General features: G+C 68.4%; 68 protein-coding genes and 1 pseudogene (1 of these 69 cut by a window edge). 7 read left to right on the top strand and 62 right to left on the bottom strand.

Annotated elements, in window-relative coordinates:
* The 5 genes in view from ACQW02_RS20085 to ACQW02_RS20065 are tightly spaced (at most 42 nt apart) and all read right to left on the bottom strand, a layout consistent with a single transcriptional unit that may run on beyond the window.
* Positions 1-351 carry the 5' end (the start) of an ABC transporter ATP-binding protein gene (locus tag ACQW02_RS20085; protein WP_431281688.1) on the bottom strand. It extends 405 nt beyond the left edge of the window, so only the first 351 of its 756 coding nucleotides appear in the window; it begins with the start codon at positions 349-351; its stop codon lies beyond the left edge, outside the window.
* Positions 344-1,282, bottom strand: coding sequence for a branched-chain amino acid ABC transporter permease (locus ACQW02_RS20080; protein ID WP_431281687.1), 939 nt, complete (start codon positions 1,280-1,282; stop codon positions 344-346). Before ACQW02_RS20080 ends, ACQW02_RS20085 begins: the two co-directional genes overlap by 8 nt.
* Complete coding sequence (locus ACQW02_RS20075; RefSeq protein WP_431281686.1) at positions 1,282-2,202, bottom strand: branched-chain amino acid ABC transporter permease; 921 nt, start codon at positions 2,200-2,202, stop codon at positions 1,282-1,284. The genes ACQW02_RS20080 and ACQW02_RS20075 overlap by 1 nt, the downstream gene beginning before the upstream one ends.
* Positions 2,203-2,209: 7 nt before the next feature.
* Positions 2,210-3,406, bottom strand: a complete 1,197-nt coding sequence (locus ACQW02_RS20070) for an ABC transporter substrate-binding protein (RefSeq protein WP_431281685.1) — start codon at positions 3,404-3,406, stop codon at positions 2,210-2,212.
* A gap of 42 nt (positions 3,407-3,448) precedes the next feature.
* Entirely contained in the window at positions 3,449-4,228 is a 780-nt protein-coding gene (locus tag ACQW02_RS20065) for an alpha/beta hydrolase (RefSeq protein WP_431281684.1), read from the bottom strand.
* An 82-nt stretch (positions 4,229-4,310) separates the two neighbouring features.
* Between ACQW02_RS20065 and ACQW02_RS20060 the strand changes: the two genes are divergently transcribed.
* Positions 4,311-4,883, top strand: coding sequence for a nucleoside 2-deoxyribosyltransferase (locus tag ACQW02_RS20060; protein WP_431281683.1), 573 nt, complete (start codon positions 4,311-4,313; stop codon positions 4,881-4,883).
* 62 nt (positions 4,884-4,945) lie between these two features.
* On the top strand, positions 4,946-5,911 hold the full coding sequence (locus tag ACQW02_RS20055; RefSeq protein ID WP_431281682.1) for a Bug family tripartite tricarboxylate transporter substrate binding protein: 966 nt from the start codon (positions 4,946-4,948) through the stop codon (positions 5,909-5,911).
* Between the two features lie 42 nt (positions 5,912-5,953).
* On the opposite strand, the gene ACQW02_RS20050 is transcribed toward ACQW02_RS20055, so the two are convergent.
* The 3 genes from ACQW02_RS20050 to ACQW02_RS20040 all read right to left on the bottom strand — a co-directional run bounded on the left by ACQW02_RS20050 (position 5,954) and on the right by ACQW02_RS20040 (position 8,131).
* Positions 5,954-6,997, bottom strand: a complete 1,044-nt coding sequence (locus tag ACQW02_RS20050; protein WP_431281681.1) for an alpha/beta hydrolase — start codon at positions 6,995-6,997, stop codon at positions 5,954-5,956.
* Between the two features lie 77 nt (positions 6,998-7,074).
* Entirely contained in the window at positions 7,075-7,326 is a 252-nt protein-coding gene (locus ACQW02_RS20045; protein WP_431281680.1) for a hypothetical protein, read from the bottom strand.
* A gap of 79 nt (positions 7,327-7,405) precedes the next feature.
* The gene (locus ACQW02_RS20040; RefSeq protein ID WP_431281679.1) at positions 7,406-8,131 is read right to left on the bottom strand and encodes a DNA adenine methylase; all 726 of its coding nucleotides are present in this window, start codon (positions 8,129-8,131) and stop codon (positions 7,406-7,408) included.
* 87 nt (positions 8,132-8,218) lie between these two features.
* Here ACQW02_RS20040 and ACQW02_RS20035 point away from each other — a divergent pair, with 87 nt between their 5' ends.
* The 3 genes from ACQW02_RS20035 to ACQW02_RS20025 all read left to right on the top strand — a co-directional run bounded on the left by ACQW02_RS20035 (position 8,219) and on the right by ACQW02_RS20025 (position 10,430).
* On the top strand, positions 8,219-8,431 hold the full coding sequence (locus ACQW02_RS20035; RefSeq protein WP_431281678.1) for a hypothetical protein: 213 nt from the start codon (positions 8,219-8,221) through the stop codon (positions 8,429-8,431).
* Positions 8,432-8,751: 320 nt separating this feature from the next.
* Complete coding sequence (locus tag ACQW02_RS20030) at positions 8,752-9,804, top strand: hypothetical protein (RefSeq protein WP_431281677.1); 1,053 nt, start codon at positions 8,752-8,754, stop codon at positions 9,802-9,804.
* 20 nt (positions 9,805-9,824) lie between these two features.
* On the top strand, positions 9,825-10,430 hold the full coding sequence (locus tag ACQW02_RS20025) for a hypothetical protein (protein WP_431281676.1): 606 nt from the start codon (positions 9,825-9,827) through the stop codon (positions 10,428-10,430).
* Here ACQW02_RS20025 and ACQW02_RS20020 read toward each other — a convergent pair.
* The 36 genes and pseudogenes from ACQW02_RS20020 to ACQW02_RS19845 all read right to left on the bottom strand — a co-directional run bounded on the left by ACQW02_RS20020 (position 10,416) and on the right by ACQW02_RS19845 (position 41,076).
* Positions 10,416-11,240, bottom strand: a complete 825-nt coding sequence (locus ACQW02_RS20020; RefSeq protein WP_431281675.1) for a DNA adenine methylase — start codon at positions 11,238-11,240, stop codon at positions 10,416-10,418. The two genes, ACQW02_RS20025 and ACQW02_RS20020, sit on opposite strands and share 15 nt — an antisense overlap.
* 153 nt (positions 11,241-11,393) lie before the next feature.
* Entirely contained in the window at positions 11,394-12,140 is a 747-nt protein-coding gene (locus ACQW02_RS20015; protein ID WP_431281674.1) for a hypothetical protein, read from the bottom strand.
* A 12-nt stretch (positions 12,141-12,152) separates the two neighbouring features.
* Entirely contained in the window at positions 12,153-15,008 is a 2,856-nt protein-coding gene (locus tag ACQW02_RS20010) for a hypothetical protein (RefSeq protein WP_431281673.1), read from the bottom strand.
* Positions 15,009-15,461 carry a hypothetical protein gene (locus ACQW02_RS20005; protein WP_431281672.1) on the bottom strand — a complete coding sequence of 151 codons (453 nt, stop codon included), beginning with the start codon at positions 15,459-15,461 and terminating at the stop codon, positions 15,009-15,011.
* A gap of 2 nt (positions 15,462-15,463) precedes the next feature.
* The gene (locus ACQW02_RS20000; protein ID WP_431281671.1) at positions 15,464-16,555 is read right to left on the bottom strand and encodes a hypothetical protein; all 1,092 of its coding nucleotides are present in this window, start codon (positions 16,553-16,555) and stop codon (positions 15,464-15,466) included.
* 9 nt (positions 16,556-16,564) lie between these two features.
* Entirely contained in the window at positions 16,565-17,158 is a 594-nt protein-coding gene (locus tag ACQW02_RS19995) for a YmfQ family protein (RefSeq protein ID WP_431281670.1), read from the bottom strand.
* A complete protein-coding gene (locus ACQW02_RS19990; protein ID WP_431281669.1) occupies positions 17,158-18,207 on the bottom strand; it encodes a baseplate J/gp47 family protein in 1,050 nt (349 codons plus the stop codon). Before ACQW02_RS19990 ends, ACQW02_RS19995 begins: the two co-directional genes overlap by 1 nt.
* On the bottom strand, positions 18,204-18,656 hold the full coding sequence (locus ACQW02_RS19985; RefSeq protein ID WP_431281668.1) for a phage GP46 family protein: 453 nt from the start codon (positions 18,654-18,656) through the stop codon (positions 18,204-18,206). The genes ACQW02_RS19990 and ACQW02_RS19985 overlap by 4 nt, the downstream gene beginning before the upstream one ends.
* Positions 18,657-18,710: 54 nt before the next feature.
* On the bottom strand, positions 18,711-19,265 hold the full coding sequence (locus ACQW02_RS19980) for a phage baseplate assembly protein domain-containing protein (protein ID WP_431281667.1): 555 nt from the start codon (positions 19,263-19,265) through the stop codon (positions 18,711-18,713).
* Positions 19,258-20,520 carry a phage baseplate assembly protein gene (locus ACQW02_RS19975; RefSeq protein ID WP_431281666.1) on the bottom strand — a complete coding sequence of 421 codons (1,263 nt, stop codon included), beginning with the start codon at positions 20,518-20,520 and terminating at the stop codon, positions 19,258-19,260. Before ACQW02_RS19975 ends, ACQW02_RS19980 begins: the two co-directional genes overlap by 8 nt.
* Positions 20,441-22,009: pseudogene (gene tnpC / locus ACQW02_RS19970) on the bottom strand (IS66 family transposase); the annotation flags it as partial. The gene ACQW02_RS19975 and the pseudogene tnpC, both read right to left, overlap by 80 nt.
* A gap of 60 nt (positions 22,010-22,069) precedes the next feature.
* Positions 22,070-22,417 carry an IS66 family insertion sequence element accessory protein TnpB gene (gene tnpB / locus ACQW02_RS19965; protein WP_431281665.1) on the bottom strand — a complete coding sequence of 116 codons (348 nt, stop codon included), beginning with the start codon at positions 22,415-22,417 and terminating at the stop codon, positions 22,070-22,072.
* Positions 22,414-22,788, bottom strand: coding sequence for an IS66-like element accessory protein TnpA (gene tnpA / locus ACQW02_RS19960; protein ID WP_431281664.1), 375 nt, complete (start codon positions 22,786-22,788; stop codon positions 22,414-22,416). Before tnpA ends, tnpB begins: the two co-directional genes overlap by 4 nt.
* 184 nt (positions 22,789-22,972) lie before the next feature.
* Positions 22,973-24,262 (bottom strand): DNA circularization N-terminal domain-containing protein, encoded by a 1,290-nt coding sequence (locus ACQW02_RS19955; protein ID WP_431281663.1) that lies wholly within the window; start codon positions 24,260-24,262, stop codon positions 22,973-22,975.
* Positions 24,262-26,490 carry a phage tail tape measure protein gene (locus ACQW02_RS19950; RefSeq protein ID WP_431281662.1) on the bottom strand — a complete coding sequence of 743 codons (2,229 nt, stop codon included), beginning with the start codon at positions 26,488-26,490 and terminating at the stop codon, positions 24,262-24,264. The genes ACQW02_RS19955 and ACQW02_RS19950 overlap by 1 nt, the downstream gene beginning before the upstream one ends.
* A 118-nt stretch (positions 26,491-26,608) precedes the next feature.
* Positions 26,609-27,055, bottom strand: a complete 447-nt coding sequence (locus ACQW02_RS19945) for a hypothetical protein (protein ID WP_431281661.1) — start codon at positions 27,053-27,055, stop codon at positions 26,609-26,611.
* Positions 27,048-27,413, bottom strand: coding sequence for a phage tail tube protein (locus ACQW02_RS19940; RefSeq protein WP_431281660.1), 366 nt, complete (start codon positions 27,411-27,413; stop codon positions 27,048-27,050). The genes ACQW02_RS19945 and ACQW02_RS19940 overlap by 8 nt, the downstream gene beginning before the upstream one ends.
* Positions 27,414-27,428: 15 nt before the next feature.
* Positions 27,429-28,904, bottom strand: coding sequence for a phage tail sheath subtilisin-like domain-containing protein (locus ACQW02_RS19935; RefSeq protein ID WP_431281659.1), 1,476 nt, complete (start codon positions 28,902-28,904; stop codon positions 27,429-27,431).
* Between the two features lie 12 nt (positions 28,905-28,916).
* Complete coding sequence (locus ACQW02_RS19930) at positions 28,917-29,141, bottom strand: DUF2635 domain-containing protein (RefSeq protein ID WP_431281658.1); 225 nt, start codon at positions 29,139-29,141, stop codon at positions 28,917-28,919.
* Positions 29,138-29,758: a hypothetical protein gene (locus ACQW02_RS19925; protein ID WP_431281657.1), complete on the bottom strand. Its 621-nt coding sequence runs from the start codon at positions 29,756-29,758 to the stop codon at positions 29,138-29,140. The genes ACQW02_RS19930 and ACQW02_RS19925 overlap by 4 nt, the downstream gene beginning before the upstream one ends.
* Positions 29,755-30,162 carry a phage protein Gp36 family protein gene (locus tag ACQW02_RS19920; RefSeq protein ID WP_431281656.1) on the bottom strand — a complete coding sequence of 136 codons (408 nt, stop codon included), beginning with the start codon at positions 30,160-30,162 and terminating at the stop codon, positions 29,755-29,757. The genes ACQW02_RS19925 and ACQW02_RS19920 overlap by 4 nt, the downstream gene beginning before the upstream one ends.
* Before the next feature lie 20 nt (positions 30,163-30,182).
* A complete protein-coding gene (locus ACQW02_RS19915) occupies positions 30,183-30,524 on the bottom strand; it encodes a hypothetical protein (RefSeq protein WP_431281655.1) in 342 nt (113 codons plus the stop codon).
* 13 nt (positions 30,525-30,537) lie between these two features.
* Positions 30,538-31,431: a Mu-like prophage major head subunit gpT family protein gene (locus tag ACQW02_RS19910; protein WP_431281654.1), complete on the bottom strand. Its 894-nt coding sequence runs from the start codon at positions 31,429-31,431 to the stop codon at positions 30,538-30,540.
* A 13-nt stretch (positions 31,432-31,444) separates the two neighbouring features.
* Positions 31,445-31,843 (bottom strand): hypothetical protein, encoded by a 399-nt coding sequence (locus ACQW02_RS19905; protein WP_431281653.1) that lies wholly within the window; start codon positions 31,841-31,843, stop codon positions 31,445-31,447.
* Position 31,844: 1 nt separating this feature from the next.
* A complete protein-coding gene (locus tag ACQW02_RS19900) occupies positions 31,845-32,876 on the bottom strand; it encodes a phage protease (protein WP_431281652.1) in 1,032 nt (343 codons plus the stop codon).
* Between the two features lie 212 nt (positions 32,877-33,088).
* The gene (locus ACQW02_RS19895) at positions 33,089-33,598 is read right to left on the bottom strand and encodes a phage virion morphogenesis protein (RefSeq protein ID WP_431281651.1); all 510 of its coding nucleotides are present in this window, start codon (positions 33,596-33,598) and stop codon (positions 33,089-33,091) included.
* 124 nt (positions 33,599-33,722) lie between these two features.
* Positions 33,723-35,228, bottom strand: coding sequence for a phage minor head protein (locus ACQW02_RS19890; protein ID WP_431281650.1), 1,506 nt, complete (start codon positions 35,226-35,228; stop codon positions 33,723-33,725).
* Positions 35,225-36,811 carry a DUF935 domain-containing protein gene (locus ACQW02_RS19885; protein ID WP_431281649.1) on the bottom strand — a complete coding sequence of 529 codons (1,587 nt, stop codon included), beginning with the start codon at positions 36,809-36,811 and terminating at the stop codon, positions 35,225-35,227. The genes ACQW02_RS19890 and ACQW02_RS19885 overlap by 4 nt, the downstream gene beginning before the upstream one ends.
* The gene (locus ACQW02_RS19880) at positions 36,811-38,349 is read right to left on the bottom strand and encodes a hypothetical protein (protein ID WP_431281648.1); all 1,539 of its coding nucleotides are present in this window, start codon (positions 38,347-38,349) and stop codon (positions 36,811-36,813) included. The genes ACQW02_RS19885 and ACQW02_RS19880 overlap by 1 nt, the downstream gene beginning before the upstream one ends.
* On the bottom strand, positions 38,349-38,885 hold the full coding sequence (locus ACQW02_RS19875; RefSeq protein WP_431281647.1) for a phage protein Gp27 family protein: 537 nt from the start codon (positions 38,883-38,885) through the stop codon (positions 38,349-38,351). Before ACQW02_RS19875 ends, ACQW02_RS19880 begins: the two co-directional genes overlap by 1 nt.
* A complete protein-coding gene (locus tag ACQW02_RS19870; RefSeq protein WP_431281646.1) occupies positions 38,886-39,194 on the bottom strand; it encodes a VpaChn25_0724 family phage protein in 309 nt (102 codons plus the stop codon).
* Positions 39,194-39,532, bottom strand: a complete 339-nt coding sequence (locus tag ACQW02_RS19865; RefSeq protein ID WP_431281645.1) for a DUF2730 family protein — start codon at positions 39,530-39,532, stop codon at positions 39,194-39,196. Before ACQW02_RS19865 ends, ACQW02_RS19870 begins: the two co-directional genes overlap by 1 nt.
* Positions 39,529-39,708 carry a TraR/DksA C4-type zinc finger protein gene (locus ACQW02_RS19860; protein WP_431281644.1) on the bottom strand — a complete coding sequence of 60 codons (180 nt, stop codon included), beginning with the start codon at positions 39,706-39,708 and terminating at the stop codon, positions 39,529-39,531. Before ACQW02_RS19860 ends, ACQW02_RS19865 begins: the two co-directional genes overlap by 4 nt.
* A 25-nt stretch (positions 39,709-39,733) precedes the next feature.
* The gene (locus ACQW02_RS19855) at positions 39,734-40,057 is read right to left on the bottom strand and encodes a hypothetical protein (protein ID WP_431281643.1); all 324 of its coding nucleotides are present in this window, start codon (positions 40,055-40,057) and stop codon (positions 39,734-39,736) included.
* Complete coding sequence (locus ACQW02_RS19850; RefSeq protein WP_431281642.1) at positions 40,054-40,626, bottom strand: glycoside hydrolase family 108 protein; 573 nt, start codon at positions 40,624-40,626, stop codon at positions 40,054-40,056. Before ACQW02_RS19850 ends, ACQW02_RS19855 begins: the two co-directional genes overlap by 4 nt.
* A gap of 54 nt (positions 40,627-40,680) precedes the next feature.
* Positions 40,681-41,076 (bottom strand): hypothetical protein, encoded by a 396-nt coding sequence (locus ACQW02_RS19845; protein WP_431281641.1) that lies wholly within the window; start codon positions 41,074-41,076, stop codon positions 40,681-40,683.
* Between the two features lie 83 nt (positions 41,077-41,159).
* Here ACQW02_RS19845 and ACQW02_RS19840 point away from each other — a divergent pair, with 83 nt between their 5' ends.
* Positions 41,160-41,708 (top strand): hypothetical protein, encoded by a 549-nt coding sequence (locus ACQW02_RS19840; RefSeq protein WP_431281640.1) that lies wholly within the window; start codon positions 41,160-41,162, stop codon positions 41,706-41,708.
* 136 nt (positions 41,709-41,844) lie between these two features.
* Here ACQW02_RS19840 and ACQW02_RS19835 read toward each other — a convergent pair whose 3' ends face one another.
* The 18 genes from ACQW02_RS19835 to ACQW02_RS19750 are packed head-to-tail and all read right to left on the bottom strand — an operon-like array spanning position 41,845 to position 51,482.
* Positions 41,845-42,060 carry a hypothetical protein gene (locus ACQW02_RS19835; protein WP_431281639.1) on the bottom strand — a complete coding sequence of 72 codons (216 nt, stop codon included), beginning with the start codon at positions 42,058-42,060 and terminating at the stop codon, positions 41,845-41,847.
* Positions 42,057-42,503 carry a regulatory protein GemA gene (locus ACQW02_RS19830; protein ID WP_431281638.1) on the bottom strand — a complete coding sequence of 149 codons (447 nt, stop codon included), beginning with the start codon at positions 42,501-42,503 and terminating at the stop codon, positions 42,057-42,059. The genes ACQW02_RS19835 and ACQW02_RS19830 overlap by 4 nt, the downstream gene beginning before the upstream one ends.
* Positions 42,500-43,048 carry a DnaA N-terminal domain-containing protein gene (locus ACQW02_RS19825; protein WP_431281637.1) on the bottom strand — a complete coding sequence of 183 codons (549 nt, stop codon included), beginning with the start codon at positions 43,046-43,048 and terminating at the stop codon, positions 42,500-42,502. The genes ACQW02_RS19830 and ACQW02_RS19825 overlap by 4 nt, the downstream gene beginning before the upstream one ends.
* Positions 43,045-43,704, bottom strand: a complete 660-nt coding sequence (locus ACQW02_RS19820) for a hypothetical protein (RefSeq protein WP_431281636.1) — start codon at positions 43,702-43,704, stop codon at positions 43,045-43,047. Before ACQW02_RS19820 ends, ACQW02_RS19825 begins: the two co-directional genes overlap by 4 nt.
* Positions 43,701-43,940: a hypothetical protein gene (locus tag ACQW02_RS19815; protein WP_431281635.1), complete on the bottom strand. Its 240-nt coding sequence runs from the start codon at positions 43,938-43,940 to the stop codon at positions 43,701-43,703. The genes ACQW02_RS19820 and ACQW02_RS19815 overlap by 4 nt, the downstream gene beginning before the upstream one ends.
* On the bottom strand, positions 43,937-44,377 hold the full coding sequence (locus ACQW02_RS19810) for a hypothetical protein (protein WP_431281634.1): 441 nt from the start codon (positions 44,375-44,377) through the stop codon (positions 43,937-43,939). Before ACQW02_RS19810 ends, ACQW02_RS19815 begins: the two co-directional genes overlap by 4 nt.
* On the bottom strand, positions 44,374-45,075 hold the full coding sequence (locus tag ACQW02_RS19805) for a DUF7168 domain-containing protein (RefSeq protein ID WP_431281633.1): 702 nt from the start codon (positions 45,073-45,075) through the stop codon (positions 44,374-44,376). Before ACQW02_RS19805 ends, ACQW02_RS19810 begins: the two co-directional genes overlap by 4 nt.
* Positions 45,072-45,284: a hypothetical protein gene (locus tag ACQW02_RS19800; RefSeq protein ID WP_431281632.1), complete on the bottom strand. Its 213-nt coding sequence runs from the start codon at positions 45,282-45,284 to the stop codon at positions 45,072-45,074. The genes ACQW02_RS19805 and ACQW02_RS19800 overlap by 4 nt, the downstream gene beginning before the upstream one ends.
* Positions 45,285-45,286: 2 nt before the next feature.
* The gene (locus ACQW02_RS19795) at positions 45,287-45,559 is read right to left on the bottom strand and encodes a DUF2312 domain-containing protein (protein ID WP_431281631.1); all 273 of its coding nucleotides are present in this window, start codon (positions 45,557-45,559) and stop codon (positions 45,287-45,289) included.
* A gap of 2 nt (positions 45,560-45,561) precedes the next feature.
* The gene (locus ACQW02_RS19790) at positions 45,562-46,191 is read right to left on the bottom strand and encodes a DUF3164 family protein (RefSeq protein WP_431281630.1); all 630 of its coding nucleotides are present in this window, start codon (positions 46,189-46,191) and stop codon (positions 45,562-45,564) included.
* The gene (locus ACQW02_RS19785; RefSeq protein WP_431281629.1) at positions 46,191-46,508 is read right to left on the bottom strand and encodes a helix-turn-helix domain-containing protein; all 318 of its coding nucleotides are present in this window, start codon (positions 46,506-46,508) and stop codon (positions 46,191-46,193) included. Before ACQW02_RS19785 ends, ACQW02_RS19790 begins: the two co-directional genes overlap by 1 nt.
* The gene (locus ACQW02_RS19780; RefSeq protein WP_431281628.1) at positions 46,505-46,732 is read right to left on the bottom strand and encodes a hypothetical protein; all 228 of its coding nucleotides are present in this window, start codon (positions 46,730-46,732) and stop codon (positions 46,505-46,507) included. Before ACQW02_RS19780 ends, ACQW02_RS19785 begins: the two co-directional genes overlap by 4 nt.
* Positions 46,729-47,712 (bottom strand): AAA family ATPase, encoded by a 984-nt coding sequence (locus tag ACQW02_RS19775; RefSeq protein WP_431281627.1) that lies wholly within the window; start codon positions 47,710-47,712, stop codon positions 46,729-46,731. Before ACQW02_RS19775 ends, ACQW02_RS19780 begins: the two co-directional genes overlap by 4 nt.
* Before the next feature lie 52 nt (positions 47,713-47,764).
* Positions 47,765-49,732: a transposase domain-containing protein gene (locus ACQW02_RS19770; protein ID WP_431285935.1), complete on the bottom strand. Its 1,968-nt coding sequence runs from the start codon at positions 49,730-49,732 to the stop codon at positions 47,765-47,767.
* Positions 49,732-50,190, bottom strand: coding sequence for a DNA transposition protein (locus ACQW02_RS19765; protein WP_431281626.1), 459 nt, complete (start codon positions 50,188-50,190; stop codon positions 49,732-49,734). Before ACQW02_RS19765 ends, ACQW02_RS19770 begins: the two co-directional genes overlap by 1 nt.
* 4 nt (positions 50,191-50,194) lie before the next feature.
* Positions 50,195-50,350 carry a hypothetical protein gene (locus ACQW02_RS19760; protein ID WP_431281625.1) on the bottom strand — a complete coding sequence of 52 codons (156 nt, stop codon included), beginning with the start codon at positions 50,348-50,350 and terminating at the stop codon, positions 50,195-50,197.
* Complete coding sequence (locus ACQW02_RS19755) at positions 50,350-51,174, bottom strand: ParB/RepB/Spo0J family partition protein (protein WP_431281624.1); 825 nt, start codon at positions 51,172-51,174, stop codon at positions 50,350-50,352. The genes ACQW02_RS19760 and ACQW02_RS19755 overlap by 1 nt, the downstream gene beginning before the upstream one ends.
* A 5-nt stretch (positions 51,175-51,179) precedes the next feature.
* On the bottom strand, positions 51,180-51,482 hold the full coding sequence (locus tag ACQW02_RS19750; protein ID WP_431281623.1) for a helix-turn-helix domain-containing protein: 303 nt from the start codon (positions 51,480-51,482) through the stop codon (positions 51,180-51,182).
* Between the two features lie 161 nt (positions 51,483-51,643).
* On the opposite strand from ACQW02_RS19750, the gene ACQW02_RS19745 reads away from it, so the two are divergent.
* Entirely contained in the window at positions 51,644-52,159 is a 516-nt protein-coding gene (locus ACQW02_RS19745) for a helix-turn-helix domain-containing protein (protein WP_431281622.1), read from the top strand.
* Positions 52,160-52,233: the final 74 nt, after the last annotated feature.

Here is a 52,233-nt window from a genome sequence, read left to right as displayed (position 1 = left end):
GCGGAAGAAACGGAACGACGATCCGCTGCGCGCCTGCACCGCCAGCGCGGTATTCTCCAGCGCGGAGAACCCCGGGATGATGCTGGTGATCTGGAAGGACCGCGCGAGCCCGCGCCGCGCGCGCGCCGCCATCGACAGATGCGTCACATCCTGGCCGCAGAAGATGACGTGGCCCGAATCCAGCGACAGCCGGCCGGTGATTTCGTTGATCAGCGTGGTCTTGCCGGCGCCATTGGGGCCGATGACGGCGTGGATTTCGCCGGGCAAAACGTCCAGGTTCACCCCATCGGTGACCTGCAACCCGCCAAAGGCCTTGCGCAGGTCACGCAACTCCAGAAGGGCGTCAGCCACGGCGCAGCCCCCGCAAGGTCCCCGGCAGCCCCGCCAACCCGCCGCGCAGGAACAGCACTGACAGGATCAGCATGGGCCCAAACACCAGGCGCCAGTGTTCGCCGAGCGCGTGGGCCAGGTATTCTTCCAGCACGACAAACACCAGCGCGCCCAGCATCGCGCCATGCAAGCCGCCAAGACCGCCTAGGATCACCATGAACAGCAACTCACCCGACCGCTGCCAGGAGAGGTAGGCCGGCGCCACGAACTCCGCCGAATTGGCCAGGAGGAATCCCGCCAAACCGCCGAGCGCGCCCGCGATGACATAGCCGGTCAGGCGATAGCCATAGGGTGCGAGGCCCACGGCCTGAACCCGTAAATCGTTCTCTCGCGACGCCCGCAGCACCCGCCCAAACCGCGATGCCAGCACCAGGCGGCACACCAGCCAGGTCAGCGCCAGCGCGCCCAGGCAGATGAAGTGGAAGGCCAGCCGGTTTTCCATCAACCGCCGCCCAAGCACCTCGGTGCGGCCATACAGCGTATAGCCATCATCGCCGCCATAGGCCGACAGTGACGCCGCGGTGAAGAAGGCCATCTGGCCAAAGGCCAGGGTGATCATGATGAAATGTACGCCGGTGGTCCGGATGGCGATGACACCCGTGACCAGCGCAAACCCCGCGGCCGCCGCGATCGCCACCGGCAAGACGATGGCCGCATCGGTGATGCCCGCCTTGTCCAGGATCACCACCGCATAGGCCCCAAACCCCAGCATCGCCGCATGACCCAACGACACCAGCCCAGCACCGCCGACGATCAGCGCCAGCGACACCGCCGCCACGCCAAAGATCATCCCGCGCGCGAGCAACGTCAGCACATGCCCCTCGCCAAAGCCGATGAAGGGCGCAGCCGCCAACAGCGCCAAAATCGCCAGCGCCGGCAGGTCGCGCCGCATCAGGACCGCACCGGGAACAGCCCCGCCGGGCGCACCGCCAGGATCGCCGCCATGGCGATGTAGATCAGCATCGACGCCAGCGCCGCCCCGGTCTGCCGCGCCGATGACGCGTCCATGAACAACCGCATCAGATCCGGCATCAGCGATTTGCCCAGCGTCTCGATCAACCCGACCATCAGCGCCGCGATGAAGGCGCCGCGCACGCTGCCGATGCCGCCGATGACGATGACGACGAATGCCAGGATCAGCAGGTTGTCGCCCATCCCCGGTTCGACCGACAGGATGGGGGCCGCCATCACCCCGGCAAACCCCGCCAGCATCGCGCCGAAGCCGAAGACGCCCATGAACAGCCGGCGGATATCGACGCCCAGCGCCGCGACCATCGGTGCATTGGTGGCCCCCGCGCGCACCAGCATGCCGATCTTTGTCCGCTCCACCACCAGCCACAACAGCCCGGCGGTGGCGAGGCCCGTGGCCAGGATGGCAATGCGATAGACCGGGTAGCGCAGCCCGGACATGATCTCCACACCGCCCGACAGCAATTCCGGCATCGGCACCTGCAGGGGCGCCGCACCCCAGACCAGTTTCACGCCCTGGTTCAGCACCAGGATCACGCCAAAGGTCGCCAGCACCTGCGACAGATGGTCGCGGTCATACAGGTGCCGGAACACCAGCCATTCCAGCAGCAGGCCAAAGGCCAGCGCCGCCGGCAGCGCGCACAACAACGCCAGCCAGAACGACCCCGTCACTGCGGCAAAAGCCGCGGCCAGATAGGCGCCCAGCATGTACTGCACGCCATGCGCCAGGTTGATGAAATCCATGACGCCGAACACCAGGGTCAGCCCGGCGGCGACAAGAAACAGCAGGATGCCGAGCTGCAGCCCGTTCAGACCCTGGACGAGCAGCAGCGTCGTGGACATGGATCGATCAGCGCATCCGGCATTCGGCGGCGTAGGGATCCACGTTGTTCTCCAGCACCTTGCGCACCGTCGCGGTCTGGAACTTGCCGTCCGGCCGGCGCTCCACCTTGCACAGCCAGAAATCCTGCACCGGGTAGTGGTTCACGCCGAACTTGAAGGCGCCGCGCGTGCTTTGGAAATCCGCGGCCCGGATAGCAGTGCGCAGCGCGTCCTTGTCCGCCAACCGCCCGCCGACTTTCTGGACCGCCGAGTCCAACAGCATCGCCGCATCATAGGATTGTGCCGCGTAGGAGGCGGGGATGTAGGAAAACTGCGCTTCGAAATCGCGGACGAAGCGGCGGTTCTGGTCGTTGTCCATGTTCGGCGCCCAGGTGGAGCCGGCGAAGAAGCCCTCGGCCGCCGCGCCCTGCGCGGGCAGCGTGCTCTCATCCACCGTGAAGGTGGAGAGGAAGGGGATATGGGCCAGCCCCGCCTGGCGATACTGCCGCACCAGGTTCACGCCCAGCCCGCCTGGCATGAAGGTGAAGATCGCATCCGGCCGCAGCGACGCGATCTTGGCCAGCTCGGCCGAGAAATCGAGCTGCGTCAACGGCACATAGACCTCTTCCACGATCTCGCCATTGAAGCGGGACTTGAAGCCCGCGACGGCATCGCGCCCGGCCTGGTAGTTCGGCGTCATGACGAAGACCCGGCGATAGCCGGAATCCGTCGCCGACTGGCCCATCACGCTATGGACCTGGTCGTTGTTGTAGGAGGTCGTGAAGAAGAAGGGGTTGCAACCACGCCCGGCGAAGGTCGAAGGCCCGGCATTGGTGCTGATGAGAAAAGTGTTGGTCTCGGTCACCGGGCGCATGATCGCGGCGAGGACATTGCTGAACACGACACCGACGACGACATCCACCTTGTCGCGCTCGATCGCGGCACGGACCTTGGTCACCGCGACATCGGGGCGCAGTTCATCGTCGATCACGAGTGTTTCGGTCGCGACGCCACCCAGCTTGCCGTCCAGGTGCCGCATGCCGAGCATCCAGCCATCGCGCAGATGCGTGCCCAGCGCCGCCTGCGGCCCGGTCAGCACGGCGACGACGCCGATCTTGATGCCGGCGGCGGGCTGCGCATGCACGGCGGGCATCGACAGCCCGGTGGTCGCCAATGCGGTGGTGCCGGCGATCAACGCGCGGCGACCCAGAATCCCCTGATGCATAACCCAGTCTCCCGTTGTTGCAGATATTTTAAGCCTAAAGCATCACGCCCGCGCAAGCCTTTCCGCGAGGGCCACGAGCGGCGCCTCGGGGTCGGCGAAGGGGGCGATGACGGTGAAGTGGTCCGCGCCCGGGACCGCTTCCCAGGTGCCATCCCAGGCCTCGGCGAAGTCCCGGGTCTGGCGCAGGTATTCGTCGCTTTCGTCGGCCCCCACCACGGCATGGGTGACGACCCCCGGCGCGGGCAGGAAGCGCGGCGAGAGTTTCCGCGCGGTCGGGGCGTCCAGCCGCAGGGGTGTGGCGATGGTGGTTGTCAGCAGCGGTTCCAACTCGAACACGCCCGACACCGGCAGGATCGCGCCGACCATCTCCCGCGGCAGGGCATGGGCCATCATCGCCGCCAATTGCCCGCCGGCCGAATGCCCCGCGACCAGCATCGACCGCCCGTGCCGCGCAAACAGCAACGTGCAGGCGGCCAGCATTTCCGCGACGATGCCGGAGACTGTGGTCTCCGGGCACAGCGTATAGGACGGCACCGCGACGGCGATGCCACGCCCATTCAGCCCCCGGGCGCAATGGCTGGCGAAACTGCGGTCCAGCCCCTGCCAGTAGCCGCCGTGGATCCAGACGGCCAAGGGCACGTCATCGCGGTCGCCGGGCCAGAACACATCCATCGCCTGTCGCGGCGCGGTGCCATAGGGCAGGCCCAGCTCCACCCGCGGGCAGGCGGCCCGCCAGGCCGCGGAGTCGCTGGCCCAGGCGGCGATGATGGCGGGGTGGCCGGGCACGCGGGCGCGGTTGTTGTATTCTGCTTCGAGGTCCATGGCGGCATTCGGCCCTCTCGCCTGCGGCTTTGCAACCGACGGGAGATGGAAACAATCGCGCACCTCGGGCATCCTGCACTGAATGCGCATTTACCTGGCCGGCCCCGATGTGTTCTTGCCCGACCCGGGCGCCGCCGCGGCCGCGAAGAAGGCGCTGTGCGTGGCCTATGGCGCCGAGGGCATTTTCCCCACCGACCCCTGGCCGCCGTCGGACCTCGACGCCGCCGAGGGCGCGCAAAGCCGCGCCATGTCCATCTACGCCCGCAACGAGGCGCATCTGCGCGACTGCGACGCGCTGATCGCCAACCTGACCCCGTTCCGTGGCCCCAGCGCCGATGCCGGCACGGTGTATGAGCTGGGGTTCTTCCGCGCACTCAGCCGGCCGGTGGCGGGGTATTCGAATGTCACGCAGCGCTTCACCTCGCGCACCCTGGCGATGCTGGGCGGGCATGCGCGGCGCCGGGCGGATGGAGTTTGGGAGGACCAGGACGGCATGTCGCTGGAGGATTTCGACCTGCACGACAATCTGATGATCGACGGCGGTATCGCGCTCGGCGGCGGGGTGATGGTCGTGCGCGATGTGCCACCCGCCGCCCGCTTCACCGACCTTGTGGGGTTCGAGGCCTGCCTGGCGCATCTGATGCGAAAGGGCTGAGCGGGGCTTTCCCCAATCCGCTGCCCGCGCCATTCTCCCCGCCAATAAAGGGAGGATCTATAATGTTTCAACGCCGCAGCCTGCTGGCCGCGCCCATCGTCCTGGCTGCGACCCGCGCCAGGGCCCAGGCGTATCCCACGCGCCCGATCTCCTTCCTGGTCGGCTTCGCGCCGGGGGGCGGCACCGACATCATCGCCCGCTTCCTGCAACCCGCCCTGCAGGAGAGTTTCGGCCAGCCGATCGCGATCGAGAATCGCGCCGGCGCCTCGGGCACCTTGGCGGCCGCGGCGAATGCGCGGGCGCGGCCGGATGGGTACACCATGCTGATGACGACGGTCAGCGCCTCGGCCGTCGTGCCGCCGCTGATGAAGCCGCCGCCGTTCGACATTTTTGCCGAGCAGACGGCCGTGGTCCTGGCCGGCACGGTGCCGCTGGTGGCGGTCGTGCCGATGGCCAGCCCGGCGCAGGATTTCCAGGGATTCCTGGCGCATGCGCGGGCCAATCCGGGGAAGCTCAACTACTCCTCCTCCGGCGTGGCGACGCAGCAGCACCTGGCGGCGGAATTGCTGAGTTTCGAGGCCGGGTTGCAGATGACGCACGTGCCGTTCCGCGGCACCGGCCAGGCGGTGAACGAGATCATGGCCGGGCGCATCGACATCGCCATCGACACGCTGCCGACATACCTGCCGCATATTCGCGCGGGGCGGGTGCGGGCGATCGCGACGACCATGCCGCAGCGGGTGGAGTGGCTGCCGGATGTGCCCTCGGTCGCCGAGTCGGGCTTTCCGGGGTTCGATGCCAATGTCTGGTACATGGTGATGGGGCCGCCCGGCCTGCCGGAACCCATCGCGGCGCGCTGGGTGGAGGGGGTCAATGCGGCCCTGGCGAACCCGACCCTGCGTGCCCGGATCCGCGATGCGGGGTTTCTGCCGGGTGGCGGCACCCAGGCGGATGCCGTGGCGCTTCTGCGGCGGGATGCGGACCGGTATGCGGCGCTGATCCGGAACGCGAATATCCGCATCGAGTAGCGGCGTGATCCGGCCCGGCGTCGCGCCGGGCCGGGGGCGCCGTCAGGCGGCAATATTTTCTTCCAGGAAGACCTGCACGGCCTGGAACAGGGCGCCACGGTTGCGTTCCATGACGATGCTGTGCGTGCCCTCGGCCAGCATCACCAGGCGCTTGCCGGGGCTGGCGGTCAGGGCGGGGAAGAGGGCGACGGCCAGGGCGGGTGGCGTGTCGCGGTCCCATTCGGCGACGGTCACCAGCACCGGCATGGTCAGCTTGCCGGGATCATACCAAGGCACGCCGGCGGCCCAGGATTCGCGGGCATCGAGCAGCACGCCGTTGGGGGCGCGCAGGACGGAGGGGACGCGGCGGCTGCCCTCCGGGTCGGTCGCAAAGGTCGAATCGGCCCAGTGTTCGAACCAGCCGGCGGGGATCAGGGCGGCGCGCTTGTTGTCGGGCACGCCGTTCATCCAGCGTTCCCGCGCCTGCGCCCGGGTCACGGTGCGATAGGCTTGGATGGTGGGCTGGCTGGGCGACACGGGCGTCGGCGTGGGGCTGACCCATTGCGGCGCGTAGAGCACCAGACGTTCGACCAGGCCCGGGTTTTCCGCGGCGAAGCGGCCCTGCAGGCTGGTGCCCCAGGACCAGCCCATGTGGATCAGCTTGGGCACGCCGCGCGTGCTGCGGATATGGGCGGCGGCGGCGGCGATATCGGCCACGGCTTCGGTCCCGCGCACCAGGGGCGGGTTGGCGTCCGGCGGCTGGGCCATCGCGGCGGGGCGGGTGCTGCGGCCATAGCCGCGGATATCCACGCACCAGACATCGAAGCCGCGGCCGGCCATGTAGTCCATCCAGGACAGCCCGCCGAGCGGCAGGTCGAAGACGGTGCTCGCGGGGTAGGTGTCGCCGTGGCAGATCAGGATGGTGCGGTCGGCGCGGGCGGCGGTCGCGGCTTCGGGGCGCTTGTTGCGCAGGTAGATCTCGACGCCGGGGGCGCCGCCGGGGATCAGGAACTCCTCCATCACCACGCCGGCGGGCTGCGCCTGGGCCGGCAGCGCCAGCAAGGCGGGGGCGGCGAGGGGGGCGGCGATCAGGGTCCGGCGGTTCATGGCGATCCTCGTTGGTTCTGCGCGTGTGGTGGCCAGCCTAGACCGGAGTAACGACAGGATGCCACCGCGGGCCGGTATCACAGCGGTTCCAGGCAGCGGGGGAGGCGTTTTCGCCCAGCCGCAAAAGCCAGGAGCTTGCCGCAGGCGGTCAAAAGCCCCTTGGGGATGCGGCGCCAGTCGGCCAGGAGGTTCGCCAGGACCTGGTTCGTCACGCGGCGGTAGGTTTCGGACAAATCCTCATTCGGCAGGAGGAAGGGCGGGCCCTTGAGCGCGGAGAGGAAGCCGAGGCGGCGGGCGGTGGTGATGAGGGACAGGCCGGCGCGGCGCACGGCGCGTGTAGCGCGCCGGGCGATTTTGGACAGATTGTCGCGAGGTTCTGGACACGCCGACCCGCAATAAACGCCCGTTTCACCGCCCCTTTGGCCCGCGTGGCTTCGGCGCCGGCCGGCTGATGATGACCTCGCCAACCTTTCCGCCCTGCCGCTTCCCGCCGGCGATGGAATAGGACGTCTCCACCCGCTCGAACTCAAAGCCGGCGAAGCACTCTCGGACGCCCGGCGTATCGTTTAGGCTTAGCAACCAGCTGCCCTTCAGCCCGGCCAGAACCTCCGCCATCCGGGCGAAATCGGCCTTGCCGAACAGCCCGTCGCCATAGTCGCTTTCAGACCCCCAATACGGCGGGTCCATATAGATAAGGGCATCCGGCCGGTCGTAGCGGTGCAGCAGCTCCTCCCATCCCAGGCATTCGATGGTGACGCCGGCGAGGCGATCGTGGACGGCCTCCAGGATCGGGGCGAGCTTGGTCACGTCGAATCGGGCCGGAGCGCTGGGATTGACGCCGAAATTCTGCCCCCGGACCTTGCCGCCCCAGGCGTTGCGCTGAAGGTAGAGGAATCGGACGGCGCGCTCCATGTCGGTCAGGGTGCCGGGCACGGCCAGGCGCAGCCGCTCGAATTCGGTCCGGCTGGTCACCTGCCAGCGCAGCATGTCCATCATCGGGACGAAGTGCCGCTGGAGCACCCTGAACAGGTTCGCCACCTCGCCGCTCGCGTCGTTGATGACCTCGGCCGGTGAAGCGTGACACGAGGTTTCGCAGTGTTTGCCACGGCTTTCCGCACCAACTTCGAAATCCACTGCCGCCTCAGAACACTCTCCTGCGAGCAGCCCACCTAGCAACACTTCGTCGCTGGCTGACCTCGCCCCTCCTGATACGATAGTGGCATGACGCCCCCCCTCAGTCCCCCCGCCCCTCCCGCCTCCGCCAACGACGATGGCCGCGATCAGGCACCGGGCTGGTCCTACAATCCGGTCGGTACCAGGGGCCGCATCGAGATGCTGGCGATTTGGGACGGGCTGTCGGACGCCGGCAAGCGGTTCGTCCTGACCATGGCGCGCGGCAAGGCCGCAGAAGAACAGCCTGCTAAGCGGCGCTGAAGGTCGTTTGAGACGGGTCTGAAAGGCCTTTCAGAGCACGTCGTCGTAATCGCGCGGTGATCCAAAACCTAACCTGTCCCGTACCCCGCACTCGGTGCAGCATAGCACCTCAGCCAGTCGGTTGAGCGGACGATGCCCGGCCTCGCTATAAGCGGCGGGGCATCACTGGGGCTTGGTAGCGGCAGTGTCGACAGACGGCCAACAGCCGGTACCCATCGCGGGCAGCCTCTTTCGAGCTTCGACGGCTTCCATAACATTTGAGGAATGGTCTCGAACAGGGTGCTCAGTTCGGCCAGGATACGAATCCGGGGAGGATTCGCATGTCCGAAGCTAAGCCAACGAAGCGAGTATCGCGTGTGATTTACCGCAACGCCACTTTCCAGCCGACCGCGGTGGGGTTGACGCTAGAGGTGGCCATACGACGGACCCTGGCATCCTCGGTCGACGGCAAACCCACGTTATCCTCGAACTGGCAAAGCCGTCGAATGATCACCGCTGGATCTAGCGGCGAAGATGAATGCCTTCTCATAAATCACGTGCGCGATACCGCGTCTGCAGACGAGAGCAGGTCCTACATTTTCGGGGAATTAGTTGGCTATCGCCCCGGTAGCTTTTTACCGCTGCTATTGGAGGCCGAGCATAGCCCTGAGTTGGATATCGATTCGGTGCCAGCACCCGACCGGCAGCAATTTCTCGATGCGCTGACTTTTTGGCTCATCATCGACGACCACGTAATGGTGGTGCAGGGGGCGAACGCAAGACGTCGCCAACTGGAGGATTATCTCGCTTGGTTACTCGCGGCCGGGCCGCATGCGCTTTTTTCGGGGACATCGGTCGTCCTAATCGACAAAATGGCTCTCACGTCAGAACGCCGAAAGGCGCTCGGAGTTAAAAGCATAACGATTGGTCCACCTCCAGCGAACGGCCGAACAGAGGTAGACGGGCGAACAAGGGTGGAGGTGGTTCAAAAGGAAACCGACGTCCACCGCGACGCCGCACTCGATACAGTCGATCGAGGAGTTTTACGAAGAATTCTCGACGTGGTGATTGCGGATCATTCGAAGGCGGAACGGCTGCTAAGTGAAATTCCCCCCGATCAGGAGGTCAACGTCAAAGTTCGGTTTGGTTTCCGTCGAAGCAGAAAAAGCGTCGAAAGGGTACCGCTCGACGCTGTCTCGGAAGCCGTTCGAAATCTTGAAGACCAGGATATCAGCATCGAAACCGATGATGGCCAGGTTTCAGGCGACAGCCTTCGAGTAAGCCAACAGGCGCGCATCGCGATCAAACATGGGCTTCTGGACCGGGAAGACGTGTTGCGCGCGATGATCTCGAGTTACAAGTCTTTCGTGGAGAAGGGTTACATCAAGGTGTAGGAGGAGAACGAAAGGGGCATATGACGATGAAGAAGGCACTTCCCCTTTTCGTAATCGCCAGCGCGGGCGTCCTAGGATGGTTTGTGCCCATTGCGAACCTAAAGGGCATGGCTGCGGAAGTAATCGCAGCGTTTTCCGTGCTGGGCGCCTTTCTCATCCAGCTGATGTTCCTCCTTGCGACCGTCTTCAATCCCGGTTCGTTGCCATCGGAGCAGATCGCTCTCGTCGCCCGTGAGCTGCGCCAGCAGCAGCAGCGCGCAATAACGCTTTTTATCGCGTATGTGGTGGTGATCGCCTTGTTCGTGACAATCAAAGCCATCGAATGGCCGGCCAACAATGATGGAGCGTGGCACATCGGCGCACAAATCTTGAGTGTGTTGAGTGGCATTGGTCTCGGTTATTGCGGTGTGGGGACATCGAATTTTCTCGTCGCCTTGCGCAGCATCCAGTCGCTCCGCCACGACCTGCTCATCAAGGATGCCAAATACCGAGAGGACCAAGAGCGAGCGCGGGCCATGGAGAAGGTAGCCTATGTTTCGCCGGCGGCAGGTTCCAGCAGCTACGGTCGGCGGCAGGACGCACTGCCCTCAATGCGCACAACACCGCCTTCCTCACCTCATGTTTGACACGATGACTTCCCCCACCCGCCCCTTCTCCGCCCCGCGCCGGGCGGCGCCGAGCGAGTAGCTGGTCTCCACCGCCTCGATCGCGAAGCCCCGAAACGTCTCCCGCACCCCTGGCACATCGTTGAGGCTCAGCAGGAACCGCCCTTTGATCCCCGCGAGCTGCGCCGCCAGGCGCTCAAAATCCTCTCGAGCGAACAGGTCGGCGCCGTAATCGCCCTCGCAACCCCAATAGGGTGGATCCAGATAGAATAGTGTCTCAGGTCGGTCGTAGCGGGCGATCAGCACCGCCCAGGGCAGGCGCTCGATGACAACGCCGGCGAGGCGCTCATGCACCTCCGCCAGGATCGCCTCCAACCGCGTCACGTCGAACCGGGCCGGGGCCGCCGGCGACACGCCGAAGGACTGGCCGCGCACCTTGCCGCCAAAAGCCGTCCTTTGCAGGTACAGAAACCGGGCCGCACGCTCCAGGTCGGTCAGGCTGTCGGCCGTGGCCGCGGCCAGGCGCTCGAACTCGGCCCGGCTGGTGAGCTGCCAGCGCAGCATGTCGAGCAGCGCCTGGTAGTGGCGCTGGAGGCAGCGGAACAGCACCGCCACGTCCTCGGAGATGTCGTTGATGACCTCGGCCCGCGCGCGAAACGGCCGGCGGAGGAAGACGCCGCCCATGCCGACGAAGGGTTCGACATAGGTGGTGTGGGGGATCGCCGCGATGCGGGTGATCAGCCGGGCGGCCAGGTTGCGCTTGCCGCCCTGCCAGGGCGCGACGGGCACCGCGGGGCGCGCGGGGATTTGGGGCGGACTCGACTCTGACACGGCATCCTCCATTGTCCCCAGGCCTCGGCCGAGGTGGGGTGGGGCGGTTTATCCGTGCCGGTGCGAGCCGGCGGTGAGGGGGTTGGCGCCCCCGAACCCCCGCCCTTTCGGGGCGGGAAACAGGGTCAAGTCAGCGCGCGGCGCTGCTGGGGTTCACACCGTGATCCCTCGGCGGGCCAGGGTGATCTGCGCCGCGGCATAGACACTGGTACGTTCGGCTAGCGTCAGCACCCGGCTGTAAATGGCGGCGAAGGCGAGATCGACGCCGCCCTGGAATGACGTGTTGTAGGAACTGCCAATCCGGAATGTCCGCGGCGGGACGACGATCTTGCGCGCCAGGGCGCTGGTCCCCGCCGCGGTCAGCCCGCCCGTCTGGTCATAGACGTTCGTGCCGACACCATCATCAACGGTCATCGACGCGAATTTCCATGTGGATAGGTTCGCTTCCGTGATGCTGGCCGGCACCTGGAGATATGCGCCCGCGTTATCGACGAATGAGTGCGCGCGGAGAATGCCAATGGGGCCAACCGACGCGCCGCTTTTCGCCAACCAAAAGCCGGCGCCACCGTTCGATCCGTAGGTGCTCAGCGGCATGACTTCATTTGCCGTGTTTGCGAATGTCGCAAACGACCGAAGCGCGATCAGGATGGTCAGTTCGGCCGTCTCGGGGATGCTCGTGTTGAGGTAGACCGAGTTCCCGATGCAACTGATATGCCCGGTGCTTACCGCCGGCGACCCGGTCGCGGTCGCGTCCACGCCGCCCGGCGCCAGGTTACGGATCGACTGCGCCAGCGTTCCGCCGAAATACCACCAGCCCTGCAAACCGTCAGCGACCGGCGGCAGAAACCCCAGCGCGTTCGCGGAGAAATCCGCGCCAGGAACACGAATAAGCGTCGCCATGTCAGGGTGTCCTCAATCAGCGGTCGCGGCGATATCGAACGCCACGGACCAGTTGTGCAGGGGATAAGGCTCGTCGATGAGTGCTGCGAGATTCTCGCCCGCGCCCTGGCCGGTGCCGGCGTTGTACTCGTAGTTCTCCGACGCGACGGTGGCATCGCTATCGCGCAAGCAGCCCTGCCCGGAGTAGGTCGCCGACCCGGCGTAGCGGATGCGCAGATCGCCGACCACGGCGCGCGCAAGGGAGAGCGAGACGACTGCGTCGCCGGCGATCTCAGCTTCGGCGATCGTCACCGCACCGTCGTCATCATAGGCGTAGAATCCCTTCCCCACGTAAGTCGTCGCGGTGAGCCCGACATACGGCAGATCGAAAACCAGCGGCGGCTCGGGCACATAGAACGACACCAGGCATTGCTGCCCGCGCCATGTCGCGCTGATCGGCGAGAGCGGGCGCCAGTCCTGACCGCGCACCAGCACGCGATACATGACCTTGCCGACCTGCTGGCCCAACCAGCGATACCCGTTGCTGGTGAGGTGGCCGCCTTTGTCCGTCACGGGGTAGTCAGGGCCGACGCAGAACACGTTACCGCGTTCCTCCGCCAGTTCGAGCGACGCCATACCCATGGCGAGTTGCAGCGCGTCCGCGGTCCAGATGCCGCCCGGCTGCAACAGGAAAATCGCCGGCGGACGGGTCTGCCCGGCGACCCCGCCGCAGACATACTCAGCAAAGTCGTCGAATAGCTGACCCGTCGCCGCCTTGAAGGTCGCCTCGGTCGTGCCGTCGCCGTAGTCCTGCTGGCCCTGGGCATAGAGCATCGCCGGCACCGCATAGGTCTGCGTCGCCGCGTCCGCGATGGCTTTTGCCGCGGTGGCGCAGGTCACCAGGCGGTCGAACAGGTCCGGGCTGGCACCGCGCGACAGCGCCGCGATGCTGCGCCCGCCGACGCCACAGGATGACGCGAGGAACCTGCGGGCGGGGTCGGCAGATAGCGCGAGGTGATCCAGCCAGGCGCGTCGGAGAAACGCCAGGGCGCCCTCAAGGATCGTCTCTCCCAGGTTGGTCGCGCCAGGCGCCAGGGCCGCCACCTCCACATCGGAGAGGATCCCCGTGGTCACCGTGCTGCGCACAGTGGCGACGAGCGCCTGGAACGCCGCGCTGCCGCCAACCGGCGCCCAGGTCGTGGCGACGCCGCTGGTCGGGTGCACGCTCAGGCCCATCATCGACAGGCCGGCGTCGCGCGCGGTCTTTGTGACGGCGGGCCACCCTTCGGTGCCATTCGACAGCGACTGCCCGTAGCCGATGAAGTGGTTGATCTGCGCAGTTGGCCGCTGCACATCAGCCACGTAGCCGCGCGCCGCCTGTGCCGATAGCGCGAGGGCGCGACTGTTGCGCGCCTCGATCTCAGCCAGGGAATACTCGTCGCTTGACGTGCCGCCCAAGCCGGTGCCGACCTGCGTGCCGTCGAGCTTCAAGCCGGCCCCAACAAAGCCGAACTCATCCACATAGATGACGCCGAAATCGCCGAAGGCGACCTCGGCCAGTTCCATGCCTGCCAGGCCCAGGCCCGCTCCGCTAAGCAACCCGGTCAGCAGGACGGAACCGTCCGGCCCTACCAGTTCCGCCTCACGCCCGCCGTTCAGTCGCAGCGTGAAGCCCCCCGCATCGACACCGGAGCCGTCGGCGAGGACGCCAAAGCCGACGTGCCCATCCTCATCAGCAATCGCGAGGGAATACCGATCGGATGGAATGACGCCCGACATCATGCCGGGGAGGGTGACGCCGGTCGCCGTTAGGTCGATCGCCGACGCGCCATCGCTACGTGCCAGCCGCGTGTCGCCGCCTGCGTCGATGATCTCCGCATTTCCGACCGCGAAGGTTTTGCCATCGTCCGACAGCGACAAGCCGATATCGCCGTACTCGTTGACGACGGCGAGTGCCAAGCCTGTGACGAGGGGCGCGTCCTCCACAAAGCTGGCCGCGATCTCAACTGCATCGACCCGCGCCTGGATCCGCGGCACCGTATCGCTCTCACGGACCCAGTTGATGCCAACGTAGCGATAGATCCCCGCGTCGGCCGCGCTGCCCGGGACCGTCCCCTGCCGCAACTGGGCGATGGGGCCGCCGGTGAAGGGGTCCACCACGATCGCATCGAGTAGGATCTTGGTCGCGGCCATGATGGATGCGCCCGCCACGCTGGCGGCCGTGCTATCGGCTGCGGCCTGGGCCAGAAGAACGGCGCCCTCCACGACGCCCTGTGCGGCCACGGCCAGTGCCGCCGCTTCGGTCGTGGCGTCGAGCTGCGGCTGGACGGCCGCCAACGCCGTGCCGGCCGCAGCCAACAGCACGTCGCCGGTGACGCTTTGCGAGGTCCCACCACGCACCAGGTGGATCGTGTCATCGGGCAGTAGTGTCTCGGTCACAGGCAGCGCGCTGACGCGCTGCACCGTCAGAAAGCCGCCATCCTGCAACATCACCGGGTCCAGGTCCTCGGTGACCAGGATCGCGCCCGGGGGCGCGGCCGGCTGCACGCGGCTGGCCGCCACGGTCAGGGCCAAGGGATCAGACCGACCAATGCGTGGCGCATTGCACCGCGCCTCGAAGACCCAAACCCCGGCGGCGTCGAACAGCACGTCCGCGTAAAACACCCCAAGCGACAGCCTGGTGAGGTTGGCGAGGGTGAACTTCAGCACCGTCCCCGCGCCGAGGCCGGGACGCCGGACCCACAATTCCAGATCGGCCGGGTCGATCGGCGCGTTGAATTCGTCCCGCGCCTCGATCCGGATGCGCGCGCCGGATCCGCCGACCGGTGGGCCAGGGATGCCGATGGGCGACTGGCGGATCAGCAGCCGAACGGGGGGCGCCAGCGGCATCTAGGCGGCTTCTTCCGATGTTCCATCCGCCAGCAGCGCCGCGGCCTCGACGCCGGAGACCAGCCCCTGGTTCAGCAACTGGGCGACACCCGCCACGACGCGCGGATCGTCCAGGTGTGTCGTGGTGCCGGCTGTCTGGTCCAAGAGGAAGCTCAGCAGCGTGCCGTCGCCGGCGACGGCCGCCTGCATCGCGGCGACGTTCAGGTCGGCGCGGCGGTCCTCGGCCAGGCGCTCGCGGAAGGCCAGGCTGCGGATGACGCGGATGGCGGGCGCCGGTTCGGGTGCGGGCGGTGGTGCGAAGGCCTGGCCGTCCCAGGTCCAGCACTCTGTCACATCCGGTGTTGCCGCGACCAAGGTCGCGACGACGTCTGGGTGGAAGCGCTCGGCGATTGGCGTTTCACTGGCGGGGATGATCTCGGCCACGCGGCCGTCGACGATGCGTGCGAACGCCATGCTCACCACTCCACGATCAGGTAGCCGGGGGCGCCGTTGCCGCCGAAGTTATTGGCGCTGGAGCCCGAGCCGCCGCCGCCCGGGAACCGGCCGGCCAACCCTTGCCCGCTGATGTTCGGGCCGGCGGGCGCGGCACAGAACGCCGTGCCGCCATAGCCGCCGATGTATGACCCGCCGACTGGCGAGGCGGTGCCGCCCTGATCCCCCCCGATGTTGAGCTGTCCGCCAGAACCGACGCCTCCGAGACCACCGGAAGCGTTGCTGTAAAGCCCCGGCCCGCCGCCCGTGGCGCTGAGCAAGGCGCCAAGCGATGTGGTGCCGCCGACTGTGCCGTTACCACTGACGACGTTGGTGCCACCGACACCCGCCACGCCGATGGTGACGGCCAGCACCTGGCCCGGGACGACGTCGAAGTAGCCCTCCGCATAGCCACCACCGCCACCGCCTGACACACCGGAGGAGGTGTTGATATTGCCGGCGCCGCCGCCACCTGCGCCCCAGCCGCGCCCCCGGATGCGCCGCACCCCGGCGGGCACGGTGAAGCTGCCATTGGCGACATAGACGGCCATGCCATTCAGGGCAGCCTGCCCACCCAGCAACCGCCAGGCAGACACGCCATCCGACAGCAGCGTCATCCGGCTGCCGACTGGCACCGTGATGCTGGTCAGCCCCTCGATGATATCGGACCCGACGCGCGCCAAGGTCACGACGAAAGCCGTCGTGTCCGTGCGAACGAAGGTGTAGCGGATCGGTGTCGCGCCCGCGGCATTCGCAGCCGGCAGGGTCAGGGTCATGTCGGCCGCCGCGGCGATCGTCACGACGCCTGCGTGATCGGCGGTCAGTGTGGCACTGGCAGTGCGGACCGAGGCATAGCCGCCGGCGATGCGCCGAATGGCCTGCCACAATTGTGTCAGCACGCCAGGGTTCGCCACCAACCCCGCGCCCTCGACGGCTGCCAGCACTTCCTCCTGCATGGCGTTGTGGTGGGCCGCGTTGACGAAGGTGCCGCGAATGCCGCTGCCTTCGTTCCTGTCGCGGAAGCCGCGCCGGCCGCCGCCGATGTCGATGGTGTTGCTGCTGTTGATCCGGTCCATCGCGGCGCCTCAGGCGTAAGAGAAAATAGGCAGGGTGTGGGCCGGCGCGTGGTCACGGATGACGCATTCCACGAGGCTCGCCTCGAAATCGCCGAGCGGATCGCCGGCCTCGGCCACGCCGCATTCGTGTTCGATCAGGCTCGTGGCCGGCAGGTGCACGATCCACACGAAGCGCTGCTCCGGCGGGATCAGTTCGTAGCTGCATTCTTCAAGGCCGCTTTCGCTGGGCACGATCTCCTCGATCGTGATCGGCACGCCGACCAGCGCTGCGAGGTCTGTGAAGAAGCCGATGCTGGCGCCGCCGCGCAGCGTCCAGCGCTGGTGCGCGATCAGGCGCCGGGATTGCGCGCCCAGCTCCGCCATGTCGCGGCCGCAGGGATCGGGGCCGAGCACGCGCTCGAAATCCGGCAGCATCGCATCGGCCAGGCGCGGGTCGGCGACCTCGTCCAGCAGCTGCTGGATCGCGGCCTCCATCGTCGCGATCTCGGCTGCCGGCGCCGCCAACAGCCGTACCGCGACAGCGTCAGGACTGCGCGACCAGGCCCAGCCCTGCGGCAGCAGCGCCAGCAGGGCGGCGGTGACGGCGGCGGTGTCGCGCGGCATCAGGTAAACGTCACGGTGCCGAGCACCGGCACCTGCGTGGCGGTCGGCACCACGGCCGCAGCCGGCGCCGTCAGGATGTGGCTGTACTCGCCATTGGCGGAGGACAGCGCCTCGGAGATCCGCGACAGCGGCATGGTCGCGCCGATCGCGCCCTCGGCCAGGAAGAATGCCGCCAGGGCGGCCGTCGCGGCGGCGCGCGTCGCGCTGTTGTCGGGGCTGATCGACAGGGTGATGTTCACCGCCAGCGTCGTGGCACCCAGCACGGTGACGGCGGCGGTGACCGGGCGCTCCGCTTCGATCGCCGCAACGACAAGCGCCAGTTCCGGTCCGGTCGGCGCGCGCGGTCCCGTCATCGCGACGATGACGCCAACGGTGCCGAGGCCGAGGTGCAGCGGGATCACGCTGACCAGCGCGATGTCGGCCGAGGCCGAGCGCGCCCAGGCGACATAGTCATCCACTCGCCCGCCCATCGGGGGCCGGCGAATGCGGGCCAGCACCCGTGCCCGTAGCGCCTCATCCCCCTCATCGCCCGCCCCGCCGCTGAGCCCCGGCGCCGCGACAACGGCCGATTGCGCCGATAGCCCGGCGATCGGCGAGACGAGCGTGAGGGTCACGCCGGCCACCAGGTTGCCCGCGATGCCCGGCGCGTCGGCCTGCACTGCGACATCCAGGCTGCCGCCCACGCCGATGGTCGATAGCGTGGTGGTGCTGAAAGCCAGGTCGCCTGCGCGCAGTGCGGTACCGGCGGGAATGACGGTGCCATCCGCCCCCAGGAAGGTCGTCAGCCCCGCCGCGCGCGTTGCCGGCACGCGCTGCGTGCCCCAGGTATTGGCGTGCCGTTCCAGCCAGGCGTCGGCCGTGTCCACCATCGCCTCGCGCGCGACGATCTGCTGGAACAGGTGAACGTCGAAGAGTTCCATCGCGACGGCCGCGGTCAACACGCCGAGCGCGGTGTCGTTCGACCGAGGATCCGTGCCGGGAAACGCCTGCTCGATGCGGGCGGCGATGCGTTCGGCGATCGCCTCCGGCGTCTGCACGGGCCAGGTCATGCGGCCACCTGGCGCTGGATGGTGAGGGTCGACGTGCCAGATCGGGCGGTCAGGGACAGCAAGCCGCGCCTGAGCCAGGTGGCCTCGACCGATACGTCGAAGCCGCGATCACGCAGGCTGGCCAAGCCTTCCTCGGCATAGGCGATGGCGCGTAGCCGGGTGGTTTCACGCTGCTTTTCGCGGGCCAGCAGCCAAAGCCGGCAACCGATGCGCCCGCCCAGCACGGCATCGCCCGGCCAGCCACGGCGCGCGCCGACCTCGGTCGCCTCGGCCGCGCGCGTGCCATCGGGCAGGATGTCGTCAGGCTTGGCCCAGCGATCGGTGCCCAGGCCAATGATCATGGGCGTGGCGGCGGTGCGATCCCAGGCAAGGTCGCGGCCCTCGATCGCAAGACCGAATTGCCCGGTGTCCGGGTCGCGGCGGATCGCGAGATCGAGGAGGGCTGCCATGGCGCGACCATCGCGCGCGCGTGCAATGCAATTGACCCCCGCAGGCGCGGGGTGTCAGTCCATCAAGGGGATGGGTGCGGAGGTGCCGGCGCCGGTGTGGCCGTGGCTGTTGTAGGTGCCACGCATCTCGTCCATCGATCCGGTCGCGTCGCTGATCGTGCCGGTCGCCGTGATATTTCCGGTCACTGCCACGTCGCCGATGATGCTGACACCACCAGGTGCCTCGATCTCGACCTCCGGCGCCAGGATGCGCACGCGCACCGAGGCGTGGATCTCGATGACGCCATTGTTCAGGCAAGCAACACGATTGCCCATGGCGTCGTAGAGCGCGGCCTGGCCCGCGGCGAACCCGCCCATCCTGGCTCCCGGGTGCGCCACCGGCAGGGCCAGCATGTCGCCCTGGTCGCCGCCGATCGCGATCAGCAGCACGTACCCACCGGCTGGCGCCTGGCCGGCGACGCCGAAGGGCTGCAGCACCTCGATCCCGGTGCGCAGGATGCCGTCATGCGTTTCGACGTCGACGGTCTGCACGCCGCCAGCGTCATGCACCGCGACCACGGCACCGCGCACCGCAGCACCCCGCACCGCGCCGGCGGTGCGCCTATCCACGCGGGCGGGCTGCCGGCAGGTCGGGGGTCAGTTCGCGCGCGGTGCTGTCGCCGGCGGGGCTGCCGCGCGGATCGCGACGCCGGCGGCGTGTGCCCTCATCCTCAAGGTCGAAGGCCTCCGGCCCGACCAGCTTGAGTTCGGTCGCAGCCCCCTTGTCGCCCACGGTGAAGCGCAGGCCACGGATCAGCATGTCGCCCGTGATGCCGCCGGGCGCGTCCTGCACATGGCAAAGCTCGTTCGGCCGCCACAGCCGCCGATCGGCGCCGGCGCGCCAGCCCGGCACGGTGTAGGCCAGCACGTCTGACCGGCCGCGGGCGACACGCATGCGCCATTCGGCCTGGGTTTGCAGGCTGGCGCCGCCGCTTTCGGTGCGGGACAGGAAGACCTTCGGGCGGTGGCGGGTGATCTCCGGGTCCACGGCCAGGCCGGTGCGGATGATGCGGGCGCGTTCGGTGGCCGCGGGCGGCGGAAGAGCTTCCTCCAAGGGCGCCGCGCCGGAGGCCAGCGCCGGGCCGCCCGTGCCGCGCGCCGAGCCCGACTGGCCCTTCACGATGTAGCGGGCAAACCGTTCCTCGGTGCTGCTGCTGGCATGGCCCGCGGCGACATTGCCCGGCAGCGACAACCCGGCGGGCGCCCGGTTCTGGCCACTCCGGGTCAACACCAGGCCGCCGACGCCATCCGACAGCGCCAGGACCGCCCGCTGTTTGCATGCCTTTTCCAACGCATCCATAATCGTCTCATCGGGATCCAGCGCAAATCGTGGGAACACCGGCCCGACATCGACCTCGGCCCGTGCCGTGATGCCGAAGGGCTGGCAGAGGCGGCGCGCGAGATCGGTCAGCGTGACGTTGCGATACTCGGCCGGGCCGTCCGGGGCTGCGGCGCAATCCACCAGGTCACCCGTCTTGTCGCGGCCGGTGACGCTGAAATCCAGGCTGGTCTCGGTCCAGGACACCTCGGTCGCATCCACGAAGCCGACCAGCAGGCGCTCGTCATCGGCCAGGATCTCGATCGCGTCGGCGCGCTTGATGCGGCTGACGACGCCGGCGAGGCCTCCGGCGCGCTGGACCCGGCCGGCGTCGTAGACCCGCAGGGTGAAGCCGCCGGCGATCTCGCCCAGGTCGCGGCTGATCTGTAAGCATCCGCCGAGTGCCGCGGCGCGGTGAGGGTTGAGCGGCAGCGGCGTCTTTGGCCTGATCGCCCTTCCAGTTCCAGGGCAGCAATTCGACCAACCGCGAGGCCGGGTGGTCTGCAATCCTGGCCAACACGTCGGCGAGCCACGCGCGCGGATCCACGTCGTTGAGCTTGGCAGTGACGATGAGCGAGTACATCGCCGCGGCCCGTTCGCCGCCGCGATCGGAGCCCGCGAACAGCCATGATTTTCTGCCCAGGGCGATGCCACGCAGGGCGCGCTCGGCGGCGTTGTTGGTCAGGCAAATCCGGCCATCACTGAGGAACCGCGTGAATGCGTCCCAGCGCTTCAGCATGTAGTCCATCGCCTTGGCCAGATCATTGTGCCGCGACAGCCTGGCGCGGATCTGGCGCATCCAGCCTTCGAGGTCCGCGACCAGTGGCGCCACGTGCTGCAGCCGGACGGCCAGGCGCTCCTTGGCCGGTAGACCGTTGATCGCGCGCTCGGAATCAAAGATCAGATCGATCCGTCGCACCGCCTCGGCGGCCAGCGGCGCCCGGGCGACCTCGGCCAGATTGAACAGCTTGCGCCGGCCATGCGCCCAGCAGGCGGCCTCGGTGATCTGGCCAGGCGCTCGCCCCGCCACATAGAGGGCGTTGAACCCGGCATAGGCATCCGCCTGCAGGATCCCGGCGTAGTCTGCCAGGTGTCGGTTCGGGTGCTCCGCCGTGCGGTCGCGCGAATAGCGAAACATCGCCGCCGGCGGGGCCGGGCCGGCAAAAGGCCGGTCGTCGCGCACATAGGTCCAGAGCCGCGCCGTGACGGTCCTGCCCTTGGCCAGCAGCGGCACCGTGGTGTCATCGCCATGCAATCGCGACCCCGCCAGGACATGAGCGTCGATCAGCGTCACCAGGGGCGCCAGCATGGCGGTGCAGGTGCCAACCCAGTCGGCAAGGGTCGAGACGCTGAGCTCGATGCCCTCGCGGCCATAGACCTCGCTCTGGCGGTTCAGCGGCAGGTGCTGGCCGAACTTGGCCTCCATAATCATGGCCAGCAGGTTCGGCCCGGCACGACCGCGGGCGATCGGGTGGAACGGCGTCGGCGGCTGGGTGATGGCCTCGCAGGATCGGCAGGAGAACTTCTCCCGCACCGTCTGGATCACCTTCCACTGGCGCGGCACCACCTCCAGCGTCTCGGTGATGTCCTCGCCCAGCCTGGCCAGCCGGCCGCCGCAGCAGGGACAGACCGACGGGGCCGCGATCACCACCCGCTCGCGCGGCAGATGCGCCGGCAGCGGGCCCCGCACGGGCTTGCGGCCGGATGGGCTGGACCGTTGGCCGGGGGCGGTCTCGGCCTTTGTAGCCTCCTCGCTGGCGGCCGTGACCACCTCGTCGAGTTCCAGTTCCAACTGGTCGAGCAGCTTGCGGCCGCGCTCGGAGGAGGCGCCGAACCTGTCATGCCTGAGCTTGGCGATCAGCAGCTTCAGGTGGGCCACCATCGTCTCGGCGCCGCAGGCGCGCGCCTCGGCCTCGCGCCGGGCCAATTGCTCTGCCGCCAGCGCTGCGCGCAGGGCTTCGAGATCGTCGGGCTGGCTGTCCGGCGGCGGCGTCATGCCGATGATGGAATCACAGACTGCGTGCGGCAGGTAGGCGGAATTCGTCGCGGCGTTGATCTATCCTGCGGCCTCCGGCCGCCATGTCCGTTGCGGATTTCGCCAGTCGATCCCGTCGAGCATATAGGCCAGCTGCGCGCCCGAGATCGCGACCGATCCGTCCGCCGTCGAGGGCCAGATGAACCGCCCGCGTTCCAGGCGTTTCGCGTAGAGCGACATGCCGAGCCCGTCATGCCAGACGATTTTCACCAGGTCGCCGCGGCGTCCGCGAAACACGTAGAGATCACCGGCATGGGGATCGCGCCCAAGGGCCTGCTGCACCTGTAGCGCCAGGCCGTTCATGCCTCGGCGCATGTCGGTATGGCCAACTGCCAGCCAGACCCGCACGCCGGAGGGAACCGGGATCATCCGCGCAGCGCCGCCAGGATGCGACGCAGCGCTGTGGTGCTGATCCGGTCGGTCACGCGCAGCGCGGTGCCGTCGGACAGCACGATCTCGATGCGGTCGTCCGTCTCGCCGTCAGCATGCGGGCAAGCCGTCGGTGATGCCGGTTCCGCCAACTCGGGCACAACGCGCAGCGGGACGAACGCCGCGACATTTCCCGCAAGCCTGCCGCGCCGCCGCGCGTCGCGCCACTGCCACAGCAAGCCACGGCTGACATCGTTCCGACGCGCCACCTCGTTGAACATGGCACCGGGTTCGTCCAACTCGGCCAGGATCCGCAGTTTCTCCTCAGCCCGCCAGCGGCGCCGTCGCTCGACGCCCGTGATGATCTCCATCCCGAAACCCAGCCTCCGCCCTTAACGGCGCTCGAAAGAACGCCCGTAAGAGCAAAAGACAGGCTCAGCCAAATCGCGGTAGGCGGCCCTCGCCGGATGGGTACGCTGATCTCGACCTCCTGCCAATCCAGGAAGGCGGTACCGCCGATGCGGATTTTGATCACCGGCAGCGTGGCGGCGCCGCTCACGTGGGCGGCAGCCATTCGAGGACGGCGCCGCCGGGCACGATCGACGGATGGGCCAGCCGGTTCCGCACGACCAGGTCCTCGACCATCGCGCGCACATCGCCGGGCCTGTCGCCGGCCAGGTGGTTGGCGATGATCCAAGCCGGCACGGTGGCAGGGGGCGCGGTGACGGCGGCGACCCGGGGCAGCCGCCCGATCCGGGTGTTGAAGTCGGCGGCGACGGCCCGCCGCACATCGCCAAGCGCGCGCCAGACCGGCGCCGCCCCCAAGGGATCGACCGCGGCCTCCGCCGCCGCCTGGGCCATGCCGGCGGCGAGGGCCGCGTCCAGCCGGTCGCGCCAGGCGATGGCGTCGTCGGCCGAGGCGAAGTCGATGGCGGCGGTGGCGCTGGCCGCTTCGGTCAGGGCCAGGGCGCGGGTGCCGAGGGTGACGGCCGCCGCCGGCGTGCCCGGGGTGGCGGGTGCCAGGCCGGCCGCGAAGTCCAGCAGCGACAGGGTGGCGACACGCGGCGGCAGGATCTGCGCGGGATCTTCCGCGCCGCCGCCCGGGGCGATCATGGGCAGGTCGGGCTTGCTGGCGGCACGGCCGATCGCCTCGGGTGCCGCCGCGATCTTGTCGACCACCAGGTCACCGGTGAGGCTGGCCGCCGGCAGGGTCAGCAGCGCCGACAGATCCGCCAGGGGATCGCCGAGCAGGCCGCGAAAGATGCCGCCGGCGCCGAGCGCGGTACCGCGCAAGGTCGCCAGCCCGCCGATGATGCCGCTGATCACGCCACGCACGGCCGCGACCGCCGCCAGCACCATGCGCACGGGGGCGAGCGCGCGGCGCAGATAGCCCCGGACGGTGGAGCGCAGGCTGTCGAAGGCCCCGAGCAGCTCACCCAGCGTGTCGCGTTCGGCGGTGGGCGCCTCGACCCAACGTTCGAACACGGCGCGGAAAGTGGCGACGCGCAGCTTCTTCTCGTCCAGCACGATGCTGCATGGTTCGACCAGCACCGCCTCGATCTCGCCCCGCCAGGGGTGCACCAGGGTGCCCGGGCCTGCGGTGTTGAAGGCGCGTTCCATCGCCTTGGCGCGGCGGATGTAGTCATCGCCGATGATCAGGCCCGAAACCTCAAAGCGCCCGGCCAGGCCGCCGATATCCTGGTGCATGGCGCCGTCGCGCCCCGGGAACATCCAGCGCTGCACGCGCCGGCCGCTTTCGGTGCTGTCGTCGGCGATGTGGAATTCGACGTCGCGGAACGACCCCTCGAAGAGTTCCTCGAACAGGCTGCCCAGCACGCCGGACATCAGGGCGCGCCGAGCATGGCGCCGCGATCGGGCGCGGTGATGCGGACCTCCGGCGCGTCGCTTTCGGTGCGCACGACCTCGGTGCCCGGGGCGGCGCGGACGATGATCTCGCCGTTCAGCCGGGCGGCCTGGCCGGCCATGATCTGGCCGGGGTTGAAGCTGCGGCGGCCTGGTGCACGCGGGTCCTCGGCGGTGGTGCTTTCGGGCGCCTGCGGCATCGCCCCGCGCAGTCGCGCGATCGCCGCCTCGATCGGGCCGAAGATGGTGTTGAAGACCGTGGCGATGCCGCCGAAGAGGTCGGCAAAGAAGGCCTTAAGAGCCTCCCAAGGGGCTTTGAAACGCTCGATCCAGGGCACGACCGTGCTGTCGATCCAGCCGGAGATGGCGGTGCTGAAGTTGTCGAACTCGGCCGAGACGTCGTTCCAGACGCCCTGCACCCCGTCCACGATCCAGCGCCAGGCGGCGACGACCCCCTGCACGGCGGCACTGGCGGCGCCCCCCGACCAGCCATCGACCCAGGCGACGAAATCGTCGAAGGCCTGGCGCGGCGCGTTGAACAGGTCGATGGCGAATGCGGCGACGCTTTGCCATACGCCGATGACCCCCTGCACGGCGCGGCTGGCGGCGCCCCCCGTCCAGCCATCAACCCAGGCGACGAAATCGGTGAACAGGGTGCGGATGATGTCCCATAGGGCGCCGAAGGCGGTGGTGAGGCTGCGCCACATCTGCATGACGGCGGCGACCCGATCGGCCTGGGTGCCGGTGAACCAGCCGGCGAGCCAGGCGACGAAGCCCATGTAGATTGCGCGAATACCGCCGAACAACTGCGCGAAGAAGCCGCGGAACCGATCCCAGTTGCGCCAGATGTGGATGCCTGCGGCGACGAAGGCCGCGGCCAGCAAGGCAATGCCGATGGCCGCCGCAGCGCCGACGCCGAGGATGGCACCGAAGATGCCGACCAGCAGGGTCAGCGGCGCGAAGAGCAGCGCCGCACCCGACACGATGACAGGGAGGATGAAGGACAGCGACCCGAGCGCGACGACAGCGACCATCGCCGCGCCGCCCCATCGGATGAAGGCATCGATCATCCCCGGGTGCGCGGCGTCCAGTTCGTCGAGCTTGGCGAACAGCCAGTCGAAGCCATCATTCAGCGCGCGGAGGTTCGGGACCATGGCGGCACCCATGCGTCGGCCGAGTTGCGTCACGCTCTCGGTCGCACGGTCCACATTGATCTGGAAGCCGGTCCACCGGGTTGCGAAGCTCTGATCCGTCAACGAGGCGTTCGCGTCGGATGCGGCACGCACGATCCGCAGATACTCGCCGACACCGCTCATCATCGGGCGCAGGAAGTTCAGGACCTGCTGGTCGCCGAACAGCGCGCCGACGCGGAACATGTTGCCTCGGCTCATCTCGCGCACGCGCTGGACCACGGCCTCAACCGGGTTGATGCCGCGCCGTGCCGCATCCGCGACCAGCGTTTCCAGGTTGACACCGGCCGCCGCAAAGTTCCGCACCGTCTCCGGCGAATTGATCTTGGAGAGGAAGTTGCCGAGGTTGTTTGCGGCCTCCGAAGCCGTGCCCGCACCGCGTAGCGCCATCTGGGCCATGCCCGCAAGCATCAGTGCGCCACGCTGGCCGCTGAGCCCGAGACCTTCCACCATTGGCGTCAGGCGGGAGAATTCGGTGGCCATGTCGCGCAGCTCGAAGCGCCCCTCCATGCCCGCCTGCGCCATCTGCGCCAGCGTATCGGCCATGGCAGCGGGAGCAATGCGCAGGTTCTGGCTCAGCGAAATGGTCAGCCTGCTCATATCGCCGATCGAGGCGCCGTAGGCCGTGGAGGCGCGCGCGGCGATCGCCACCAGCGGCTCGATGGCATCCCGCGGCATGTTGGCGGCTACCATCGTGGCGGCGCCCTCGGCGATCGCCTGACTGCGCTGGCCGGTGGTGCGGGCCAGCTGCTCGTAGACCTGGGTCAGCCTGGCGACCTCGCGCGTCGCGGCGTCCCCCACGAGCCCCTGGGTGATGACGCTCTGCCGCAGCACATCCTCGAACGCCGCCGCTGACTGGATCGGCCCGGCGAAGGTCAGCCCGGCCCCGACCAGGCCAATGCCCGCCAAGCGCTGCGACACCGCCCGCAGGGCATTTAGCCGCCCCGTGATGGCGCTGATGCCGGACGAAACGCGATCCTGCAGTTCCAGGATGAAGCGGGCCTTCAGATCACGCGCCACGCTCATCCCTCCTTGTGCAAAGCCTCTGCCGCTTCAAGCCAGAACGCAGCATCGGCGTAACTCAGGCTCAGCAACTCGGCCTGCGACCAGTGATAGTGCCCGCCGATCGCTGCCAGCATCACCGGCCAGTTTTGCGGCCATTCCCCAAAAAACGGCCGACGATCTGGCTGGCGTCGCTAATGTCCTCGGCATCCATACGGTCAAAGATCGAGCCGAACTTGCCCTCCGAGATCCGGGCGGAGCGCGCCAGCACCACGACGATCTGGCTGTCGCCGCTGGCGGCCGAGATCGCGCGCATGTCGGGGCCAAGCATCCGGTGCAGCACCAGGCGGCTGATTGTTTCCTCCCGCACCGTGGCCGAGGATTTCGTACGAAAGCGCAGGGTGACCGGGTGCAGCAGCGGCAATTCGATGGAGCCGTCCTTGTGCTCGATCGCGCGCTTGGGCAGCGGGTGCTCACTTTCGCCATCGTCCCGCAGGATGACGACGCCGGCTTCGTCGACGGATGCTGTGTCGGCGTCGTCGCCCACCACAATGACATCCGCGTCGTTGTCCAGGTCAGCCATTGAGCAGCTCCTCGGGCTCGCCGGCGAGCCACTTCAGTTCGATCTTGCCGCCCTCGCCACCGGTTGCTTCCGGCCGGTTGGATAGGAAGGCCTCGGCGAAGTTGTAGGTCTGGCCGGTGTCGCAGAGCGCCTGCAGTTCGCCCGTCGGCGGGTTGCACACGTCCAGCAGGCTCATGCCGCGTTCAAGCTGGATGGTGGCGGTGACCTCCGATCCCTCGAACGCCTGGGCATGGTCCATGCTGCGCGCGCGTTCGACCGGCACTCCCTTCATGCCGCCCAGCTTCAGCTTGGCGCCCTTGTCCACCTTGTAGCGCTTGTTGCGCCAAATGATGTCGATGATCCCAAGCGTCTGCGCCATGCGCGGGTCCTCCTATCAGGCTTCGAATTCGAGGGCGTCGAACATCTGCATCAAATTGCCGATGATCCGCGCCCGCTTGCGCGACTGCATGCGATTGCGATTGTCGGGATCGCGCTGGAAGAGGCTTTCCGCGAGGGTGCGCTTCACGTCCTCGATCCAGCCCAGGCGCTCATACAGCTTGCAGCGCCCAGCCCAGGACCCGTGCATCTGGCGCGGCGTCACCACGCTGTCGGATGCCTCCGCCGCCGGGCTGTCGTCATCGGTCAGCTTGTGGCGGGGATAGTTGAGGGTGACGTAGGTCCACCAATCGTAGCGGATGCGCGACATCGTGCGCGGCACCATGATGTCCAGCCAGGCATCATCGGCGGCCCCCAGGCTGTTGGTCTGGTAGGTGGTGATGACGCGGCTGAGCGCCACCGTGCCATCGGCCTGCACGTCGAAGGTGCTGATGCCGTCCAGCAGCAGCAGGTGCTGCTCTGCCGGGGTGAACAGATTGGCCGGCGCCGGGCCGACGATGCCGGGCAGGGTCAGGCTGCGCATCTGCCGTGCCGGATCCTGCGCCAGGTAGAAGGCGCCGCGGGCGCAGAGCGATGCGGCCCATTCCCAGGGGGGCGAACCGGCGGCCTTGGCGCCAATACCCGAACGGTACGGCGAGTTGCGCGCCGCACCCAGCGCGGTCAGCTCACCATGCGTGCCGCGCAGCCCGAAATAGGCGTGGCCATCCATCCGCCCATTGGCGCGATAGCGCGTGGCAAGCTCCGCCTCGATCAGTGCGGCGCTGGCGGCATCCGACGCGCCGAAGGCGAAATCGGTGAACCAGGTCGCGGCGATCGCGGCCAGCGACACGGCGACGTCCGGCACGCCGGCGCCGCTAGCCATCGCGGTGACAGCGGCGGTCAGCCCGGCCGGGGTGACGTCGCCCGCCAGCGGGTTGAGCCGGATGTCGATGTCATTGCCCAACACGCCAGTGTGCTTGGAGGTCAGCGTCAGCGTGCCGGTGCTGGCGGTGGCCGTGACGGGCAGCAGCGTGATGGCGTTGACGGCGACGGCCAAGGCCGCGGTGATCGCGGTGACGGTGGCGCTGGCGGCAACCGGGATCGAGACGCGGCGGCCCGCGATGTTGACGCTGAACTGGCCGGAGGCGCTGGGCGAACCGGTGAGCACGATGGTCCCCGTCGCGGCGACGCCGCCGACCGGGTCCGCCTGGCCCATGATCCAGACCTGGCTGGTCAGGTTCGCGCGGCGGAACATCCGCAGCATCGCATCGATCTGCGACCCCGCGCCGAAGCGGGAGGAGGCGTCGTCATCGCGCGTCGCCAACACGGGCACGTTGCGCGGCCCGGTGGAGGCGGTGGTGGCCTGGCCGACCAGCAGCACCTTCGTCGGGTAATCGACGATGCCGATGCGGCCATAGGTCGGGCGGATCTCGACATAGGTCCCCGGCACGCGCCAGTCGGAGGGGGTTTCGTCGAACGTGATGGACTGAGGCATGCGGTCCCCCTGTTATCGGCTGGTGGCGCGGCGAGGCCGCGGGTCTTCGGTGGCGGGCGGCTCCGGCGGCGTCTCGGCCGCCGGCGGTGCCGCCAGGACCAGGTCGCCATCCGCGATGCGGCGCAGCGCAAAACTGTCGCGGGGCATATCCAGGCCCTCCGCGCCGATGGGCAGGCCGGTCGCCGGGTCGCGCACGCGGCGGCCCGGCGCGGGAAAGACGTAGACGCGGTCGGTCATGGGGCCTCGCGGATGTCGATGTCGTCGTTGGGGCCGGCGGTCTCGTCGGCGCTGATGACCCAGGCGGCGCCGGCGCGCAGGAACTCATCGGCGCCGGCGATCCATTCCAGGGTGAAGGGGATGCGCAGGTCGATGCCGGCGATCGCGGTGTTCTTCTCCTGGAAGCCGTCGATCACCAGGTTGGAGATCCCGGAGACCTCGACCGTGCCCACCGGCTCCCGCGCGCGCGGGGGCCGCACCACCATGCCCTGCAGTGCACCGGCCGCGACCTGGACCATGGCCAGCAGGCCCGGCCCCTGCGTGTCGCCGGCATAGCGCTGGGTCGGGCCGGCGGAATTGCCGGTCGCGAGGAACACGGTCCATTCGGCCGTGGCGCTCATGCGGCGGCCGTTGGCATCGCTCGGTCGCGCACCGCCCCAGCCAAGGCCGACGAAGGGCTTCAGCCGCATCAGGTCGCCCCATTCGACCGGCGTCAGGCGGCTGTCCACGAAGCCGTGGGTGAATTTGTTGGTCGGAAACACCTCGCGCAGCCGCGCCACGATCGCGTCATGCATCGCGATCAGCGGGCCGCCAGTGACCAGTTCGGGCGGCGTCGCCAGGGCGGGATCCGTGCTCATCCGATCAGCCCATCGGCCAGGCGCAATGCGGGCTCACGGTCCAGCGTCATCGCGCCGGCGGAGGTGTTAATGGGGGCGGCGATGGCGTCCAGCACCACCAGGCCCTTCGCGACATCGCGCAGCCAGGCCAAAATCTCGTCGCGCTGGGTCTTCATCTGTTCGGAGGGCGTGCGCGCCTCCCCGTGCCCCAGGTCGTAGCGCGCCAGGATGCAGGCGGCACGTTCCAGTTCGGGCGGCACCGGCAAGGGCAGCGGCAGCGCCAGGCGCACGCGCAGATAGCCGTTGATGATGCCTTCGGCGTCGTCCAAGGCGCGGTTCAGACGGTCATAATCCGGCGTGTCATCCAGGCGGCTGTCCTCAGCCGTCAGGCGGGTCATCTCCACGATGCCCCAACGCCGGATCATGTCGTCTGGTACCGCGTACATCAGACGGCGCCGCGGCGGCGCTTGGGCTTGGTGTCCGCGTCGCCCGTCTCCGTCGGCGCGGCCTCGGCCGCGCTGGGCGTCGCGGCACCGAGATCGCCTTCCGCACCCACGTCCAGTTCCGGTGCCGGGATCAGTGTCACCACCGGCAGCGGTGCGGGCTCCAATGCGATGGCATCGGCGACCCACAACAGGGGCTCCGCGCCGAGCGCGGCCAGCTGGTCCGCGCCGAAGGTATCGGCGGGCCAGATGGTCTCGGCCGCATGCACCACGCCAGCGCGCCGGAAACCCGGACGGGAGCAAACGATCAGCAGCGGGCCATGCACGGCGGGGGTTTCGGTCATTGCTCAATGCGCCTCAGGCCAGCCAGGTCACGACTTCAAGCTCGGCGGTGTTCCGCCAAACGTTGGTCGCGCCGGCCGAGTTCCGTTCGGCCAGCAGGATCTCGCGCGCCGTGCCTTCCAGCGACGGCGGCACGACCAGCAGGTTCGGCATGATGTTCAGCGGGCGGCCGTAGTCGCCCTTCAGGCCCATCATCGCCGCGCGCGCCGCCTTGTAGGAGGCGGCATCGAGCGTCTGCTTCGAGCCATAGGCCTGCTGCCAGAAGCCGAAGCCCGCGTTCGCGCGGCCGTCGACGCCATAGCGGAACTTCTTCGTCGTGAAGACCTGCTCGTCGTCCGGCTTGTCCATCGCCACGAAGTTGAACGGCTTGCGCTCCTGGAAGATCATCGGCTTCAGCGGCCGCGACACATCCATCAGGAACCAGGGCGTGCCGGCCCCGCCGCCGGTGTTGGAGACGGAGGTGACGGCGCCCGTGCTGTCGAGCACCGGGTGGTCGCTGTCGAAGAAGTACTGCCCGTCATAGCAGTTGGTGGCGAAGCCCGCCGCCAGCAGCGGCCAGATCAACTCATCAGGGAAGCAGGCGGTGGCGTAGCCCATTTCCTGGAACAGCGGCGCGTAGATGCCGATGTTGTCGTCCTCGATCGCCTCGCGCTCGACCCCGATGGTGTTCTCGTAGGTCTTGTTCTTGATCGTGTAGCCGGCGGTCTGGATGTTGTTGATCACCCGGTCGCCCAGCCATTCACGCACGCGCGGATACTGGCCGAGCCAGCCGTATTCGTTCGACGCCGTGCTGGACGGGATGGTGGTGGAGATGCGGCTGAACTGGGGCGTGGCACGCCCCATGCCATTGGCGAAGGAGGCATTGAAGCCAATGCCCAGGGTGCGCAGGTTGGCGCCGTTGACGATCATCGCGATATCTCCCTCAGGTCTCGACCCAGACGCCATCGGCGTCCACGCCACGGCAGATGCCGGCCACGGATCGGGTAGTGCTGCCGTTGGTTTTGGCGACCGTCTCGTCATCGACGATGTAGACGGACTTGCCCCAATCGGCCTTGGTGATCAGGTCGCCCGAGGCGCTGTTCTTGAACTTGAACACCCCGCGTTCGACCGTCGCCGTGACATCAGCCAGCAGCGTGCCGCCGGTCGCGGCGCGGCCGACCGCGGTCAGCGTCGTCGCCACGGCACCAGGCGTCAGGTCGCCAGCCGCGTTCAACGCCACCAGGGCGCCGGGATAGATCGTCACGCTCGCCGCGATCGTGAAGCTGTGGGTCCTGCCGCCGCCGTCCCGCTGCGGCGTGTTTCGGGCTGCAGTTAGCGCCATGTCACGCGGCTCCCATCGTGGTGGTCTGACCCGCGGCGTCGCGGGTTTTCTTGAAGGCGGCGGGGTCGATGCCGAGCATCGACGCCACCTGCAGCTCATCCGGCGTCAGGTCGCCGGCGGCGCCACCCGGGCCGGGGGCGCGATGGCCAAGGCCGCCGCTGTGCATGCTGGGCAGCCCGTCCAGCTCACGCTGCACGCCCTCGGCGTCCAGCGTGTGGCGGGTGATGTAGTGATCGCGGAGCCCCGGCGTGATCGGCTTGCCCGCGCGGATCGCGGTGTCGATCGCGATGACGGCGGCATCGCGCGCACGCTGCTGGGTCAGGGTCGTCAGCTGCGCCTGCAGCGACGTGACCTCGGCGACCAGCTGCGGCGAAGCACCACGCGCCTGGATGGCGGTGACGATGGCATCCGGCGCGGCACCGGCGGCGAGCCCGGCGGCGACGGCCACCGAATTCAGCGAGGTCAGGGATGTGCGGCCGGCCGAGGCCGCGGCGAGGATCGCCGCATCATCGGCGGTGGCGGGAAGGCCAAGGGCCTCCCGCAATGCGTTCAGGTCCATGGTCGGTTCCTGGCTGTGGAGGGTGGCGAGGGGCAGGTTCGGCGCATTGGTCAGCGCCGCGCGGAGGATGCGCAGCACGACCCCGCCGTCTTTGGTGTGCGAGATCACGGGCGAAATGCCGCGATAGGCACGTTCGGCTATCAGCGCCTGGCCGGAGGCGGTCCATTCGACGCGGCCCCAGATGCCATCGTCGCGGGCCTGCAGTTCGACGATCCAGCCGCGGGCGGGCGCGGCCATGCCATTCGCCAGGCCGTGATCTGTCGCGTGGTTCTCATCCAACACGATCGGGCCTTCGGCCATCGACGCCTCGATGACAGCAGCGGGATCGGTCAACACGAACGGGCCGCGACCGTCACGGCCACGGGTCGTGCCGGCCGGGACCAGGTGCAGCCACATGGGGGCGCCGGCATCGGCGGCGCTCGGCTGCGGCAAAGCCGCGTGAAGGGAGGTGATGTGATGCATTGCGACTGGCACTGTCGCGGCTCACGCGGCGGGAATTGACCCCTGCTGTCGCGGGGTGCGGCGCCGGTCGCGCGCGGCCACACAGGCGGGCGTGTGGGGGGGGGCGTCGGTCGGCGGCCCCGGTTGGACGTAACGGGCGGGAAAACCCGCCCAACCCCATTCTTAGGCCTCTTATTCCCTCTTAAAATCCATGGCTGCGCAAGCGCCCCCGATCTGGACCGGCGTCAGCCGCCCATCGCCCGCCGCAGCGCGTCGAAGGCCACCTCCCGCACCGTCTCCTCATCGCGTGTCGAGAAGCCGAGATAGGGGCGCGCGGGGATGGTGACCGATCGCGGCCGGACGAGCGCGGTGCCCAGCCGGAATGCGAGGGTCGGCGATTTCTTGGCCGTGATCGTCGCGCCGAACTGATGCACGGCCGCGTAGATCTTGTTCGAGCCCACGACGACGGACCGCCCCTCGACGGCGGAGGTGATGCTGCCCTGCAGGCCTCCCCGCATGGCGCTGTCGCGCAGGATGCCAGAACCCTTCTTCACGGCGGCGTAGGCGGGGTTCAGCGGCGCCCAGGCGCGCCCGTCAGGATCCTGCGCCGCGTCGAAGCGCCGCCGTGTGTTGCGGGCCAGGCCCACGCCCATCGCCGCCAGCACGCCGCGATCGCGGCCCATCGCCGCCAGCACCACGAAGGCGCGGCGCACCTGGCCGTCGTCGAAGCGGGCGGAAAGGGTGGCACCGGCCATACTGGAAATCCTCAGTGGGGATGGTTATGTTGCGGCAGTAGCCAGGTCCACGGTGTCGTTTCGTGGCCGAACATCCCGCCCTGGTAGCGGGACTTTGGTGAAGGGCGTTGCGCTCCCTTCCTGGCTACAACCCTCCCTGCAACAGCGTGAACATCTCCGGGCGCAGTGCCTGCGGCGTCGTCAGCCCGCCGCTAATCACCGACGCCGCCGTGACCTTACGACGCGCCGCATCTCCGCCCCGCACCGTGACCGTGCGATCCAGCGCGATCACCAGCTTGCCGACCCTGCCATCATCCCCGCCAGCCGGGCGGAACACGTAGACGAGGTTGCCGTTATCCACCTGGCGGAACACCGCCAGCGGGTTCGCCAGGATCTCCGGCAGCCGCGCGATGTCGGCAGGGGCGAGCGCCACCTGCATGCCCGATGCCTTGCTGATCCGGGCATCCTTGCCGGCGATCCGCCGATACTTATCCGGCTGGATCACGACGGTCCTGCTGGCAATGCTGGATTGGCCGCCGTTGCGGCGCAGGGCCAGGGTGGTCAGGCGGTCGATGTTGCCCACCACGATGGGTGCAGGCGCGCGGGCCTTGTCACCCTGCGCCTCACCAAGCCAGCGGGCGAACCGCTGCGGCGAGGCAACGCGCGCCCGAAGGGGTGGCGGCGGCCCGCCGGCGGCGGGAGGATCACCGGGCTCGACGATCGGCACGGTGATCAAGCCACGGTCCGGACCGGCAGGCGGTGTCGGCGGCGGCCTGCGAGGCGGTGGCGGCAGATCCACGAAGGGCGCCGGCGGCGGCGAAGCGATGCCGACCTTCGCCTCCGCCCGCCGCAGCAGGGCCTCGAACTCCGCATTCGACACGCCTGGTGTCGGCGGCATCACCGGCGGTGGCGGCGCCCAGCCTGCGGGTGGCGGGCGCGTGCCTGGCGGCACCGGCGCCGGCCCCGACCAGGCCTCGCCCGGATTATAGTCGAAGCCCGGGTCGATCCCGACCGGCACCTGGCTGGTCACGCCGGTGCGCGGATTGGTCCAGGGGCGGGTCTCGATCGGCGGGGCCGCGTCCGGCCCGTGGCGGCCCTGCCGCGCCAGGTCGCGGCCGGACTGCGGTTCGACACGGCAGCCGCAGCGCCAGCCGTTCGGCGGGTAGTGCGACTTCCAGAAAGCATCCGTCGCGCGCAGCGTCAGGCCGTTCCACTGCTTGTGCTGCAGGCGCGGATGCAGGGCGCCCGAATGGACATATTGCCAGTATGGGAAGGCCGCGACGGTCTCGGGCTGCACCATCTGGGCGTGGCGCCCGGCGGCGTAGGCCGTCGACAGGTTGGTCTCGTAGATGATGCGGGTGCGCCAGCCGCGGGCGCCGTTGTAGGCCCAGCCGTGTGTCTCCACGATGCCATCGAAATCGCCGCGGAATTCGGCCAGGGTGGTCCCCTGCTCGATCGCCTTCTGGATGGCGGTGCGGAAGTCGCTGACCAGCGCCTCGGTCGCCGCCCCCGCCACCATGAATTGCCGGCTATGCGCGGTGCGCCAGACATCGGTCCAATGCGCCGAGGTGGTGTTGGTCTTCTGCAGGAAGAACGCGATCGCCTCCGCCGGCGGCAGGCTGATGGCGCCCAAGGTCGCGGCGGCGGTCACGGCTGGCGGGTGCGCAGCTCATCCAGCACGGCGGCCTCCCCGGCCAGGTGGGCGATCGCCATCGCGCGGCCCATGGCGCGCGCCAGATCTTCAGGCGACAGCGACAGCCTGGTGATACGCTCCAGCAGGTCCGGCAAATCACTGGCGGCGGCGAACTCCGCCTCGATCGCGCCGGTCAGGCCGGCCATCGCGCCCTCCGCGTCACGCGCAAGCCGGGTCACCATTGCCTCGACCAGGTCGGGATCGGGCTGGGTGGCGTGGCGGGAGGTCAGCAGCCGGCGCATCGCGTTCAGGCTGGGCGGCGGTTCGGGCGCGGGCGGCGGCGGGGCGGCGCGCAGCAGGCCCAGCACATCGGTGCCTTCGCCCTCGGATGGTTCCGAGAAGCCGAGGCGATCGCGCACCTCCGATGCCTCGACCCGCAGGCCAAGCGGCACAAGGCCCTTCAGCGCCTCGATAACGATTGGCAGCGGCACCTCGTCCGACCGTCCAACGCGGATGGAGGGATAGGCTTTCTGCGGCCCGAAGTTGAAGGCGATGATGGTGTGCGCAAGCTGGCGCGTGAGCGTGCTGGAGGCGAGGCGCGCGTCCGCCCGCTCGATGTCTTCCTGCACCAGGCGGTGCTCTTTGGCGACGGCGTGGCCGCCGCTGATCGCGTCCGTCGTGGTGGTCTGGCCCAGGACGGCCTTGCTGACCTGGCGGTCGAACCAATCGGCGCGGCGTTCGTAATTGTCGGTGGTGGCGGCCAGGCCCTTCACCTCGACGAACTCGATCTCCATGTCCTTGGGCACAATCGCGGCGCAATCACCGGCGATATTGGCGACGGCGCGCCACAAGGTGCGGCGATCCTCGTCCGACGCCCCTGGCCCATACCTGCCAAGGCGCATCGGCTGGCCAAAGTTCTGGGTGAACACTGCCCAATCGCGCAAGGTGAACGCCTTGTACATCCAGGCCCAGGACGCGAGGCGCGCGAGGCCGGAGCGCAGCATCAGTCCGGATTTGGATGGGTGGCGATGCACGATGAATTTGTGTGGCGCCAGCGGCTCCAGCCCCGTCGCCTCGCGCAGCGCCAGCGTGTCGCCATCCTCGCGCGACACCTCAAAATAGCGCTGCGGGCGCCAGAGCAGGGCCTCCGGCAGGAAGGCGCCGGGCTCGGTACGCCACATGATCTCCAGCACCGAAAAGCCTTTGCCAACCCCGTCCAGCAGGTCGAACAGCGCCGCCTCCAGCACGCCTTCGCGCAACCAGGCGCGCAGGAAGTCGGCGTGCTTGACGTGGTTCGGGTCGTCGGAGGCGGCTTCTACCGTCATCGGCAATTGCGCGACGGAGCGCTTGCGGGTGCCGAGCACGCCGGAATAGTGCAGGTCGCGCTCCTCGATATCTTCGGCCAGTTCGAGATACGAGAGGGCGTCGCCCAGGGCCGCGGCGCGATGGATCGCGGCGAGGCGATGCGGTGTCAGCCCCTCGGCCGGATGACCGGAGATGGGGGAGCGCACCCCGCTCAGCGTCGGGCCGGCCTTGTCCTCCCGCAGGCGGGCGATGTCGGCGGCCGGGATCACCAGGCCATCGGGACCGTAGACAGCCATCAGGCCATAATCCTTCCGCGCAATGTGCCGCGCGGGCGCATGTCGTCGTCGTGGGTTGCACCGGCGTGGCCGCGTGATGTTGGGTCGAGCACCGGCTCGTAGGCATAGGCCTCAGGGGCGGCCTTGCTCGCCATCAGGGCCAGGGCGCAGGCGATGGGGGCATCACCGTGGCGCTGCCCGCTGTCGTCCTGCGTGCGCTCCGGGATACGCGGAACGCCACGCACCAGGCGGGCCATCCGAAAATCCGTCTCGATGTCACGGTCCTTCGGTATCGTGATCATGGCGTCTTCGAAGGCTGTCTTCAGCGGCGGCATGAACTCCCGATACCAGGGCTCGGTCATCATCACCTGGAGGACGCGGCTGCCGTAGCGATCTGCGGCGGCCTCCGCATGCGCCATGCCGTTGCCCGTGGCATCCAGCGCGATGGCCCGAAGCAGCGGCAGCCGATCACAGATGAAGCGCAGGACCTGCTGCTGCTGGCTGTACGGCATGTTGCGCAGTTCGAGGACAAACGGCGTGCGGCGCACCAGGTCGCGCCCGATCGCCAGTGGCCACATGACGGACAGGTCGACCTTACGGGCGAAGTCCTGGCCGAAGGCATGCGGCGTGCGCGGATCCAGCGTGGCCAGGAGCGGCGCGACATGCTCCTCCAGCCAGGCCTGGACGTCACGCGCGCGGATATCGTCCCGCCAGGTCACGAAGCCAGGCGGCGCCGCCCAGCGCAGCACCGGAATGCTGGGGTCCATCCGCGCCTCGATCAGCACGCCCGGCAACCAGGTGCCGGACAGCGGCGACGGAATGACGTGCAGCTCCTCATCGGCGTTGTGCCGATACTGCTTTTCGATTTGCGCCTTCCAAGCCGCCTTGCCTTCCTCGGTCGGCGCTTGGCCGGTGCGGAGGCAGACCCGCTCATAGAGCCCTTGCCCGATCGCGTCCTCGAACGTGCATCGGAGCAGATTGTAATCGGCACGCCCGCCGCGAATGTCGTTGACCAGGGCGTTGAAGGCGTTCGCCTCGCCATTATGGGTCGAGAGGATGACCACCTTGCCGCCCCAGATCAGGTGCGCCATGGCGGCCTTCAGGACGGCTTCCAGATCATCGACGAAGGCGGCCTCGTCGATGATGACCAGCCCCTGCTTGCCGCGCAGGGCACGCGCCACGCTTGGCAGCGCCACGACCTCGAAGCCGCTGGCGAAGGTGATGCGGAAGGCGCCGATCTCGTCATCGGCCTTGTCGGGGTTCTTCCAGACGAACTCTTCGACACCCGAGGCGGCAAGCTGGAACTCTTTTCCCCAGTCACCGACATAGTCGATGAACTCGCGGGTCATGTCCTTCTCATAACCCATGTAGAAGACGTCCATGCCTTCCGCATCGGCCTGCGCGGCGGACGTCAATGCCGCGACCGCGGCCACGGCCCAGGTGAAGCCCGTACGCCGCGACTTCTCTGCCACCGTGACGGCATGGTGCGAGACGCTCGCCATTAGATCCTGCTGGTAGGGCAGGAAGACCTCGGGCAGGAGGGGCGCGTCGAGCGGCATCAGCCGGCCTTCACGCCCATGATGCGGGCCTTGATCGTCTCGATGGTGGCAGCGGTCAGTCCGGCTGCCTTTCCGGCGCCCTCGGCCGCCTTGGCGGCATCGGCCAGGGCGGCGGTGCGGATCTTGAGCGTCGTGTCGGCATCGGCCTTCCGCGCCGTCGCCAAGGCGCGGACGATCTTGGCAAGCTCGCCCATCTTTTCGAGGCTGACCGGTTCCCCCTCATCCGCGTCGAGGAAGATGTCCAGCACGGCGGCATGCAGCAGCTCGATATTGAGCGCGGCCGTGCGCTCCTCCCCCACGCCAAGTTTCTGGCGGAGGCTTTCGGAGATCTCGCGCGCCTTGCGCATGCGTTCGCCGAGATGGGCCATGCCCTTGATGTGGCGGCCGAGGGCGGAGCGCGACGGCACGTCATCGTCCGCCAGCATCTCGCGCAGCTTGGCCAGGATTTCATCCAGCGTGCGGCCGTTCTCCCGCAGGGCGCCGATCAGGCCACGGACTTCCTCCGGCAGCTTCTGGACCGAGGAAGGGCGCGGCATCTACCGCGCCACGGGCCGGGCGACGCCCGTGTGCGGCCGGCCGCCAGCGACGTCCTCGCCATCCTCGGTCAGCACGGCAATCTGGAATTCGGCGCCCGCCTCGTCATGCAGGCGCTCGATGCGGATCAGCCGGTGCTCCAGCAGCCAGGCCAACTCGGCGCGCAGCACGTCGCGCGAGACATCGTGGCCGATCGCCTTCAGCACGCGCTTCAGGATGAATTCGTTCGCGCGCCGGCCGGCATCTTCGGCCAGGGTGCGCAGGATGGTCAGGCGACGGTCTTCGGCCTGCAGCCTGGCGAAGCCGCTCATCAGGATGACCCCCCGTTGATCTGATGCGTCACCAGCAGGTTCGTCTGGTGTTCGACGCGCCGCATGATGTCGCCGAGGCTGTTGACCTTCTCGCCGACCACCGCGACCCCCGTCTCCAACCCTGCGACGCGCGCCTGCAGGCCACGCAGATCGTCGTGCGATGGCACTTGCGCGAGACGCGTTTCGACGATGCTGATCCGGCCCTGCACCAGGACGAGATCGGCCCGGGGCGCGAAGTCACCCGCCAGCTTGAAGCGCAGGAAGGCGAGCAAAAGACCGCCCAGCGCGACAGCGACGGCGACCATCCAGGCGAGGTCGCGCCATTCGAAACTGATCACCGCACATTCTCCATTCGACCTTGGCAGGCAACGCACAGCCGAACACCCGGTACCGCCAGGCGGCGCGCGGCGGGGATCTGTGCATCGCAAAGTTCGCAGGCCTCGGCAGCCTCGCCGGTGGCAGGTCGGCGACGGCGGGCAATGGCAGCATCGCGATCAGCATCAGCCAGCGCCATGGCGCGGTCCGCGTCGTCCGGCACATCAATGCCCACGCGTGGTCAGGCGCAGGTCCAGCACCTCACGCAATCGCTCGGGGTCCATGTTGAAGCGGCGCAGCGCATCCGGGGCGGAATGCACCACATAGGTCGCGGCGTAGGAGATCGCCTCCTCGCGCGTGAGTTTGCCGCCCTTAAGCCCGCCGATCTTCTCGATCGCCGCATCGAGCACCAGGTCGAAGAGCCCATGGAGGAACTCGCGGGTACTGACATCGGTCTGCTTGTCGATCCAGGCGACGAGTTTCTGGGCGATCAGCCCAATCAGCGCGACCAGGATCAGAATGGCAGCCTGTGTCAGGGCTTCGGTCATGCGGCAGGTCCTTCGGGGATCAAGGTCTGGGCGGCCATCGCCAGGCGGAAGAGGCGGCGCGACCAGCCCAGGCCGAAGGTCGCCCATTCGCCGGTCGTCACGTTGTGCAGATTGCGTGCGGCCAGCACGTCGGCGATGGCTTCGACCAGCAGGCCGGCGGGGACCAGGCCCTGCGCCACGGCGATGGTGCGCGGGCCGACGACGCCATCGGCCGTCACGCGCAGCGCTGTCTGCAACCATCGCGCGGCGCGGCCGGCGCCGCAGTTCACGGCGCTGTCGAAGACCACCAGCGCCAGGGGCTCCGGCAACCAATGGCAGCCGGCGGGCAACCAGAAATCCTGCCGATACAGTGCCCGTGCATCGTCCAGCGTGACCAGGCGGATGTCGTTCACATCGACGTCGCCATCATGGTCGAGATCGAGGACGCGCCCCTTGGACTTGGCGTAGCGCAGCGACACGCCGAGGTTGGTCGCCCCGCCTGGATCGCGCGGGTGGTCCACGAAGCCAGCCTCCTCGCCGATCACATGGGCGAAGGCGCTGATGAAGGGATCGGTGACGATGATGGGCATGGCGCGGACCATCGCGCGCGCATGGCGGGCCGGATTACCCCCGCCAGCGCGGGGTCAACCGCCGAAGAGGTCGCGCTGGATCTGCGTGGCGTAGGGGTTCGGGTCGGTGCTGCACTGTGCGACACCGCGCAGCACGCGCCAGATGCCGCTTTCGGTCATGCCCATGCGGCGCGCGATCGCGCTGCGCTTGTCGCCACGATCGGCATAGACATGGATGCGCCAGGCGCGCGCAAGCGGCACCCGGAGACCTTCGCCGCCGCGCACCGCCGCCAGCTTCTTTGCCGCGTCGAGACCGATGCAGAGTGCCAGGCGCGATCCCTGGTTCGGATCGTGCGGCACATAGATCTCTGTGCCCCCGTGCTCTTCCACCAGCCACAGCGTCGCCTTCGCACCAATCGCATCGGCGATGTGGGCCAGTTCAGCAGGCGGGCGGAGGCGGGAGTTGGTCATGCCGCTGGACGGGACCTGGCAGATATGACCTGTGCGGCGCTGTAATGATACGGCAGGCTAGCAGTACCAACCTGGAGGCCCCGATGCTGCGCCTGACGATCCTGCTGCTGCTCGCCGTCGTAACTGCACCTGCCATGGCCCAGGCGCCGCAGCGCCGAGCCCCGACGCCCACTCCCGCGCCGCAAAGTGGCTGGGGGAAGCCGATGGTCGACTTCGTCGCGGGCTACAACGCAACGTCGACCCGCCTGCAGTTCGACCAGCGAGCGAGGCAAATCAACTGTGATCGCGCAGACGGCAGCGTCCTCACCCGGACCTGTCTGTTCCAGACATCCGATGGCATCAGCTTGGTGACCGCCGCTCAGCCCGACCGCCAAACCCTGCGCGACGTGATGGTCACTGCCGAGGGGACCCCACGCGGCGTTGCAGCTCTCTTCTCTGCATTTCTGGTGCTGCTCACGCATTTCGAACCAACGACGAACACTGATGCGCGCGGCGCGGCCTTCAACGCGCTCTTCTCGAACCCACCGGCCGTAGGTGGCAAGAACGAAACGACGGTCGGCCGAACACGGATTGCGGTGACGAACCTGCCTGGAGGAGTGGGCTTCCTGCTCGGCCTGGCACCGATGCCGTGAAGTCGCCGAAGGGTCGGGCGCTGACATCACGCCAGCCGCATCGCCGCGATCGCCAGCGCCCGCAGGGCCGGTGGAAGCCCTGCCAGCATACGGCGCAACTGGCGGCGGGCGCGGCGGCGGCGCCAGGACCGGCAACTCATTCCACGATCTCGGCGGTGAAGCGCAACCGCACCGGCGTGCCATCCGGCAGCCGCGCATTGCCTTCCGCCATGACAAAGAGCGGCCCGCCCTCCAGCAGCATCGGGTGAACCATCCCGGCCAGACGGCCGAGCACCGGCTCGAACTGCTGATGCGCCACAGCGCGCACAACCTCCGGATCCGTCAGCAGGCGACGTGCCATCGTCTCACTCATGCCTTCGCCCTCTCCCGTGCCAGCCATGCCCTCAGCCCCTCGATCACGCGGTTGGCCTGGACGCTGTCCAGGAACTCCGGCGCATCGATCCCGTCCGGGTGCGCCTTCGTCTTCGACTGGCGCCGGCAGAAGGCTCTCAGAGCCTCCTCAGAGACGTCTTCGACATGCGCCGACAGGTCACGCCAGATGGCACGGATCATCCGCACCTGCGGCTTGTGGCTGGCCGGGCGGGCGCCGCGCGGGGGCGCCGGCTTGAAGCCCAGGCGCTTGAATTCCGTGACCACCTTGTCCAGCGCCGGCAGGCCGAGCGTCGCGGCGCTGCGGCTGCCCGTGACGCGCTCCAGCACGTCGCGATAGGCGTCCTCGTCCAGGCGCAGCGCCTTCGCGGCCAGGTGCAACTGCGCGAGGCGTGCGCGGCGCAGGGGGCTGTTGCCGGGGTTCATGCGCCCATCTCCTCGCGTGCCACGATCTCGAGGCGCCTGACCCGCAGGGCCGCCTGCAGCGCGGGCGCGTGCTGCTGGCGCAGGCGGTCACGGTGGAACTTCGACGGCGCGACCAACAGCGCGCTCATGCCTTCGGTCAAACTCGCGATCTCGATCGGCAGGATCCACGCGCGCCATTCGGCGGCGCCGAAGAGCGGCTGCAGCGCGGCCAGCGGATGCGCGGGGTCGACCGCGGTGGCTGCCGAAGCCGATGCCTTGGGCTTCGGCAGATAGTCGATCCAGCGCGCCTGCCCGAGGAAGGTCCTGGCGTGGACGATGAAGTCGTTGCTGATGCCCTGGCGGCGGCACTCGGCGGCATAACCGGTCGCGGCGGCCACCAGGTCGGACGGCGCCGCCCCGCCCTGCACGGTACGGCCGAAGGCGGCCTCGGCCATCGCGCGCGGGTTCGGGATCCGCTTCGGATAGGCGGCCCAGAAGGCCTCGAAATCGGTGGCCAGTCGCGGCGGTAGGGCACTACGGCCGAACAGGTTGGGCTGGCGCGTCATGCCCGGCGCTCCCGGCAGGCGGTGACGTGGATCGCCACCAGGCCGAGCGGCAGCCCCAGGTCGTGCGCGATGCGCCGGCCGTGGTGCCCCTCGGCCATCATCGTCTCGATATCGGCGCGGTGCTGGTCGGTCAGCGCCAGCACCTGGTCGTCGGAAGATTGCGCGGATGCCTCAGCCGGCATGCTCGGGGCCACAACGGCTATGGGCTGGGGCTCGGGGGCGGCGCGCAGCAGCGGCACTGCGACCACCGGGGCCGGCGCGGCTTCCACCACCGCCGGCGCAACGGGCACCTCGGTGCGGGCCGCGACCTTGGCGCGGAAGCGCAGGTTCGCCTCGCGCTTGCGGGCCTTCTTCTGCTCATCGGTCACCAGGCGGGGACGGCCGACCGGGCGCGGTTGCGGCTTCGGCTTCGCCACCGGTTCTGTCTTCAGCGGCCGGGCCGCCCGGACCCGAGCGTCATAGGCGCGCTTCCATTTGCGCTGATAGTCCCGACGCGCGACGACATCCGCCGGCACGTCCAGCGTCTCGCGCACCAGGCGCAGCACGCGTGCCACGACGTCGGGTGCGATCGGCGTGGTGCGCTCGGCGACCATCGCCTCAAAACCGGCCAGGACGCCGAAGACCTGCCGTTCGCGGGAGGCGGTGGTGTTGCTCATGCGGGCGCGCTCCAGCAGCGGCAGGCGGGATGGGACAGGCGGATATCGGTGGTGGCGCTGCGGGTGTTCTTGCCCGCGCGGTGACCGCATTTGGCGTGGTCGCGCCGGTTGCCCGACACGCGGACCAGGTGCGCGCAGGTGCCGCAGGACTGACCGGCCGGGCCGGTACCAGGCAGCGATGCATGGCCGGTGATGGGGATGGCAAAGCGCTGCGGCGGCAGTTCGGCGATGCTCATGCCCGGCGCTCCAGCGCCCGCAGCGTCATCGCGCGGTGCCCGTAGAGCGCCGCTTTCACGGCGGCCAGTTCGACGGTCAGGTGATTGGCCTCGGCCCACAGCACGCCGGGGACGATATCGCCCCGCTCAGCGCACCAGGCGTAGGGATGGCCGCGGCGGACGCCGATCGACCAGGACCAGCCGGGCGGAAACAGCAGCGAGGCCGCATGGCGATCCTCGGTCGGCAAGGGCAGCGGCTGCCAGGTGGCGGCGATTGGCGAACAGCAGCGCCAGGCCTGCCCGCGCAGCCCCTGGGTGCGCGCGACGCGCCAGCCCAGGGCGCGATAGATTTCGACGTCGAGCGACCGCTCCGCCCGCGGCGCGTCCGTCACCTGCAGGATGCAGGCATCCAGGATGTGCAAGTCGAGGGCGCGTCGGAACGGAGCGATGGCGTTCATGGAGTGATGCGCTTCGTCGCGGCTGGGCCACCGATGCCCCAGCCGAGGTCCACGCCCATGGCGGCCAGTACGCCGCGATCGCGCGCATCGCCGAACTTCGCTGCATCCGGCGTTGGCTTCGGCGCCTTCGCCTTGCTGAACTTCAGCCCTTCCTGTTCGAGCGCGGCCTTCGCGACCGCCAAGTCACGCATCTGCACGTCGTGATCGCCGGCCTTCATCTCGATGATCTTGACCCGCAGGGACGCGACGAAGCCTTCCAGGAAGTGCTCGCGTGCAAGCCGGCGGGTCTTCGCGGTGCGACGGCGCTTGTATTCGCGGGTTGCGCAGTAATCGCGCGATGCGCGGCGGGCGGCACCATCGACCACCCCGTGCAGCCAGATGGCGACCTCGGGCCATGGAGCGCGGCCGAAGTACACGACATGACGCGGCTGGTCGCCACCGGTCTCCGTCCAGATTTCACAATGGCAGGCCCATGCGACGGCAGGCCACATGCGGTCTGCCACCGCAATCTTCTTCCGGCCGAGGGAGACCTTCAGCCTGGCGCAGGCAACGCTGTCCTCGTCCAGGCCATGCTCGCGCATGAGGGCGAAGGCGCGTTCGGCCGCGGCGAGAGCTTCCGCCTCCGTGCAGCCGTTCGCCTGGGTCCGGGACAGCAGCGCCCGGATGCGGGCGCGCAGGGCGTCGCGGTCGCTGGTCACGGCATCTCACCCGGCGCCATGTCGCGGACGGAGATCGTGAGCACGACGCCCGGGACACGGCAGGTCAGCTCGACCTGCGAGCAGATATCGAGCGCATCGAGCTGCAGCGCGAAGTCATCCACCATGGCGCGCAGCTTCTGCATGATGGCGGCGTGATGCGCCGCCGAGAGATAGGTGCGCGGCGCATCCAGATCGGTGGGGTCGCCCATCGTCACATCCCCAACGCGCGGCGATACAGGTCGAGGAGCGTCTCCTGCTCCTCGACCTCGGCCGGCTCCCTCCGCCGCAGCGCGATGATCTTGCGCACGACGGACGGCTCGAAGCCGGCACTGCCCGCCTCGACGTAGATGTCCTTGATGTCGCCGGCGAGCGCTTTGCGTTCATCTTCCAGACGCTCGATGCGCTCGACGATGCTGCGCAGCCGATCGGCGGCGATCCCGCCGACGTCGGAAGCCGGTTCTGGGTTCGTGCTGGGTTCCGACATGCTCAGACCCTCGCGATATCGAGGGCGAGCATCACGTGCTCGCTCTCCGGCGTCGGCCGGGCGTGGAAGCGGATGTATTCCTTGCTGCTGGTGACGCGGATCGCATCGCCAATCGCCTCCATGGCGCGCTGCCAGACCGGGTCCGTGATCGCCAAGCGGCGCAGCGTCAGGATGCGGTCCGCGTTGACCTTGCCCTCCCGATCGACCTGGAAGGCGTCGTTCACGATGGCGCGCAGATTGTCGTTCGCACCTTCCGACCAGGCCCGCAGGCATTCGTCGACCAGTTGCTTCGCGATCTGCAACTCCGGCCCGAAGCCGATGTATTCGCCAACTGCAAGCTGCACCCGCAAGGCGCCATCGAAGGACGAAAGGGTGAGATTGCCCTTCTTCCCGCCGCGCTTCGCGCCGTAGTGCTGTTCCAGCAGCGCGACATAGGCGCGGATGCGTTCGAAGGCGCCTGCGCGGAACGCAAGCAGCGCGTGGTTCAGGACCAGCGCCTCGCCGTGCAGCTGCTGGACCAGCTCATCCTCAAGCAGGTGCTCGGGCTTGATGCTGGCGATGGGGATCAGGCGCCCGGCGGCGTCCGCACGGAACCCCTCCGGGATCTGCGGGGTGGTGTCGGTGGCGGCCATCAGACGTGTCCTTCCTGTCGTTCAAGGGATGCTTCGACGCGCGCCACCAGGTCGCGCAGGTCGGGGTCGTGCGGCAGGCGCCTGGCCGTCTTCTCGATCGCACCGGCGACCGTGCTGCGATCGCGGTCGAACTCGCGCGCCAGGCGCTTCCACGACCAGGTCGCCAGCCGCCGGCGCGCAACGAACATCGCCGCATGCCGCGCCTGCGCGATGTCATGCGTACGGACCTCGGATCGGAATGCTGGCACCGGCACGCCCGTGTCTTCGGACACGGCCACGATGATGCGCGCCACCGTCATGTTCCGGGGCGCGCTCACGCCCGACCACCCGGATGGACGAACCGCCACGGCGCCAGCGGCGGGCGGGGGATCTCGTTCGGCAGCACGGCAAAGGCGCAGGCCTCCAGTTCCTGGAAGACGTTCATGGCGTCTGCCGCGGAGAAGTTGCCGCCGGTCTCGCGAGAGGAGTAGAAGCCGCCCGCCAGCACCAGCAGCCGCGCGCCGATAATCTCCCGCTGATGCCGGGTGAGTTCGTCGCTCATGCCGCCTCCGCGATCGTCAGAGGCGTGTCGGAAAGACCCGAGTAGCCGATGCGAACATCGTCGGCTGTCAGCGGCCGATTGGCGGCGCTGGCGAGCATGTGGGCCATCCGCATGGTCTTCATCATGCCGCGCAGTGCACCGGGCTTGCGGCAGATTGCGCTGATCAACGCGCGGGTCTCGCCATCCTCGACGCCCCAGGCGTCGGTCAGTGCGGCGACATCGCCCTTCGTCGCCCCCGTCAGCGTGAGCCGCCTGCCCACACGGCTGTGCAGCTGGGCGTACTTCGTCTGGCCTGGCGTGCCGAGGCTTTGGTAGATGTCAGGGTTGCCGACCAACGCGATGCCGACGACCGCCTTGTCATGGATGCTGCGCAGTTGGTCGTGCACTTCGCTAGGCAGGTGCTGCGCTTCGTCGATGATGATCAGCCCGCGGCTCCCGGCCACCTTCATGGCGATCTGGCGCGACTTCTGATCGACGCGACCGCCGCCCTGCAGGCCCATCGCGGTCCCGAGGTCCTGAAGGAATGCGCGCAGCGACTTGTGGATAGGCTCGGCGACCAGCTTCCAGACGTTGCTGCCCGTGGCCGTGTAGTGGCAGCACGCGATCGATTTGCCGACGCCGGGCGGACCGACCGTCACAGTCAGATCGGGAAGGTGCTGAGCATGCGCCAGCACCTCCAGGATACGGCTGGCGGTCGCCGTCTCGATGAAGGTGGGGGCCTTCGGCATCACGCGCCGAATTCGGGCGCGCTCCTGGATACTGCCCAGCCAGGCCTGCACCTGGGCCGCGATTTTTTCGCTGCGACCGGTGTAAGTGCCGTTCAGCCAGGCACTAAGCGTGCCGGGCGGTCGGCCCATTTGCCGCCCCATCTCGGTCTGAGACAGGCCGAGGCGCTGCTGCGCCTCAAGCGCCGCGACGCGGACGACCTCGATCGCCTCTGGCGTCCATTCCTGTTCCTGTTCCTCTGCCTGGTCGTTCATGCAATCCTCTCTCCGTTCCGGGTCACGCTGCGGATTTCCGGGTTCCAGTTCGTCAATCCGCGTCGTCGGGGTCGGGCACCGCGCGCAGCGCCACTCGCCCAGCCGTTCGGGCCAGTCGTGCTGCGCGCATCGCCTCGTGAATGGGGTCGGGGGCATCCTCTTCCGCGTCGGCCATGGGCAGCTGCTTCAGCGCCGATGTGCCGTGAAAGAGCCGCACCAGGCGCGGTGCTGGCGGCGGCTGCAGACGATCGATCCGCTTCGTCAGCACGACGGCCTCATCCAGGCTCATCGGCGCTTCCAGCTCGGCAGCCGCCTTCTTGTGGCGAATGATCGCCCTGTCGCGCCTCGCCGTGGCCTGCGCTGCCTCGACATCGAAGAAGCCAACCTTCTCGATGCATGAGGCCGCGCAGATGTAGCCGCCGTCGAGCCGGTAGATGTGCAGCGGCTGGTGCAGGTTCTCCGGGTCGAAGCGGACGGTGACCTTCTTGCCGCGCAGCGGCGAGAGCAGTTCGTGCTGGTACCGGTTGCCCATCAAGGTAACGGTGCCGTCCTGGCGGTTCACCGCCACCGCCTCGGCCGCCAGCAGCCACAGGCGCCGCTGCTCAGGCGTTGCCTTGCGGATTAGCGCCGCGGCGTAGCTCTCGTTGAACGTCTCTTCGAAGGATCGTCCGGCGCAGACGCCACCGGTGCGGCCAGTGCGCTGGTTGTGTTCAGTGATCCCCTGCTCCAACACTTTCAGGAAGACGGCGATCGGAACGGCCTTCGTTCCGTAGTGCTCGGGCTTCGTGACCGGGCTGTTGCCCGTGTAAGCCCCCTCGAACAGAGGATGCTTCGCAAGACCTCGTGCAAAATCCCGGAACGCGCGCTCGATCGGCTTCGATTGCCCATGATATGGCGTGGCCCAATGGATCTGCACGCCGAGCGCCGTAAGGATGCCTTCAGGCTCCTCTTCGCGGACCTTGAAGCGGAAGCGGTTCTTCGTGCCGCCGGTGATTTTCTTACTGGCGTAGTGCCGGCCATTGTCGAACAGGCAGCGGTCGGGGATGCCGTATTTTTCAACCAGGTCGCCGAAGGCCAAGCGCACGGCGTGCCAGTTTTCCGACCGGTCTATCCGCCAAGACAGGATCATGCCGGAGTAGATGTCCTGAAACGCGGTCATCATGGGCCGCTCGATGGTGCCGTCTTCCCATTTGACGAACACGTCCCACCGGTGACCGTCCGCATTAACGGCTTCGAGCGCATGCAAGCCTGAACGGTCACGCTGTTGCGCTGGCAGCATGCGCTTCAGCGCCTCGACACCCTGCCGCTTCAGCGTCTTGGTGGCAGGGTCAATGGCCTTCAGCCGGCGAAAAAGCGTGCGGTCCGAAGGCAGCTTCCAGCCATTTTGGGCTGCTACCGCGCGGATATCGCGCACGCAGGTCGTGGCGTCGGGTCCATTCTGGCGAAGGTAGAGTGCCCGCAACGCATCCCAGGCCTGGTCGCTGCATTCGGCGTCGACGCCGCCACCAGCGAAACGCGGTGCGAGGTACGGCAGCCAGTCACCACGATCGACAAATTCGACCAGCTTCGCCCAGTCATACAGCGTCCGCAGGGGGATCGACTTGGCCTCGGCCACCATTGCAAAGGCGGTGCTACGGGCCGTACCAGACTGCGCCAGCGCCTCGACCGTGTGCAGGGCGTCCAAGCGCTCCCCCGCCTTGGTGCGCCGGTTCTCCGGCTGGCGTTCCAGCCACGCCCACATTTCCTGTGTCGCCAACGCTTCTTTCGCCACCTTGCGAGCCGGCACGGCGGCGACGGGGGCGCTATGCACCACCAGCTTCAACCGCGCTTCCAGCGGCAGGACGTTGGTGTGGAACTCCACCCCGCCGCCGCGCCCGGCGCGGGCGCGCCAGCGAAATCCTTCATGTTCTGCCGCCAACCAGCCGCGGCGTTCCGCCAGCATGGCGATGCCACGTTCAGTGGTGGGCAGGCCCGGCAGGGCTTGCTTGGCCAGGTCAGCTGCGGACCACCATTCGCGCATCACAGCCCGCCCCCGCTGCGCGCCTGGTGCCGCAGCCGGTCGGCCTGGCGGCGCAAATCGTCCTGGCGTTCCTGCACGGCCGCCAGTTCGATCAGCGGCAGGTGGCGCCGCTCAATCACAGCCCAGCCCAGATCGGCTGCGAGCATTTCCAGCAAACGGCGATCGCGGGTGACGTGCAGCAGCGCCAGCAGCTTCACCAGCGGGATGCCATGCTCTTCGCGGGCCTCGGAGGCCCAGGCGTTGACCATGTGCAGGCTGACCCGCTCGCCGATGAAGGCGGTCATCTCTGCCGCAATGGTCGGCCGATCTTTCGGGCTGTCCCGCAGCGTCGCCGACACGGCCTTGGCGATGCGACCCGCCATCGTGGCGGCGCGGACCCGCGCGGGGTCAAAGGCGCGCACGGCTACCGGCGGCGTCCATTCCAGCAAATCGGGCTGAGCGGGACGCGCGCGCGACATGGCGCTAGCGGACGTCCAGCAGGGCGTAGATCGCGAGCCCGCCATAGCGAAAAAACGCCAATGCCGCGGCCGCGACGCAAAGACCGCCGACCACGACCTCCCACCAGCGGATGGGCGTCGGTTCCGGGTCGAGGATCGGCCAGTTGGGCTCGCGGGCCATCACGCGGCGGCCTTGGCCGGGATGATCGCCCCGATATTCTCCAGGAACCGCCGCTTGGCCCGGGCGCTGGTGGTCCGCGCCCAAATCTGTGCCAGGCGTTCGAACTGCACATCTTCGGGGTCGCGCGGCGGCAGATGGCGGATCTCCGCCACGGCCGCGGCGACGTTGCGGGCCGGCTTGTCGGTCCGGGTCAGCGCGTCCACGACCTCGGCGCGCAGGTCGTCCGGCAACCGCAGCAGCGCGTCCAACTGCGCGCCGCTATCGGCGACAGGGTGCCCGGCCAGGCGCGCGCGCATCTCCGCGGGGATCGCTGCGCGGGCCAGCGACCGGAAGATGGTGGCCTTGTCGAGCCCGAGTTTCTTGGCGGTTTCCTTGCTGAAACCAGGCGTCCCGATAAGAGTCGCAACCTTGCGACTCTTACTTGCGCGACCGTTCCGGGCCTCCGGGAACAGCCGCTCATAGACCTCCTTGCGCCGCGCCAGGAACACCGCGCGGTCCAGCGCGCCCAGCTCCCGCCGCATCAGGTTCTCGTCGATCTCCAGCAGCGACGCCTCGTCCTGGCTGCCGGCAAACACCCGCGCTTCGATCGTCTCCCATCCCAGCATCCGCGCCGCGGCGACGCGGTGCGCGCCGGCGATCAGCGGGTAAAGGTCGGCGTCATGCGGCGCGCCATCATCATCGAAGTCGATGCCCCCGACCGTGATCGGGGTGTCCTGTCCCCGCTCGGCAAAGGATGCGGCAATCAGATCGACGCTGGCGCCATCGATGCTGCGGAGCCGGTCGCCGACCAAAATCCGGTCGAGTGGGATCGCAAGGATTTCCATCCTGTCTAAGCCGCCTTCTTCTTTTCGGGGTGTGCCGGGACGCCAGAAGTGGCAATTTCCCGATTGATGACGCGGCGAGTCCGTGGGGACCCATCCGGGTTCCAGCGGTCAGGCCAAAGGGTGTGGGGTGTTTCGCCGAGAGCATCGGCGATGCGCTTCGCGACCGGAGCGCGCAGTTTCGTTCCCGTAAGGGCGACGGAGATCGCGGTCGGGTCCCAGCCCCAGGCGCGGGACAGGGCGGTGATCGGGCCGAAGCGCTTCACCAGCGCGGCCTTGATCTCCTCCTTGTGCAAGCCCTGCTGCGCCATCCGATCCGATCCCGCCGGCCCGTCCCAGACGCGCCGGAGGCGCGGGGGTGTGGGACAATGTGTTGGCAGGATGGTCAATAAAATGTCTCTGCGCAAGCAAGGAAATGACTTCAGAGTTCACAGGTCCGCCAAAATGGGCAAATCACTGCCTAACCCTTTGAATGATCGGCAAAAAATTGTCTGACGACACGGCAGTCAATGATTTCGGAGTTCAGGAGGCTAACTCTGAAGTCCCGGGCCTCGCTGATCGCCTGCGGACGGCGGTTTCCGACGCGGGTAAGCAGGCCGACATAGCGACCGCTGCAGGCATATCCTTAGGCACTCTTAAAAATTATCTTCGCGGCTCGGAGCCCAAGCTGGGCACTTTATTGACCCTCGCGAAGGTCACGAAAGTCCGCCTGGAATGGCTCGCGACAGGCGAAGGTCCGATGCACCAGGGCGACCCGGTGGCGCCGCCCGCAAGCCCTCACGAGGGCGAGGTCAAGATGTTCCAGTCCCTCAACATGGACACCCTGGCCGATGCCTTTGAAACGGCCCGCCAGGGCCTCCTCCAACGCGGTCTGATCAACCCAAATCCCAGGCGTATCATGCAGATAACGTCGATTTTGTATGATGAAATGCGCGCCGGTCGCACCCACGACGTCAGCCCCAAACCGCCCCAACCGATCGAAGAATAGCGGGGACAACTGGCCCGACCGTCTATCGGGTCGTTCCCATTTCGTTCACCTTCGGCCTTGCCAGCCGGAGACCC

The sequence above is a fragment of the Humitalea sp. 24SJ18S-53 genome, assembly GCF_050632385.1.
In the GTDB taxonomy this organism is placed as follows: domain Bacteria; phylum Pseudomonadota; class Alphaproteobacteria; order Acetobacterales; family Acetobacteraceae; genus Humitalea.
The sequence above is the reverse complement of the archived record's forward strand: the minus strand, read 5'-3'. Positions and strand labels throughout refer to the sequence as shown.

Excerpts from the sequence above, each read along its gene's own strand:
- ACQW02_RS20055 (WP_431281682.1), top strand. The coding sequence starts at position 4,946 with ATGTTTCAACGCCGCAGCCTGCTGGCCGCGCCCATCGTCCTGGCTGCG.
- ACQW02_RS19985 (WP_431281668.1), bottom strand. The coding sequence starts at position 18,656 with ATGGCAGCCCTCCTCGATCTCGCGATCCGCCGCGACCCGGACACCGGG.
- ACQW02_RS20060 (WP_431281683.1), top strand. The coding sequence starts at position 4,311 with ATGCGCATTTACCTGGCCGGCCCCGATGTGTTCTTGCCCGACCCGGGC.
- ACQW02_RS19850 (WP_431281642.1), bottom strand. The coding sequence starts at position 40,626 with ATGCCCATCATCGTCACCGATCCCTTCATCAGCGCCTTCGCCCATGTG.
- ACQW02_RS19910 (WP_431281654.1), bottom strand. The coding sequence starts at position 31,431 with ATGATCGTCAACGGCGCCAACCTGCGCACCCTGGGCATTGGCTTCAAT.
- ACQW02_RS19920 (WP_431281656.1), bottom strand. The coding sequence starts at position 30,162 with ATGATCCGGCGTTGGGGCATCGTGGAGATGACCCGCCTGACGGCTGAG.
- tnpB (WP_431281665.1), bottom strand. The coding sequence starts at position 22,417 with ATGATCCCGGTTCCCTCCGGCGTGCGGGTCTGGCTGGCAGTTGGCCAT.
- ACQW02_RS19915 (WP_431281655.1), bottom strand. The coding sequence starts at position 30,524 with ATGACCGAAACCCCCGCCGTGCATGGCCCGCTGCTGATCGTTTGCTCC.
- ACQW02_RS19815 (WP_431281635.1), bottom strand. The coding sequence starts at position 43,940 with ATGAGCATCGCCGAACTGCCGCCGCAGCGCTTTGCCATCCCCATCACC.
- ACQW02_RS19935 (WP_431281659.1), bottom strand. The coding sequence starts at position 28,904 with ATGCCTCAGTCCATCACGTTCGACGAAACCCCCTCCGACTGGCGCGTG.
- ACQW02_RS19885 (WP_431281649.1), bottom strand. The coding sequence starts at position 36,811 with ATGGCTGTCTACGGTCCCGATGGCCTGGTGATCCCGGCCGCCGACATC.
- ACQW02_RS20025 (WP_431281676.1), top strand. The coding sequence starts at position 9,825 with ATGACGATGAAGAAGGCACTTCCCCTTTTCGTAATCGCCAGCGCGGGC.
- ACQW02_RS20080 (WP_431281687.1), bottom strand. The coding sequence starts at position 1,282 with ATGCGGCGCGACCTGCCGGCGCTGGCGATTTTGGCGCTGTTGGCGGCT.
- ACQW02_RS20075 (WP_431281686.1), bottom strand. The coding sequence starts at position 2,202 with ATGTCCACGACGCTGCTGCTCGTCCAGGGTCTGAACGGGCTGCAGCTC.
- ACQW02_RS20065 (WP_431281684.1), bottom strand. The coding sequence starts at position 4,228 with ATGGACCTCGAAGCAGAATACAACAACCGCGCCCGCGTGCCCGGCCAC.
- ACQW02_RS19825 (WP_431281637.1), bottom strand. The coding sequence starts at position 43,048 with ATGACGCGCCAGCCCAACCTGTTCGGCCGTAGTGCCCTACCGCCGCGA.
- ACQW02_RS20015 (WP_431281674.1), bottom strand. The coding sequence starts at position 12,140 with ATGGCGACGCTTATTCGTGTTCCTGGCGCGGATTTCTCCGCGAACGCG.
- ACQW02_RS19945 (WP_431281661.1), bottom strand. The coding sequence starts at position 27,055 with ATGGCTGACCTGGACAACGACGCGGATGTCATTGTGGTGGGCGACGAC.
- ACQW02_RS19925 (WP_431281657.1), bottom strand. The coding sequence starts at position 29,758 with ATGAGCACGGATCCCGCCCTGGCGACGCCGCCCGAACTGGTCACTGGC.
- ACQW02_RS19810 (WP_431281634.1), bottom strand. The coding sequence starts at position 44,377 with ATGAACGCCATCGCTCCGTTCCGACGCGCCCTCGACTTGCACATCCTG.
- ACQW02_RS19875 (WP_431281647.1), bottom strand. The coding sequence starts at position 38,885 with ATGCCGCGCCCTTCCTCGGTCCAGAAGCTGCCGGAGGAAGTCCGTGGC.
- ACQW02_RS20070 (WP_431281685.1), bottom strand. The coding sequence starts at position 3,406 with ATGCATCAGGGGATTCTGGGTCGCCGCGCGTTGATCGCCGGCACCACC.
- ACQW02_RS19905 (WP_431281653.1), bottom strand. The coding sequence starts at position 31,843 with ATGGCGCTAACTGCAGCCCGAAACACGCCGCAGCGGGACGGCGGCGGC.
- ACQW02_RS19820 (WP_431281636.1), bottom strand. The coding sequence starts at position 43,704 with ATGAGCAACACCACCGCCTCCCGCGAACGGCAGGTCTTCGGCGTCCTG.
- ACQW02_RS19800 (WP_431281632.1), bottom strand. The coding sequence starts at position 45,284 with ATGGGCGACCCCACCGATCTGGATGCGCCGCGCACCTATCTCTCGGCG.
- ACQW02_RS19750 (WP_431281623.1), bottom strand. The coding sequence starts at position 51,482 with ATGGCGCAGCAGGGCTTGCACAAGGAGGAGATCAAGGCCGCGCTGGTG.
- ACQW02_RS19880 (WP_431281648.1), bottom strand. The coding sequence starts at position 38,349 with ATGCCGCTCGACGCGCCCCTCCTGCCCGAGGTCTTCCTGCCCTACCAG.
- tnpA (WP_431281664.1), bottom strand. The coding sequence starts at position 22,788 with ATGGAGATCATCACGGGCGTCGAGCGACGGCGCCGCTGGCGGGCTGAG.
- ACQW02_RS20005 (WP_431281672.1), bottom strand. The coding sequence starts at position 15,461 with ATGGCGTTCGCACGCATCGTCGACGGCCGCGTGGCCGAGATCATCCCC.
- ACQW02_RS19940 (WP_431281660.1), bottom strand. The coding sequence starts at position 27,413 with ATGGCGCAGACGCTTGGGATCATCGACATCATTTGGCGCAACAAGCGC.
- ACQW02_RS19860 (WP_431281644.1), bottom strand. The coding sequence starts at position 39,708 with ATGGCGCTGGCTGATGCTGATCGCGATGCTGCCATTGCCCGCCGTCGC.
- ACQW02_RS20035 (WP_431281678.1), top strand. The coding sequence starts at position 8,219 with ATGACGCCCCCCCTCAGTCCCCCCGCCCCTCCCGCCTCCGCCAACGAC.
- ACQW02_RS19780 (WP_431281628.1), bottom strand. The coding sequence starts at position 46,732 with ATGAGCGACGAACTCACCCGGCATCAGCGGGAGATTATCGGCGCGCGG.
- ACQW02_RS20030 (WP_431281677.1), top strand. The coding sequence starts at position 8,752 with ATGTCCGAAGCTAAGCCAACGAAGCGAGTATCGCGTGTGATTTACCGC.
- ACQW02_RS19790 (WP_431281630.1), bottom strand. The coding sequence starts at position 46,191 with ATGGCCGCCACCGACACCACCCCGCAGATCCCGGAGGGGTTCCGTGCG.
- ACQW02_RS19855 (WP_431281643.1), bottom strand. The coding sequence starts at position 40,057 with ATGACCGAAGCCCTGACACAGGCTGCCATTCTGATCCTGGTCGCGCTG.
- ACQW02_RS19765 (WP_431281626.1), bottom strand. The coding sequence starts at position 50,190 with ATGTCGCGCGCGCGTCCCGCTCAGCCCGATTTGCTGGAATGGACGCCG.
- ACQW02_RS19895 (WP_431281651.1), bottom strand. The coding sequence starts at position 33,598 with ATGGCCGGTGCCACCCTTTCCGCCCGCTTCGACGACGGCCAGGTGCGC.
- ACQW02_RS20010 (WP_431281673.1), bottom strand. The coding sequence starts at position 15,008 with ATGCCGCTGGCGCCCCCCGTTCGGCTGCTGATCCGCCAGTCGCCCATC.
- ACQW02_RS19755 (WP_431281624.1), bottom strand. The coding sequence starts at position 51,174 with ATGGAAATCCTTGCGATCCCACTCGACCGGATTTTGGTCGGCGACCGG.
- ACQW02_RS19955 (WP_431281663.1), bottom strand. The coding sequence starts at position 24,262 with ATGTCCGGCGTGCTGGGCAGCCTGTTCGAGGAACTCTTCGAGGGGTCG.
- ACQW02_RS19760 (WP_431281625.1), bottom strand. The coding sequence starts at position 50,350 with ATGGCCCGCGAGCCCAACTGGCCGATCCTCGACCCGGAACCGACGCCC.
- ACQW02_RS20000 (WP_431281671.1), bottom strand. The coding sequence starts at position 16,555 with ATGGACCGGATCAACAGCAGCAACACCATCGACATCGGCGGCGGCCGG.
- ACQW02_RS19995 (WP_431281670.1), bottom strand. The coding sequence starts at position 17,158 with ATGCCGCGCGACACCGCCGCCGTCACCGCCGCCCTGCTGGCGCTGCTG.
- ACQW02_RS19795 (WP_431281631.1), bottom strand. The coding sequence starts at position 45,559 with ATGTCGGAACCCAGCACGAACCCAGAACCGGCTTCCGACGTCGGCGGG.
- ACQW02_RS19840 (WP_431281640.1), top strand. The coding sequence starts at position 41,160 with ATGCTGCGCCTGACGATCCTGCTGCTGCTCGCCGTCGTAACTGCACCT.
- ACQW02_RS19775 (WP_431281627.1), bottom strand. The coding sequence starts at position 47,712 with ATGAACGACCAGGCAGAGGAACAGGAACAGGAATGGACGCCAGAGGCG.
- ACQW02_RS19745 (WP_431281622.1), top strand. The coding sequence starts at position 51,644 with ATGATCGGCAAAAAATTGTCTGACGACACGGCAGTCAATGATTTCGGA.
- ACQW02_RS19830 (WP_431281638.1), bottom strand. The coding sequence starts at position 42,503 with ATGAACCCCGGCAACAGCCCCCTGCGCCGCGCACGCCTCGCGCAGTTG.
- ACQW02_RS19870 (WP_431281646.1), bottom strand. The coding sequence starts at position 39,194 with ATGAGCGGCTTCGCCAGGCTGCAGGCCGAAGACCGTCGCCTGACCATC.
- ACQW02_RS19835 (WP_431281639.1), bottom strand. The coding sequence starts at position 42,060 with ATGAGTGAGACGATGGCACGTCGCCTGCTGACGGATCCGGAGGTTGTG.
- ACQW02_RS19990 (WP_431281669.1), bottom strand. The coding sequence starts at position 18,207 with ATGACCTGGCCCGTGCAGACGCCGGAGGCGATCGCCGAACGCATCGCC.
- ACQW02_RS19845 (WP_431281641.1), bottom strand. The coding sequence starts at position 41,076 with ATGACCAACTCCCGCCTCCGCCCGCCTGCTGAACTGGCCCACATCGCC.
- ACQW02_RS19930 (WP_431281658.1), bottom strand. The coding sequence starts at position 29,141 with ATGACCGACCGCGTCTACGTCTTTCCCGCGCCGGGCCGCCGCGTGCGC.
- ACQW02_RS19770 (WP_431285935.1), bottom strand. The coding sequence starts at position 49,732 with ATGCGCGAATGGTGGTCCGCAGCTGACCTGGCCAAGCAAGCCCTGCCG.
- ACQW02_RS20050 (WP_431281681.1), bottom strand. The coding sequence starts at position 6,997 with ATGAACCGCCGGACCCTGATCGCCGCCCCCCTCGCCGCCCCCGCCTTG.